The 57,107-nt window shown below is 57.3% G+C and carries 51 protein-coding genes, 1 tRNA gene and 3 rRNA genes (2 of these 55 cut by a window edge); 21 read left to right on the forward strand and 34 right to left on the reverse strand.

Going from position 1 to position 57,107, the window contains the following annotated elements:
* Positions 1–542 carry the 5' portion of an NCS2 family permease gene (locus AAIE04_RS08035; protein WP_004933851.1) on the reverse strand. Its footprint begins 796 nt before the window's first position, so the window shows 542 of its 1,338 coding nt (coding positions 1–542); the start codon lies at positions 540–542; its stop codon lies off the left edge, out of view.
* Between the two features lie 232 nt (positions 543–774).
* Here AAIE04_RS08035 and AAIE04_RS08040 point away from each other — a divergent pair, with 232 nt between their 5' ends.
* Both AAIE04_RS08040 and yieH read left to right on the forward strand, forming a co-directional pair.
* Positions 775–1,179, forward strand: coding sequence for an NUDIX hydrolase (locus tag AAIE04_RS08040; protein ID WP_019455486.1), 405 nt, complete (start codon positions 775–777; stop codon positions 1,177–1,179).
* A 46-nt stretch (positions 1,180–1,225) separates the two neighbouring features.
* Positions 1,226–1,894, forward strand: coding sequence for a 6-phosphogluconate phosphatase (gene yieH / locus AAIE04_RS08045; RefSeq protein ID WP_019455485.1), 669 nt, complete (start codon positions 1,226–1,228; stop codon positions 1,892–1,894).
* Here yieH and AAIE04_RS08050 read toward each other — a convergent pair.
* The 23 genes from AAIE04_RS08050 to asnC form a co-directional block, all read right to left on the reverse strand.
* Entirely contained in the window at positions 1,891–2,631 is a 741-nt protein-coding gene (locus AAIE04_RS08050; RefSeq protein WP_019455484.1) for an amino acid ABC transporter permease, read from the reverse strand. The two genes, yieH and AAIE04_RS08050, sit on opposite strands and share 4 nt — an antisense overlap.
* Position 2,632: 1 nt before the next feature.
* Entirely contained in the window at positions 2,633–3,346 is a 714-nt protein-coding gene (locus AAIE04_RS08055) for an amino acid ABC transporter permease (protein ID WP_019455483.1), read from the reverse strand.
* Between the two features lie 81 nt (positions 3,347–3,427).
* A complete protein-coding gene (locus AAIE04_RS08060; RefSeq protein ID WP_019455482.1) occupies positions 3,428–4,267 on the reverse strand; it encodes an ABC transporter substrate-binding protein in 840 nt (279 codons plus the stop codon).
* A 168-nt stretch (positions 4,268–4,435) separates the two neighbouring features.
* Positions 4,436–5,170, reverse strand: coding sequence for a phosphate signaling complex protein PhoU (gene phoU / locus AAIE04_RS08065; RefSeq protein ID WP_004933833.1), 735 nt, complete (start codon positions 5,168–5,170; stop codon positions 4,436–4,438).
* 11 nt (positions 5,171–5,181) lie between these two features.
* Positions 5,182–5,952 carry a phosphate ABC transporter ATP-binding protein PstB gene (gene pstB, locus AAIE04_RS08070; RefSeq protein ID WP_016929614.1) on the reverse strand — a complete coding sequence of 257 codons (771 nt, stop codon included), beginning with the start codon at positions 5,950–5,952 and terminating at the stop codon, positions 5,182–5,184.
* Between the two features lie 54 nt (positions 5,953–6,006).
* A complete protein-coding gene (gene pstA / locus AAIE04_RS08075; protein WP_019455481.1) occupies positions 6,007–6,897 on the reverse strand; it encodes a phosphate ABC transporter permease PstA in 891 nt (296 codons plus the stop codon).
* Between the two features lies 1 nt (position 6,898).
* Positions 6,899–7,855, reverse strand: coding sequence for a phosphate ABC transporter permease PstC (gene pstC / locus AAIE04_RS08080; protein ID WP_004933822.1), 957 nt, complete (start codon positions 7,853–7,855; stop codon positions 6,899–6,901).
* 90 nt (positions 7,856–7,945) lie between these two features.
* Complete coding sequence (gene pstS / locus AAIE04_RS08085) at positions 7,946–8,986, reverse strand: phosphate ABC transporter substrate-binding protein PstS (RefSeq protein WP_063918282.1); 1,041 nt, start codon at positions 8,984–8,986, stop codon at positions 7,946–7,948.
* A 336-nt stretch (positions 8,987–9,322) separates the two neighbouring features.
* On the reverse strand, positions 9,323–11,152 hold the full coding sequence (glmS, locus tag AAIE04_RS08090; RefSeq protein ID WP_432525835.1) for a glutamine--fructose-6-phosphate transaminase (isomerizing): 1,830 nt from the start codon (positions 11,150–11,152) through the stop codon (positions 9,323–9,325).
* 152 nt (positions 11,153–11,304) lie between these two features.
* The gene (gene glmU / locus AAIE04_RS08095; protein WP_025160297.1) at positions 11,305–12,678 is read right to left on the reverse strand and encodes a bifunctional UDP-N-acetylglucosamine diphosphorylase/glucosamine-1-phosphate N-acetyltransferase GlmU; all 1,374 of its coding nucleotides are present in this window, start codon (positions 12,676–12,678) and stop codon (positions 11,305–11,307) included.
* Between the two features lie 290 nt (positions 12,679–12,968).
* Positions 12,969–13,388, reverse strand: coding sequence for a F0F1 ATP synthase subunit epsilon (locus AAIE04_RS08100; RefSeq protein WP_004933814.1), 420 nt, complete (start codon positions 13,386–13,388; stop codon positions 12,969–12,971).
* A 20-nt stretch (positions 13,389–13,408) separates the two neighbouring features.
* On the reverse strand, positions 13,409–14,791 hold the full coding sequence (gene atpD / locus AAIE04_RS08105; protein WP_004933813.1) for a F0F1 ATP synthase subunit beta: 1,383 nt from the start codon (positions 14,789–14,791) through the stop codon (positions 13,409–13,411).
* A gap of 32 nt (positions 14,792–14,823) precedes the next feature.
* Positions 14,824–15,687, reverse strand: a complete 864-nt coding sequence (atpG, locus tag AAIE04_RS08110; protein ID WP_004933811.1) for a F0F1 ATP synthase subunit gamma — start codon at positions 15,685–15,687, stop codon at positions 14,824–14,826.
* 59 nt (positions 15,688–15,746) lie between these two features.
* Positions 15,747–17,288, reverse strand: coding sequence for a F0F1 ATP synthase subunit alpha (gene atpA, locus AAIE04_RS08115; RefSeq protein ID WP_004933808.1), 1,542 nt, complete (start codon positions 17,286–17,288; stop codon positions 15,747–15,749).
* Between the two features lie 12 nt (positions 17,289–17,300).
* Positions 17,301–17,834, reverse strand: a complete 534-nt coding sequence (atpH, locus tag AAIE04_RS08120; protein ID WP_025160298.1) for a F0F1 ATP synthase subunit delta — start codon at positions 17,832–17,834, stop codon at positions 17,301–17,303.
* A 14-nt stretch (positions 17,835–17,848) separates the two neighbouring features.
* Complete coding sequence (gene atpF / locus AAIE04_RS08125) at positions 17,849–18,319, reverse strand: F0F1 ATP synthase subunit B (protein ID WP_004933804.1); 471 nt, start codon at positions 18,317–18,319, stop codon at positions 17,849–17,851.
* A 57-nt stretch (positions 18,320–18,376) separates the two neighbouring features.
* Positions 18,377–18,616, reverse strand: a complete 240-nt coding sequence (atpE, locus tag AAIE04_RS08130; protein WP_004093904.1) for a F0F1 ATP synthase subunit C — start codon at positions 18,614–18,616, stop codon at positions 18,377–18,379.
* A 49-nt stretch (positions 18,617–18,665) separates the two neighbouring features.
* Positions 18,666–19,445, reverse strand: coding sequence for a F0F1 ATP synthase subunit A (gene atpB / locus AAIE04_RS08135; RefSeq protein ID WP_025160299.1), 780 nt, complete (start codon positions 19,443–19,445; stop codon positions 18,666–18,668).
* Between the two features lie 22 nt (positions 19,446–19,467).
* Positions 19,468–19,851 (reverse strand): F0F1 ATP synthase subunit I, encoded by a 384-nt coding sequence (gene atpI / locus AAIE04_RS08140; protein ID WP_004933796.1) that lies wholly within the window; start codon positions 19,849–19,851, stop codon positions 19,468–19,470.
* A 639-nt stretch (positions 19,852–20,490) separates the two neighbouring features.
* Entirely contained in the window at positions 20,491–21,111 is a 621-nt protein-coding gene (rsmG, locus tag AAIE04_RS08145; RefSeq protein ID WP_498576769.1) for a 16S rRNA (guanine(527)-N(7))-methyltransferase RsmG, read from the reverse strand.
* 138 nt (positions 21,112–21,249) lie between these two features.
* On the reverse strand, positions 21,250–23,139 hold the full coding sequence (mnmG, locus tag AAIE04_RS08150) for a tRNA uridine-5-carboxymethylaminomethyl(34) synthesis enzyme MnmG (RefSeq protein ID WP_498576770.1): 1,890 nt from the start codon (positions 23,137–23,139) through the stop codon (positions 21,250–21,252).
* A gap of 380 nt (positions 23,140–23,519) precedes the next feature.
* Positions 23,520–23,960: an FMN-binding protein MioC gene (mioC, locus tag AAIE04_RS08155; protein WP_498576771.1), complete on the reverse strand. Its 441-nt coding sequence runs from the start codon at positions 23,958–23,960 to the stop codon at positions 23,520–23,522.
* Positions 23,961–24,060: 100 nt separating this feature from the next.
* Positions 24,061–24,522, reverse strand: coding sequence for a transcriptional regulator AsnC (asnC, locus tag AAIE04_RS08160; RefSeq protein ID WP_004933786.1), 462 nt, complete (start codon positions 24,520–24,522; stop codon positions 24,061–24,063).
* Between the two features lie 155 nt (positions 24,523–24,677).
* On the opposite strand from asnC, the gene asnA reads away from it, so the two are divergent.
* Positions 24,678–25,670, forward strand: a complete 993-nt coding sequence (gene asnA / locus AAIE04_RS08165; RefSeq protein ID WP_154747414.1) for an aspartate--ammonia ligase — start codon at positions 24,678–24,680, stop codon at positions 25,668–25,670.
* Between the two features lie 6 nt (positions 25,671–25,676).
* On the opposite strand, the gene viaA is transcribed toward asnA, so the two are convergent.
* Together viaA and ravA are read right to left on the reverse strand one after the other, a co-directional pair.
* Positions 25,677–27,140, reverse strand: a complete 1,464-nt coding sequence (gene viaA, locus AAIE04_RS08170) for an ATPase RavA stimulator ViaA (protein ID WP_019455471.1) — start codon at positions 27,138–27,140, stop codon at positions 25,677–25,679.
* 2 nt (positions 27,141–27,142) lie between these two features.
* On the reverse strand, positions 27,143–28,651 hold the full coding sequence (ravA, locus tag AAIE04_RS08175; RefSeq protein ID WP_498576772.1) for an ATPase RavA: 1,509 nt from the start codon (positions 28,649–28,651) through the stop codon (positions 27,143–27,145).
* Positions 28,652–28,934: 283 nt separating this feature from the next.
* Between ravA and kup the strand changes: the two genes are divergently transcribed.
* From kup to rbsR, 7 genes are all read left to right on the forward strand, one after another.
* Positions 28,935–30,803: a low affinity potassium transporter Kup gene (gene kup, locus AAIE04_RS08180; protein ID WP_015379467.1), complete on the forward strand. Its 1,869-nt coding sequence runs from the start codon at positions 28,935–28,937 to the stop codon at positions 30,801–30,803.
* A gap of 173 nt (positions 30,804–30,976) precedes the next feature.
* The gene (gene rbsD / locus AAIE04_RS08185) at positions 30,977–31,396 is read left to right on the forward strand and encodes a D-ribose pyranase (protein WP_498576773.1); all 420 of its coding nucleotides are present in this window, start codon (positions 30,977–30,979) and stop codon (positions 31,394–31,396) included.
* A 7-nt stretch (positions 31,397–31,403) separates the two neighbouring features.
* On the forward strand, positions 31,404–32,909 hold the full coding sequence (rbsA, locus tag AAIE04_RS08190) for a ribose ABC transporter ATP-binding protein RbsA (protein WP_498576774.1): 1,506 nt from the start codon (positions 31,404–31,406) through the stop codon (positions 32,907–32,909).
* 6 nt (positions 32,910–32,915) lie between these two features.
* Positions 32,916–33,884, forward strand: a complete 969-nt coding sequence (rbsC, locus tag AAIE04_RS08195; protein ID WP_498576775.1) for a ribose ABC transporter permease — start codon at positions 32,916–32,918, stop codon at positions 33,882–33,884.
* 24 nt (positions 33,885–33,908) lie between these two features.
* Positions 33,909–34,796, forward strand: coding sequence for a ribose ABC transporter substrate-binding protein RbsB (gene rbsB, locus AAIE04_RS08200; RefSeq protein ID WP_025160300.1), 888 nt, complete (start codon positions 33,909–33,911; stop codon positions 34,794–34,796).
* A 61-nt stretch (positions 34,797–34,857) separates the two neighbouring features.
* The gene (rbsK, locus tag AAIE04_RS08205) at positions 34,858–35,784 is read left to right on the forward strand and encodes a ribokinase (protein WP_063918285.1); all 927 of its coding nucleotides are present in this window, start codon (positions 34,858–34,860) and stop codon (positions 35,782–35,784) included.
* 4 nt (positions 35,785–35,788) lie between these two features.
* Complete coding sequence (rbsR, locus tag AAIE04_RS08210) at positions 35,789–36,790, forward strand: ribose operon transcriptional repressor RbsR (RefSeq protein WP_025160301.1); 1,002 nt, start codon at positions 35,789–35,791, stop codon at positions 36,788–36,790.
* Here the strand turns inward: rbsR and mdtD are convergent.
* Both mdtD and AAIE04_RS08220 read right to left on the reverse strand, forming a co-directional pair.
* Positions 36,787–38,202, reverse strand: a complete 1,416-nt coding sequence (gene mdtD, locus AAIE04_RS08215) for a multidrug transporter subunit MdtD (protein ID WP_498576776.1) — start codon at positions 38,200–38,202, stop codon at positions 36,787–36,789. The genes rbsR and mdtD overlap by 4 nt on opposite strands.
* A gap of 67 nt (positions 38,203–38,269) precedes the next feature.
* The gene (locus tag AAIE04_RS08220; protein WP_019455463.1) at positions 38,270–38,959 is read right to left on the reverse strand and encodes a FadR/GntR family transcriptional regulator; all 690 of its coding nucleotides are present in this window, start codon (positions 38,957–38,959) and stop codon (positions 38,270–38,272) included.
* 483 nt (positions 38,960–39,442) lie between these two features.
* Here AAIE04_RS08220 and AAIE04_RS08225 point away from each other — a divergent pair.
* The 4 genes from AAIE04_RS08225 (at position 39,443) to rrf (ending at position 44,514) form a co-directional block, all read left to right on the forward strand.
* Positions 39,443–40,984 (forward strand): 16S ribosomal RNA (locus AAIE04_RS08225).
* Between the two features lie 88 nt (positions 40,985–41,072).
* A tRNA-Glu gene (locus AAIE04_RS08230) sits at positions 41,073–41,148 on the forward strand.
* Positions 41,149–41,387: 239 nt separating this feature from the next.
* Positions 41,388–44,295: ribosomal RNA gene (locus AAIE04_RS08235) — 23S ribosomal RNA — on the forward strand.
* A 103-nt stretch (positions 44,296–44,398) separates the two neighbouring features.
* Positions 44,399–44,514 (forward strand): 5S ribosomal RNA (rrf, locus tag AAIE04_RS08240).
* Together the 16S, 23S and 5S rRNA genes with 1 tRNA gene alongside form the textbook arrangement of a ribosomal RNA operon.
* A gap of 72 nt (positions 44,515–44,586) precedes the next feature.
* Here the strand turns inward: rrf and mobB are convergent.
* Together mobB and mobA are read right to left on the reverse strand one after the other, a co-directional pair.
* Positions 44,587–45,105, reverse strand: coding sequence for a molybdopterin-guanine dinucleotide biosynthesis protein MobB (mobB, locus tag AAIE04_RS08245; RefSeq protein ID WP_498576777.1), 519 nt, complete (start codon positions 45,103–45,105; stop codon positions 44,587–44,589).
* The gene (mobA, locus tag AAIE04_RS08250; protein ID WP_498576778.1) at positions 45,102–45,692 is read right to left on the reverse strand and encodes a molybdenum cofactor guanylyltransferase MobA; all 591 of its coding nucleotides are present in this window, start codon (positions 45,690–45,692) and stop codon (positions 45,102–45,104) included. The genes mobB and mobA overlap by 4 nt, the downstream gene beginning before the upstream one ends.
* 148 nt (positions 45,693–45,840) lie before the next feature.
* Between mobA and AAIE04_RS08255 the strand changes: the two genes are divergently transcribed.
* The 3 genes from AAIE04_RS08255 (at position 45,841) to dsbA (ending at position 47,848) form a co-directional block, all read left to right on the forward strand.
* On the forward strand, positions 45,841–46,110 hold the full coding sequence (locus tag AAIE04_RS08255) for a YihD family protein (RefSeq protein ID WP_004931268.1): 270 nt from the start codon (positions 45,841–45,843) through the stop codon (positions 46,108–46,110).
* Positions 46,111–46,208: 98 nt separating this feature from the next.
* Positions 46,209–47,195 (forward strand): serine/threonine protein kinase, encoded by a 987-nt coding sequence (locus tag AAIE04_RS08260; RefSeq protein ID WP_498576779.1) that lies wholly within the window; start codon positions 46,209–46,211, stop codon positions 47,193–47,195.
* A 29-nt stretch (positions 47,196–47,224) separates the two neighbouring features.
* Positions 47,225–47,848, forward strand: coding sequence for a thiol:disulfide interchange protein DsbA (dsbA, locus tag AAIE04_RS08265; RefSeq protein ID WP_004931264.1), 624 nt, complete (start codon positions 47,225–47,227; stop codon positions 47,846–47,848).
* A 41-nt stretch (positions 47,849–47,889) separates the two neighbouring features.
* Here the strand turns inward: dsbA and yihG are convergent, their stop codons facing one another.
* Positions 47,890–48,786, reverse strand: a complete 897-nt coding sequence (gene yihG / locus AAIE04_RS08270; RefSeq protein ID WP_015379457.1) for a 1-acylglycerol-3-phosphate O-acyltransferase, YihG family — start codon at positions 48,784–48,786, stop codon at positions 47,890–47,892.
* A 497-nt stretch (positions 48,787–49,283) separates the two neighbouring features.
* Between yihG and polA the strand changes: the two genes are divergently transcribed.
* Positions 49,284–52,082, forward strand: a complete 2,799-nt coding sequence (polA, locus tag AAIE04_RS08275) for a DNA polymerase I (RefSeq protein WP_019452176.1) — start codon at positions 49,284–49,286, stop codon at positions 52,080–52,082.
* A 191-nt stretch (positions 52,083–52,273) separates the two neighbouring features.
* Positions 52,274–52,321 (forward strand): small protein SpfP, encoded by a 48-nt coding sequence (gene spfP, locus AAIE04_RS08280; RefSeq protein ID WP_071892919.1) that lies wholly within the window; start codon positions 52,274–52,276, stop codon positions 52,319–52,321.
* Between the two features lie 278 nt (positions 52,322–52,599).
* Here spfP and yihA read toward each other — a convergent pair whose 3' ends face one another.
* Complete coding sequence (yihA, locus tag AAIE04_RS08285) at positions 52,600–53,244, reverse strand: ribosome biogenesis GTP-binding protein YihA/YsxC (RefSeq protein ID WP_019452177.1); 645 nt, start codon at positions 53,242–53,244, stop codon at positions 52,600–52,602.
* 734 nt (positions 53,245–53,978) lie between these two features.
* On the opposite strand from yihA, the gene yihI reads away from it, so the two are divergent.
* Together yihI and hemN are read left to right on the forward strand one after the other, a co-directional pair.
* Positions 53,979–54,521 carry a Der GTPase-activating protein YihI gene (yihI, locus tag AAIE04_RS08290; protein WP_025160303.1) on the forward strand — a complete coding sequence of 181 codons (543 nt, stop codon included), beginning with the start codon at positions 53,979–53,981 and terminating at the stop codon, positions 54,519–54,521.
* Positions 54,522–54,703: 182 nt separating this feature from the next.
* Positions 54,704–56,077: an oxygen-independent coproporphyrinogen III oxidase gene (hemN, locus tag AAIE04_RS08295; protein WP_019452180.1), complete on the forward strand. Its 1,374-nt coding sequence runs from the start codon at positions 54,704–54,706 to the stop codon at positions 56,075–56,077.
* Positions 56,078–56,111: 34 nt separating this feature from the next.
* Here the strand turns inward: hemN and AAIE04_RS08300 are convergent, their stop codons facing one another.
* A complete protein-coding gene (locus AAIE04_RS08300; RefSeq protein ID WP_015379453.1) occupies positions 56,112–56,234 on the reverse strand; it encodes a YshB family small membrane protein in 123 nt (40 codons plus the stop codon).
* 113 nt (positions 56,235–56,347) lie between these two features.
* Positions 56,348–57,107, reverse strand: the 3' portion of a protein-coding gene (gene glnG / locus AAIE04_RS08305; protein WP_004931248.1) for a nitrogen regulation protein NR(I). Its footprint extends 653 nt past the window's final position; the window shows 760 of its 1,413 coding nt (coding positions 654–1,413); the start codon falls outside the window, past its right edge — the gene reads right to left on this strand; it ends in the stop codon at positions 56,348–56,350.

Here is a 57,107-nt window from a genome sequence, read left to right on the forward strand (position 1 = left end):
GTCAGGCTACCGATGGTCACCAGGGTGTCCGGGTTGGCCACTACGATGCCGGCGTTTTTCAGCCCCATCATGCCGATGAACAGGCCGATGCCGCTGGTGATGCCGACCCGCAGGCTGACCGGAATATTGGCGATCATCCAATAGCGAATGCGGAAAATGGTCAGCAGCAGCAGGCCGACAGCTCCCCAGAAGATGGCGCCCATGCCCACCTGCCAGGAGATGCCCATCGCCCCGACCACCACGAAGGCGAAGAAGGCGTTCAAGCCCATCGCCGGCGCCAGCGCCACCGGCAGGTTCGCCAGCAGCCCCATGAAGATGCTGCCGAAGGCGGCGATCAAACAGGTGGTGACAAATACCGCCTGGGTATCCATGCCCGCCGCGCCCAAAATTTGCGGGTTAACGAACACGATATACACCATGGTGAGGAAGGTGGTGATACCGGCAATCGTTTCCGTACGCGCCGTCGTGCCATGTTGCTTGAGTTTAAACACGCGCCCAAGCAAGCCTTGCTCAGCGTCAAGGCCAGATACTGGTTTGGTCATTATCAGAATTCCGAAAATGGGAATGGACAGTCGCCGGCTATCCTATAACAAAAAGTGGGGCTTTTGACGCCGAACACCGGTTTTTTTCGCCGTCTTTACGGCTAAACGTGTCAACGGCTTGTATTTACAGACATTCATCCCCTGACCGCCCATTGCGTTGCCGTTTGTCGGCACGGCCGATAAAATGGCCTATCGCCCCTCTTTCCTCATCCGTTAAGAAACAGGAACCCGCATGTCTTCGACCTTTATCGATAAGCTCGCGTTGATCGCGCTGAAAGATGACAAAGTGGCGCTGGTGCGCTCACACAATAAGACGCTGTTTTATATGCCTGGTGGAAAGCGCGAAGCGGGTGAAACCGACGAACAGGCGCTGTGCCGCGAAATCGACGAAGAGCTGACCGTCGCGCTGCAGCCGAACTCCATCGCGTTTTACGGCGAGTTCTCCGGCCCGGCAGACGGCAAGCAGGACGGCACCCAGGTGCGCATTCGCTGCTACCAGGCCGGCTTTACCGGGCAGCTGCAGCCGGCCGCCGAAATCGCCGAACTGAGATGGTGCGACAGCCGCGATCTGCCGCATTGCTCACATGTCGCCGCGCTGATTTTGCACGATCTCAAGGCGCGTAACCTGATCAAGTGATCGCTGAGCACCGCCAGCGGCGCTAACCCGAAGGAACCTGTCCCGCATGAATCAGATTGACTGCATTTTGTTCGACTGCGACGGCACGCTGGTGGACAGCGAAGTGCTGTGCAGCAAAGCCTATGTGCACATGTTCGCCCACTACGGCATTCATCTGTCGCTGGAAGAGGTGTTCAAGAAATACAAAGGGGTGAAACTGTACGAGATCATCGATCGGGTCAACGCCGAGCAGGGCACCGATCTGGCAAAAGAGACGCTGGAACCGCTGTATCGGCAGGAAGTGGCGCGGCTGTTCGACAGCGAGCTGCAGCAGATCGCCGGCGCCCGCGAGTTGCTGGCGCAGGTGACGGTGCCAATCTGCACCGTCTCCAATGGGCCGGTCAGCAAGATGCAGCACTCGCTCGGCCTGACCGGCATGCTGCCCTATTTTGATGACCGGTTGTTCAGCGGCTATGACATTCAGCGCTGGAAGCCGGATCCGGCGATCGTGTTTCACGCCGCCGAACAGATGCAGGTGCCGGTGACGCGCTGTCTCCTGGTAGACGACTCGCCCGCCGGCGCGCAGGCCGGGATCGCCGCCGGCATTCCGGTATTTTACTTCTGCGCCGATCCGCATAACCCGCCGATCGACCACCCGCTGGTGACGACGTTCGACGATTTGGCTCAGCTGCCCGCGCTGTGGCGTGAACGCGGCTGGCGGCTGACGGCCGATTAACTGGCCGGCAACGGCGGTTTGTTGCGCCACCAGCGCCAGGACCGCTTCAGCGCGCGGGTTTGTGCGCCGAAGCGGCGGTTGACCGCGTTGGCCAGCAGGTCGAGCGCCAGGCAGAACACAAAATAGACCAGCGCCACGAACAGGAACACTTCCATCGGGTAGACCATGCTGCGGTTGTTGACCTGAGTCGCCAGGAAGGTCAGTTCGCCAACGCCGACGATATAAGCCAGCGAGGTGTCTTTGATCAGGGAGATCCACTGGTTGATGAACGACGGCACCATCATGCGCAGCGCCTGCGGCAGCACGATCATGCGCAGCGTCTGCCAGCGGGTCAGCCCCAGAGAGAGCCCGGCCTGCCACTGGCCGGGGCCGATGGCGGCGATGCCGGCTTTCACCGCGTGGGCCAAATAGGCTGAGGCGATCAGCGCCAGCGCGCACACCACGGTGGTGATTTCCGGGATCTCGACGCCAAACACCATCGGCAGCAGGAAATAGGTCCAGAAGATCAGCATGATGACCGGAATAGCGCGGAAAAAGCCCAGCAGCGCCGCCAGCAGCCCGGCGGCCACGCCGCGCGACATCGCCAGCGCCACGCCGAGTAAGGTACCGAGCACCGCCGAGGCTACGCCGGCCATCAGACTGATCGCCAACGTCAGCGCCGCGCCACCCAGCGGCCCGTCCGGCCAGGTGCCCCACAGCAGATAGCCCAGGTTATCGTGAATCACGCTGAAATCCATCTCAATGTCCTCCCAGCGGTTTACGCTGTTGGCGCCACATGCCCCAGCCTTCCAGCAGCGCGATAATGGCGATATACAGCACCGTCGCCACGCCAAACGCCTGGAAGGTGCGCAACGTTTCGGTTTCGACCTGACGCGAAGCGTAAGAGAGTTCGGCAACGCCGATCGCCATGGTCAGCGACGAGTTTTTGATTACGTTCATGTATTGGCCCAGCAGCGGCGGCAGCGCGATTTTCAGCGCCTGCGGCAGCACCACGTAGCGCATCGCCTGCCAACCGGTCAGCCCCAGCGCCTGAGCGGCATATTTCTGCCCGCCGGCGACGCCGCGAATGCCGGAACGGATCTCTTCGGCGATAAAGGCGGTGGAATAGAGCGTCAGGCCGAAGAAACCGGCGAGAAACTCGAACGACGGCCACTCAAGCGGGCCGACCTGATGGGTGCTGTTCAGCCACTGCATGGCGGCGGAAGGCAGGATCTGCCCGGCGGCGAAGTACCAGAAGAACAGCTGCACCAGCAACGGCGTATTGCGAAACAGCGAGCTGTAGCCCATCGCCAGCCAGCGCAACGGCCGCAGGCTGCTGTCGCGCATCGCCGCCAGCACAAAGCCCAGCAACGTGGCCGCCAGGCCCGCGCAGGCGGAAAGCCACAGCGTCAGCAGAAAACCGTGCCACAGCCAGCTCAGATATTGCGGCGCCAGCAGCCAGTCCAGGTTCATGTTCAATCCTTGTCTTGCAGAATGCATCAGGGGCGCAGCAAGCTGCGCCCCTCCGTACCGATCTCACCGCGCGCGGTTACATCAGGCTTTCGGTTGCTGATCCAAAGGCGCGATTTTGAAATCGCCGCGCGGCTGGGCGGATTGGGTTTCCGGCCCGAACCAGCGATCGTAAATCTTAACCGCTTCACCGTCTTTTTCCAGCTTGATCAACGTCTCGTTCACCGCGGCGGTCAGGCGATCTTCGCCTTTGGGAATGCCGACACCCTGATACTCTTTGGTCAGGCTGAACGGCGAAATCTCAAACTCGGCCTTCTGCGCCGCCGGCAGATTGCCGAGCAGGCCAACCAGCTTGGCGTCGTCCTGAGTGATCGCCTGTACGTTGCCATTGCGCAGCGCCACGAAAGCCAGCGGGGTGTCATCGTAGGAGATCACTTTCGCCGTCGGGAAACGCTCGCGCAGGGTGATTTCCTGCACCGTGCCCTTGTCCGCGCCGATGCGCAGCTTCTTGATGTCTTCCGGCGTTTTCAGCACGCCTTTGCGAGCGATGAATTTCTGGCCGGTGGCGAAATACGGCACGCTGAAGTTCACTTCCTTGGCGCGCTCGTCGGTAATGGTGAAGTTGGCGGCGATCAGGTCAACCTTCTTCGACACCAGCAGCGGAATGCGGTTAGCCGGGTTGGTGGCGCGCAGCTCCACTTTCACGCCCAGCGCTTTGCCGATCGCGTCGGCGACATCCACATCGTAACCCACCAGCTTCTTGCTCTGCGGATCGATGTAGCCGAACGGCGGGTTGCTGTCGAACACCGCGATGCGCACCACGCCGGCTTGCTTGATATCGTCAAGTTTGTCCGCGTGCGCGGCGCCGGCGGCGAGGCCGGTCAGACTGGCTAACAACGTTAAGGCCAAAGCGCGATGTTTCATAGAGAGCTCCTAAGTGGTTGATGTCCTGCTGGCGGATAAGCTAGCAAGCGCCACATAGGTCAGGAAATAATATAAAAAGCTATATTTATAACCTTTTTATCTTTACGCGCTGAAGATGGAATAAAGGCGCGGGAAACCGCGCCTTCGAAGGATATTACCCGGAAAGGGTTAGTCGTCCTTTTCGTCTTTACCGCCTGGAGACAGCAGCTTTTCCAAGGCGTCGCCGCCCAGATGACGGAAATCCTGCCCTTTGACGAAATAGAAGATAAATTCGCAGATGTTCTGGCAGCGGTCGCCGATGCGCTCGATAGAACGGGCGCAGAACAACGCGGTCAGCACGCTCGGAATGGTGCGCGAGTCTTCCATCATGTAAGTCATCAGCTGACGCACGATGCCTTCGTATTCCTGGTCAACCTTTTTATCTTCGCGGTAAATACGGATCGCCTCGTCCAGATCCATGCGCGCAAAGGCGTCCAGCACGTCGTGCAGCATCTGCACGGTGTGGCGCCCCAGCGACTCCAGGCTCACCAGCAGCGGCTGGTGCTGGTGCGAGAACTTCTCCAGCGCAGTGCGGCAGATTTTGTCCGCCACGTCGCCGATGCGTTCCAGCTCGGAAATGGTTTTGATGATCGCCATGACCAGGCGCAGATCGCTGGCGGTCGGCTGGCGTTTGGCGATGATGCGCACGCAGGCTTCGTCGATCGCCACTTCCATCATGTTGACCTTGGCGTCGCCTTCGATCACGCGCTTGGCCAGCTCGCCATCCTGATTGTGCATCGCGGTGATGGCGTCGGTCAGCTGCTGCTCCACCAGCCCGCCCATGGTCAGCACCTGGGTGCGGATATGCTCAAGCTCTGCGTTGAACTGGCCGGAAATGTGTTTGTTTAAATTCAGGTTATCCATGATGCTTCCTATCAACCATAACGGCCAGTGATGTAGTCTTCAGTCTGCTTTTTCTGCGGCGCAGTGAACAGGTTATCAGTATCACTGAACTCGATCAGCTCGCCCAGGTACATAAATGCGGTAGAGTCGGAGCAACGCGCCGCCTGCTGCATGTTGTGCGTCACGATCACCACGGTGTAGTCGGCCTTCAGCTCGCTGATCAGCTCTTCAATCTTGCCGGTGGAGATCGGATCCAGCGCCGAGCAAGGCTCATCCAACAACAACACTTCCGGACGAATGGCGATGCCGCGGGCGATGCACAGACGCTGCTGCTGGCCGCCGGAGAGGCTATAGCCGCTCTGGTGCAGCTTGTCTTTGGTTTCGTTCCACAGCGCCGCTTTGGTCAGCGCCCACTGTACGCGCTCGTCCATATCGGCGCGCGACAGCTTTTCAAACAGGCGAACGCCGAAGGCGATGTTGTCGTAAATCGACATCGGGAACGGCGTCGGCTTCTGGAACACCATGCCGACCTTGGCGCGCAGCAGCGCGATATCCGAGTTGTCGGTCAGAATGTTCTGGCCATCCAGCAGGATGCCGCCTTCCGCACGCTGTTCCGGGTACAGCTGGTACATCTTGTTGAAGGTACGCAGCAGGGTGGATTTGCCGCAGCCGGACGGGCCGATAAACGCGGTGACCTTGTTCTTGGCGATATCCAGCGTGATGTTTTTCAGCGCATGGAATTTGCCATAGTAGAAGTTCAGATCGCGTACCTGAATTTTGCTGCTGGAAGCGTCAGTAACCATACTCATCAAGACTTCTCTCTTTTCATCAGCGCCGCCAAAGCGGCGCTCAAAATTTTATGAATGCTTTTTCTTGGCGAAAATCACGCGCGCCAGGATATTCAGTAACAGTACGCACAGGGTGATCAACAGTACCCCGGCCCAGGCCAGCTGTTGCCATTCGGCGAACGGGCTCATGGCGAATTTGAAGATGGTCACCGGCAGGTTGGCGATCGGCTGCATCAGGTCGGTGCTCCAGAACTGGTTCGACAGCGAGGTGAACAGCAGCGGCGCCGTTTCCCCCGCGATGCGCGCAATCGCCAGCAGCACGCCGGTGATGATGCCGGACACCGACGCCTTCAGCGTGATGGCGGAAATCATGCGCCATTTCGGCGTGCCCAGAGCGTAGGCGGCCTCGCGCAGCGTATCCGGTACCAGCTTCAGCATGTTCTCGGTGGTGCGAATGACGATCGGCACCTGCAGCAGCGCCAGCGCCACGATGCCGGCCCAGCCGGAGAAGTGTTCCATCTTCGCCACCACGATGGTGTAAACGAACAGGCCCACCACGATCGACGGTGCGGACAGCAGAATGTCGTTGATAAAGCGGATCACTTCCGCCAGCCAGGATTTGCGGCCGTATTCCGCCAGATAGATGCCGGCCATGATGCCGAGCGGCGTACCGAAGATGGTCGCCCACAGGATCAGCAGGCCGCTGCCGGCGATGGCGTTGGCCAGGCCGCCGCCCGCGGTGTTCGGTGGCGGGGTCATCTCGGTGAACAGCGCCAGCGACATGCCGTCGAAGCCTTTGGTGACGGTGGCAATCAGGATCCAGATCAGCCAGAACAACCCGAACGCCATGGTCGCCATCGACAAGAACAGCGCGAGGCGGTTTTTCTGCCGGCGCCAGGCCTGCATTTTGCGGCGGCTTTCCGCCAGCACGACTGCGTTTTGCATATCCATCGTCGCCATGTTAACGCCCCTCATTCTTGGCCAGACGCATGATCATCAGTTTCGACAGCGCCAGCACGATAAAGGTGATAACAAACAGAATCAGGCCCAGCTCCATCAACGCGGCGGTGTGCACGCCGGACTCGGCTTCGGCGAATTCGTTGGCCAGCGCCGAGGTGATGCTGTTGCCCGGCATATACAGCGAAGCGCTGTCGAGCTGGTAGGTGTTGCCGATGATAAAGGTCACCGCCATGGTTTCCCCCAGCGCGCGGCCCAGGCCCAGCATCACGCCGCCGATAACGCCGTTTTTGGTGAACGGCAGCACGATGCGCCAGATGACTTCCCAGGTGGTGCAGCCGATGCCGTAGGCCGACTCTTTCATCATTACCGGGGTCTGTTCGAACACGTCGCGCATCACCGCGGCGATGTAAGGAATGATCATGATAGCCAGGATCACCCCGGCGGCCAGGATGCCGATGCCGAAGGCCGGGCCGGAGAACAGCTCGCCGACGATCGGAATGCCCGACAGCACTTCGCCCACCGGCGTCTGGAAATATTCGGCGAACAGCGGGGCGAACACGAACAGGCCCCACATGCCGTAGACGATGCTCGGAATGGCCGCCAACAGCTCAATGGCGATGCCCAGCGGCCGCTTCAACCAGTTCGGCGCCAGTTCGGTCAGGAACAGCGCGATGCCGAAACTGACCGGCACGGCGATGATCAGCGCGATAAGCGAGGTGACCACGGTGCCGTAGATCGGCACCAGCGCGCCGAACTGCTCCGCCGGCGCATCCCACTCTTTGGTCCACAGGAAAGCGAAGCCGAATTTCTGCATGCTTGGCCAGGAGGCGAAGATCAGCGAAACGATGATGCCGCCCAGCAACAATAGGGTAATCAGCGCAGCCAGTCTCACCAGCGCGCTGAAAATGATGTCACCGTTTTTGCCCGGTGCTTTGATGGTCGGCTTGTACTCAGCCATAGATTACTCTCTGTTTGAACCCTGGCAGCCCCAACCGGGATTGGAGCCTGAAGAACTTGTGGGGCGCGGCGAACCCGCGCCCCTGCGTTGTTAGTACAGCGCTTTACCTGAACTGTCTTTTACGTTGGTTTTCCAGGCTGCACGCACCTGCTCAACCACTTCTTTCGGCAGAGTGGCGTAATCCAGCTCGTTAGCCTGTTTGCCGCCGGTTTTGTAGGCCCAGTCGAAGAACTTCAGCACTTCGGCACCCTGAGCAGGATTTTTCTGCTCTTTGTGCACCAGAATGAAGGTGGTGGAGGTGATTGGCCACACGTTGTCGCCTTTCTGATCGGTCAGATCCTGAGCGAAGGTTTTGCTCCAATCCGCGCCTTTGGCGGCGTTGCTGAAGCTCTCTTCGGTCGGGCTGACCGGCTTGCCGTCGGCGGAAATCAGCTTGGTGTAAGCCAGGTTGTTCTGCTTGGCGTACGCGTATTCTACATAGCCGATAGAGCCAGGCAGACGCTGAACGAAGGCGGCGATGCCGTCGTTGCCTTTGCCGCCCAGACCGGTCGGCCAGTTAACGGTAGAACCGGCGCCAATCTTCTCTTTCCACTGCGCGTTGGCCTTGGACAGGTAGCTGGTGAACACGAACGAGGTGCCGGAACCGTCGGCGCGGCGCACCACGGCGATGTTCTGGTCAGGCAGTTTCACGCCAGGGTTCAGCTTGGTGATAGCCGGATCGTTCCATTTTTTGACGTTGCCCAGGTAGATATCACCCAGGGTTTTACCGTCCAGAGTCAGTTCGCCGGATTTGATGCCCGGGATATTCACGGCCAGCACCACGCCGCCGATCACGGTCGGGAACTGGAACAGGCCATCGGCCGCCAGCTTGTCGTCAGACAGCGGGGCGTCGGAGGCGCCAAAGTCAACGGTGTTGGCCACGATTTGCTTCACGCCGCCAGAGGAGCCGATGCCCTGATAGTTAACTTTATTGCCGGTTTCTTTCTGATAAGAATCTGCCCACTTGGCGTAAACCGGAGCGGGGAATGTCGCACCTGCACCGGTCAGGCTGGCAGCAGCGAACGCGGACACGGCGGTCAGGGAGAAGGTCGCTGCCACAATACTGGCGACGGTGGTACGCATCAGTTTCATAATCCCTCCTAATGGGATATTTAAAATCGACTTCGAGTCGTTTTAATCAGAGTAAGTATTGCTGCAGGAGGGAAAATAGGACAGTTTGGTGACAGAAAAATGTACGCAATATGACAGTTATATTACAGTCTGTCTGAATGGTGTTTGTTTACTTACAAATCAATTCGTTAGATTAAAAACAGCGCAATTGCCAAACAATAAAAAAACCGTTTTGGCACGACCTATCCGCTTGAATATGACAACCTTTATCGCCGAATCAACCTCGCCGTCATCTTTTACGCTGCTCATGAAAAAAGCCGGCGCGAAGGCCGGCTTTTGCAGTTTACCTGCGGCAGATTACTCTACGGTGACAGACTTCGCCAGGTTGCGCGGCTGGTCAACGTCGGTGCCTTTGATCAGCGCCACGTGGTAAGACAGCAGCTGCAACGGCACGGTGTAGAAGATAGGCGCCACGATTTCCTCGACGTGCGGCAGAGGAATGATGGTCATGCCTTCGCTGCTGACGAAACCGGCGTCCTGATCGGCGAACACGTACAGCTGACCGCCGCGCGCGCGCACTTCTTCAATGTTGGACTTCAGCTTTTCCAGCAGTTCGTTGTTCGGCGCCACGACGATCACCGGCATATCGGCATCGATCAGCGCCAGTGGGCCGTGTTTCAACTCGCCCGCCGCATAAGCTTCAGCATGAATATAGGAGATCTCTTTCAGCTTCAGCGCCCCTTCCATGGCGATCGGATACTGATCGCCGCGGCCGAGGAACAGCGCATGGTGCTTGTCGGAGAAACCTTCCGCCAGCGCTTCGATCTGTTTATCCATCGACAGCATTTGCTCGATACGCGCCGGCAGCGCCTGCAAGCCGTGCACGATCTCTTGCTCCACGCTTTCCGCCATGCCTTTCAGGCGGCCCAGGCGCGCCACCAGCATCAACAGCACGGTAAGCTGAGTGGTGAAGGCTTTGGTTGAGGCGACGCCAATTTCCGTACCGGCTTTGGTCATCAGCGCCAGATCGGATTCGCGCACCAGCGAAGAGCCGGCAACGTTACAAACGGCCAGCGAACCGAGATAGCCCAGCTCTTTGGACAGACGCAGCGCCGCCAGGGTGTCAGCGGTTTCGCCGGACTGCGACAGGGTGATGATCAGGCTGCCCGGACGCACTGCCGATTTGCGGTAACGGAATTCGGACGCGATCTCGACGTCGCACGGCACGCCGGCCAGCGCTTCGAACCAGTAACGCGCCACCATGCCGGAGTGGTAAGACGTCCCGCAGGCGATGATCTGCACGTGCTGCACCTTGGCCAGCAACTCGTCGGCGTGTGGGCCCAGCTCGCTCAGGTTGATTTGGCCATGGCTGAAGCGCCCTTCCAGGGTGTTTTTCAGCGCCAGCGGCTGTTCGTAGATCTCTTTTTGCATGTAGTGGCGGTAAGCGCCTTTGTCGCCGGCGTCATACTGCACCTGGGATTCGATCTCAGGGCGCTCGATGGCGTTGCCCTGCTTGTCGAAGATGTTGACGGTGCGGCGAGTTACTTCCACCACGTCGCCCTCTTCCAGGAAGATGAAGCGGCGAGTCACCGGCAGCAGCGCCAGCTGATCGGAAGCGATGAAGTTCTCCCCGACGCCGCGGCCGATAACCAGCGGGCTGCCGGAGCGCGCAGCGACCAGCACGCTCGGATCGCGGCTGTCCATCACCACGGTGCCGTAGGCACCGCGCAGCTGCGGGATCACACGCTGAACCACTTCCAGCAGCGTACCGCCCTGCAGCTGTTCCCAGTGCACCAGATGGGCGATCACTTCGGTATCGGTTTCAGAACTGAAGCGGTAACCGCGTTCGATCAGCAGTTCGCGCAGCGGTTCGTGGTTTTCGATGATGCCGTTATGCACCACGGTAATGTAATCGGAAACATGCGGGTGCGCGTTCGCTTCGGTCGGTTCACCGTGCGTTGCCCAACGGGTGTGAGCGATGCCGGTACCGCCGTGCAGATCGGTCTGCTCCGCCGCTTCGGCCAGTTTTTGCACCTTGCCTACGCGACGCAGGCGACTGACGTTGCCTTGCTCATCAACCACCGCCAGACCGGCGGAGTCGTAACCGCGGTACTCGAGACGACGTAAACCTTCCAACAGAATTTCTGCGATATCACGTTGCGCTACTGCGCCTACAATTCCACACATTCAGTTATATTCCTAATGAACGCCCTTCATGGGCGTTTTCGATGCCTTGACCTGATTTTTGCCGGTTTTTACCGTGCAGCCCCGAGCCTGTAGATGGTGGGGATTATTATGTTTTGTATTGGGCTCGTGAACGGAGCCCAACGCAAAACACACTATGACTTCTTCTTCACCGGACGTTGCCAGCCCTGAATGTGCACCTGCTTGACGCGGCTCAGCACCAGTTCGTTCTCGGCGATATCGCGCGTCACCGTGGTGCCGGCGGCGATGGTGGAGCCTTTGCCGACCGACACCGGCGCCACCAGCTGAGTATCGGAACCGACGAACACGCCGTCGCCGATCAGCGTCTTGTGCTTGTTGGCGCCATCGTAGTTGCAGGTGATGGTGCCGGCGCCAATATTCACGTCATCGCCAATTTCGGCATCGCCCAGGTAGCTGAGGTGACCGGCCTTGGAGCCTTTGCCCAGACGCGCCTTCTTCATTTCCACGAAGTTGCCGACGTGAGCACCTGCCGCCAGCTCCGCGCCAGGGCGCAGGCGGGCGAACGGCCCCACAGTGCACTCGGCTGCCAACACGCTGTCTTCCAGCACGCTGTAAGGGCTGATCTCGCAGTCATCACCAATCACGCAGTTTTTCAGCACGCAGCCGGCGCCGATTTTCACCCGGTCGCCCAGCTTGACGCGGCCTTCGATAATCACGTTCGCATCAATAGTGATGTCGCGACCGTGAACAAGTTCCCCGCGCAGATCGAAACGCGCCGGATCCAGCAGCATCACACCGGCCAACAGCAGTTTTTCAGACTGTTCCGACTGGAATACACGCTCCAGGCTCGCCAGCTGCAGGCGGTTGTTCACGCCTTCCACTTCGCTCAGACGCGACGGGTGCACGGCTTCGATTTTCTTGCCGTCGGCATGGGCCAACGCAATGATATCGGTAATGTAAAACTCGCCCTGGGCGTTGTCGTTATTCAACATTCCCAGCCAGCGTTTCAGATCTCGACCATTCGCCACCAGGATGCCGGTATTGATCTCGTTGATTTGACGCTGCGCTTCGCTGGCGTCTTTATGCTCTACGATGCCCACCACGTCGCCGTTCTCGCGAACGATGCGGCCATAGCCGCTCGGGTCATCCAGCTTGACCGTCAGCAGGCCGATGCCGCCCTGCGGCTTGGCCGCCAACAGGCGTTGCAGCGTATCGACGGAGATCAACGGCACGTCGCCGTACAGCATCAGCACGTCTTCATCGTCGGCAAAATGTGGCGCGGCCTGCTGCATTGCATGACCGGTACCCAGTTGCTCGGCCTGCAGTACCCAGTTCAGCGCGCCGTCAGTCAACGTGCTTTTCAACAGATCGCCGCCGTGGCCGTATACCAGGTGAACCTGTTGCGCACCCAGCTTCATCGCGGCGTCAATGACGTGCTGCACCATCGGCTTACCGGCCAACGGGTGCAACACTTTGGGAAGATCGGAATACATGCGCGTACCCTTGCCCGCGGCGAGGATAACCACGCTCATTGCGCTGTTCGACATAAGCAACCTGATAACTCCATTTTGATAGACGAAAGTAAAACCGTTTAGCGACGATATTACTACATATTTCTCTGCACGAACCCGGCGCAGACCGCGTGGGCCTTGGCCTGCCGCTATCGCGGCCAATTCGGCGCCGGGGCGAAAAAATTGTCGGCGATCGGCGACGTTTCTTTCCCGATATCAGGGGTTATACACCACTCTGCACGCCGGGCTGAAATGCTTATTTTAAAGTAAAAAAAAAGCGACCCTATAGGCCGCTTTCTTAAAGTTGGGTGCTAAGCACCCAAACATTACATCGCTTTTCTGGTGAGCTCGATAACGCGCAGTTTTGCGATCGCTTTCGCCAGTTCAGCGGATGCCTGAGCATAGTCGACATCGCCATGAGAGCTGCGAATGTGTTCTTCAGCTTTACGCTTAGCTTCCAACGCTCTCGCTTCGTCGAGGTCAGTACCACGGATAGCAGTGTCCGCCAGCACGGTAACCACGCTCGGCTGCACCTCGAGGATGCCGCCGGACAGGTAGATGAACTCTTCTTCACCGTGCTGCTTAACAATACGCACCATGCCAGGCTTGATGGCAGTCAGCAGCGGCGCATGGCCAGGGAAGATCCCCAGTTCACCTTCGCTGCCTGTCACCTGGATCTTCTGCACCAGGCCGGAAAACATCTGTTTTTCCGCGCTGACTACATCCAGATGGTAAGTCATAGCCATATCACCCTCCTCTCAAGGCGTTACAGTTTCTTGGCTTTTTCCACTGCTTCTTCAATGGTGCCAACCATGTAGAACGCCTGCTCCGGCAGGTGGTCATAGTCGCCGTCCATAATGCCTTTGAAACCACGGATGGTGTCTTTCAGCGATACGAACTTGCCCGGAGAACCGGTGAAGACTTCTGCCACGAAGAACGGCTGAGACAGGAAGCGTTGGATCTTACGCGCACGGGATACGACCAGTTTGTCTTCTTCAGACAGCTCGTCCATACCCAGGATCGCGATGATATCTTTCAGTTCCTGGTAGCGTTGCAGAATGGACTGCACGCCACGCGCTACGTCGTAGTGCTCTTGGCCAACTACCAGCGGATCCAGCTGACGGCTGGTGGAGTCCAGCGGGTCAACGGCCGGGTAGATACCCAGAGAAGCGATGTTACGGCTCAGTACCACGGTTGCGTCCAAGTGCGCAAAGGTGGTGGCTGGAGACGGGTCAGTCAAGTCATCCGCAGGAACGTAAACGGCCTGTACGGAAGTGATCGAACCGGTCTTGGTCGAGGTGATACGTTCTTGCAGAACGCCCATCTCTTCCGCCAGCGTTGGCTGATAACCTACCGCGGATGGCATACGGCCCAGAAGTGCGGACACTTCGGTACCAGCCAGGGTGTAACGGTAGATGTTGTCAACGAACAGCAGAACGTCGCGGCCTTCGTCACGGAATTTCTCCGCCATGGTCAGACCGGTCAGCGCAACGCGCAGACGGTTACCTGGTGGCTCGTTCATCTGACCGTAAACCAGGGATACTTTGTCCAGAACGTTGGAGTCGGTCATTTCGTGGTAGAAGTCGTTACCCTCACGAGTACGCTCGCCCACGCCCGCAAACACGGAATAACCGGAGTGCTCGATCGCGATGTTACGGATCAGCTCCATCATGTTTACGGTTTTACCTACGCCCGCACCGCCGAACAGACCGACTTTACCGCCCTTGGCGAATGGACAAATCAGGTCCATTACCTTGATACCGGTTTCCAGCAGTTCTTGGGAGCTGGACAGCTCTTCGTAGCTTGGTGCCGCGCGGTGAATCGCCCAACGCTCTTCTTCACCGATGTCGCCTTTCATGTCGATCGGTTGACCCAATACGTTCATGATACGGCCCAGGGTCGCTTTACCCACCGGCACTTCAATCGGGTGGTCCAGGTTGTTCACTTTCAGACCGCGACGCAGACCGTCGGAGGTCCCCATTGCGATACAGCGAACCACGCCACCGCCCAGCTGTTGCTGAACTTCCAACACCAGTTTTTCGGTGCCGTTTTCTACCTCAAGGGCATCGTACACTTTTGGTACGGCATCCTGAGGGAACTCGACGTCCACCACGGCGCCGATTACCTGGATAATCTTTCCAGTAGCCATCTTGAATCCTCTACGTAATTCGTAAACCTAGCTTAAACCGCGGAGGCTCCCGAAACGATCTCGGTGAGTTCCTGAGTGATGCTGGCCTGACGCGCCTTGTTGTATACCAACTGCAGCTCTTTGATCAGGCTACCGCCGTTATCGGTTGCGGCTTTCATCGCGACCATTCGTGCGGCCTGCTCGCTGGCCAGGTTTTCCACGACGCCCTGATAAACCTGCGACTCCACATAGCGGCGCAGCAAGGTATCAAGCAGCACTTTTGGATCGGGTTCATACAGGTAATCCCAAGGCGTTTTCTTCAGCTCTTCGTCATCGGCTGGCGGTAACGGCAGCAGCTGAAGCACCTGCGGCTCTTGGGACATCGTATTAACAAATTTGTTGCTGACAATGTACAGCTTGTCCAAACGACCTTCGTCGTAGGCCTGCAGCATCACTTTCACCGGCCCGATCAGATCCGACAGGGAAGGTTTGTCCCCCATGCCGGTCACCTGGGCAACTACGTTGCCGCCCACGGAACCAAAGAAAGAGGCCGCTTTAGAGCCAATCAGCGCCAAATCGGTTTCGACGCCTTTTTCGGACCAGGCTTTCATCTCCGCCAGCAGCTTTTTGAACAGGTTGATGTTCAAGCCGCCGCAGAGACCACGGTCAGTAGACACCACCAGATACCCGACGCGCTTAACGTCACGCTCATCCAGGTACGGGTGCTTGTACTCCAGATTCCCTAACGCAAGGTGACCAATCACTTTGCGCATGGTCTCTGCATAAGGACGGCTGGCCGCCATGCGATCCTGCGATTTACGCATTTTGGAGGCGGCGACCATTTCCATCGCTTTAGTGATCTTTTGCGTGTTTTGCACGCTAGCGATCTTACTACGTATCTCTTTTGCGCCGGCCATCTCTGCTTCTCCTCAGTGCCAGACGGCCTGCTGTCTTTCAACAGCAGGACCGTTCGGCGTTACCAGGACTGGGTTTTCTTGAAGGTCTCGAGGATGTCTTTCAACTTGCCCTCGATCTCATCATTGAAGTTGCCAGTTTGGTTGATGTGGTTCAGCAGTTCGGCGTGCTCGCGGTCCGCATAGGCAACCAGCGCGGCTTCGAAGCTCACCACTTTGGCGACTTCGACGTCGTTCAGGTAACCGCGTTCTGCGGCAAACAGCACCAGAGACTGTTGTGCAACCGACATCGGCGCATACTGTTTCTGTTTCAGCAGCTCGGTCACTTTCTGACCGTGGCTCAGCTGTTTGCGGGTCGCGTCGTCCAGATCGGATGCGAACTGGGAGAACGCAGCCAGTTCACGATACTGCGCCAGCGCGGTACGGATACCGCCGGACAGTTTCTTCATGATCTTGGTCTGCGCGGCGCCACCAACACGGGATACGGAGATACCCGGGTTAACTGCCGGACGAATACCGGAGTTGAACAGGTTGGATTCCAGGAAGATCTGACCATCGGTAATCGAGATTACGTTGGTCGGAACGAACGCGGAAACGTCACCCGCCTGGGTTTCAATGATCGGCAGAGCGGTCAGTGAACCGGTTTGGCCTTTAACTTCACCTTTGGTGAAGGCTTCAACGTATTCGGCGTTAACGCGCGCTGCACGCTCCAGCAAACGGGAGTGCAGGTAGAATACGTCGCCTGGGTAAGCTTCACGACCTGGCGGACGACGAAGCAGCAGGGAAATCTGGCGGTAAGCAACGGCCTGTTTGGACAGGTCATCGTACACGATCAGCGCATCTTCACCGCGGTCACGGAAGTATTCGCCCATTGCGCAACCGGCGTATGGCGCCAGGTATTGCAGTGCAGCAGACTCGGAAGCGGTCGCCACTACCACGATGGTGTTGGCCAGTGCGCCGTGCTCTTCCAGTTTGCGCACCACGTTAGCGATGGTGGACGCTTTCTGGCCGATAGCCACGTAAACGCATTTGATGCCGGAGTCGCGTTGGTTGATGATCGCATCGATCGCCAGCGCGGTTTTACCGGTCTGACGGTCACCGATCACCAGCTCACGCTGGCCACGGCCGATTGGAATCATGGCGTCAACGGATTTGTAGCCAGTCTGAACCGGCTGATCAACGGACTGACGCTCGATAACGCCTGGCGCGATAGCTTCTACCGGAGAGAAACCGTCGTTCTCAATCGGGCCTTTGCCGTCGATTGGTGCGCCCAGGGTGTTAACTACGCGGCCCAGCAGACCACGACCGACTGGAACTTCCAGGATACGGCCGGTGCATTTCACCTTCATGCCTTCGGCCAGATCCGCGTACGGACCCATGACCACGGCACCGACGGAGTCGCGCTCCAGGTTCAATGCGATTGCGTAACGGTTGCCAGGCAGCGCGATCATTTCGCCCTGCATAACTTCGGCCAGGCCGTGTACGCGGATGATCCCGTCGCTGACGGAAACGATAGTACCTTCATTGTGAGCTTCGCTCACTACATTGAACTGAGCAATGCGCTGCTTGATCAGTTCGCTGATTTCGGTGGAATTCAGTTGCATGCTCCAGTCCCCTTAAGACTGCAAGACGTCTGTCAGGCGTTCAAGACGACCGCGAACGCTGCCATCAATCACCATATCGCCGGCGCGAACAACGATGCCGGCCAGTACAGACTTGTCAATTTTGCAATTCAGCTTAACTTTGCGTGACAGACGTTTTTCCATCGCAGCGGCGATTTTCGCCTGCTGTTCGTCGCTCAGCGCGCTCGCAGAGAGCACTTCGACTTCGACGGTGGATTCCAGCGAGGCGCGCAGTTCGATGAACTGCTGCAGCACGGCAGGAAGAACCAGTAAACGTCCATTTTCGGCCATTACACGGATAAAGTTCTGGCCATGTTCGTCGAGCCGATCGCCACAAACCGCGATGAACGTCTTGGACAGCGTTTCTGGCGCAACCGCGCCAGACAGCAGTTCAGAAATCTGTTCATTGCGAGTGACTTCAGCCGCAAACGCCAGCATGTCCTGCCAGCGCTCTACGCTTTGGTGCTCAACGGCAAAGTCAAAAGCTGCTTTGGCGTAGGGGCGAGCTACAGTTACAAATTCAGACATCAGCCCCTCCCTCCTTACAGTTCAGCGACCAGTTTATCAACGATGTCGCTGTTAGCAGCTTCATCCACGGAACGTTCGATGATCTTCTCGGCGCCGGCAATTGCCAGCATCGCGACTTGCTTACGCAACTCTTCACGAGCGCGCTTACGTTCGGCTTCGATCTCAGCCTGAGCCTGCGCCACGATTTTGTTACGTTCCTGCTCGGCTTCGGCTTTCGCTTCATCCATGATCTGAGCTTTGCGTTTGTTCGCTTGCTCGATGATCACCTGAGCTTCTGCTTTAGCAGTTTTCAGCTGGTCGGTCGCATTGGCTTGCGCTAAGTCCAGATCTTTTTTGGCACGCTCTGCAGAAGCGAGGCCGTCAGCGATTTCTTTCTGACGTTTCTCGATGGCAGCCATGATCGGCGGCCATACGTACTTCATGCAGAACCAGACAAACAGAACGAACGCGATGGCCTGGCCGAGGATTGTTGCGTTAAGATTCACAGCACAATGCCTCTTTAAAAGTTAATAGTTTGGTTACGTCGTAGAGGGTTGCTCTACTTACGCGACGGCGAACATCACGTACAGACCCAGACCTACAGCGATCATCGGGATGGCGTCGACCAGACCCATAACGATAAAGAACTGTGTACGCAGCAGAGGAATCAGGTCAGGCTGACGAGCAGCGCCTTCCAAGAATTTACCACCCAGGATGCCGATACCGATCGCAGCACCGATTGCCGCTAAACCCATCATCACAGCGGCAGCCATGTACAGCAGATCCATACTCAGGTTTTCCATGACAGTCTCCAGTTTGTTTCAGTTTAAAAGTGCAAGTGTTTTAAGAAAATCAGTGCTCTTCAGACGCCATCGACAGATAGACGATCGTCAGAACCATGAAAATAAAGGCTTGAAGCGTAATGATCAGGATGTGGAAGATAGCCCAAGGCAAGCTCAGGACCCACTGTGACCACCACGGCAACAGGCCGGCAATCAGGATGAAGATCAACTCACCCGCATACATGTTGCCGAACAGTCGCAGACCCAGTGAAACAGGTTTGGACAGCAGGCTGACACCTTCAAGAATCAGGTTGATAGGAATGAATACAGGGTGGTTGAACGGCTGCATGGTCAACTCTTTAACGAACCCGCCAACGCCTTTCATTTTGATGCTATAGAACAGAATCAGGATAAACACGCCCAGCGCCATAGACAGCGTGACGTTCACGTCGGCGGTAGGCACTACGCGCAGCGCAGGCAGGCCGAGAACGTGAGTGCCGAGATAAGGCAGGAAGTCTACCGGAATCAGGTCCATCAGGTTCATCAGGAACACCCAGACGAACACGGTCAGTGCCAGCGGCGCAATCACCTTGCTCTTGCCGTGGTACATGTCGCGCACGCTGCTGTCGACGAAACCGACCACCAGCTCCACGGCGGTTTGCAGTTTACCCGGCACGCCGCTGGTGGCGTTTTTGGCCACTTTGCGGAAGATCACCAGGAAGAGCGCCCCGAGGACGACGGAGAAAAACATCGAGTCGAGGTTAATCGACCAAAACCCAGTCCCGACCTGAAGCTGCGTCAGGTGGTGACCGATATACTCCTGTGGAGTCAAGACTTCTCCTGCAGACATGATGCCTCTTACCCTTATTTAGTTAAGTTCGGTAACTGTTAATCACGGCCGGTGCCACTATCTGCACCACTAACACCGCTAAATAGGTCAGGCCAAGCGGTATAAACTCCGCCTTGAACACCCCCAGCGCCACGATCAGCAAAACGATGGTGATCACGACCTTTAGCCCCTCGCCGATGGCGAACGACCAGGCAACCCTACCGGGCGCCGGCGTTTGCGCCTGATGGCGCAAGGCAAACAGCATAAACATTGCACTCGGCAACCAGGCGGCAAGACCGCCCGCCAGCGCCGAAGCGCTCCATTCCGGGCTTTTCAGCCAGAAAGCAACGCTGATCAGAACAAAAGTCATTAACTGCAAAAACAGCAGTTTGCGTGCGACTTTCCCGCTGTATAGGGACACAGACATGACGTTTGTTCTCTCCGTACCCCAGGGGGGGTATGCTGAGTGACGTATACAACTGTTTTTGCTGTCCTGAGTCAAGCAGCAAAAAACGAGCAAATTATACGGGGCATACCAACGAATTCAATCGATAAGTAGCGAAAAGGTGAACAATTATTTAAATTTCCCTATTCCAGCCTATTTTCACAAGAAAACGGTCGGAATAATAGGGCGCATTTAATTGTCTGATTATTCCAGCGTTGCGTTTAGAAACGCGAAGCCGATCACAGTAATGTCCCTTCCTGATTTATAGCCGATGGTCAATCAAACAGTCTTTAGCAATTTGAGCGATCAAAAGATTATATAAATCAAAACATTATCAGTTAACTGTTCAAAAACAATCCGTATACCCGATGAAAACCTTTTATTGACAAGCAGCGGGGCAATATTCCAACAGCCAATTAACATTAGCAGCAAAGGCAAATCTTTCGCACATGATTGCTAACGTGACTATTTCCAAATGCAATTACTCTATTGTCGCTAATTAGCCGCGTTTTTTGTGTTAATAGAAAGTAAATTAACTAAAAAAAGCGACCAACTAATTAGCCTGCTTACCTTTACACACCGTACTACCGTTAATTCACGCTTGTTTGATCAAAAACAAACTCAGTTTGCCTTAAGAACCACCAGATGGCGTTCGCCTTCCAGTTCTGGCACCTGCAGCCGCACGATGGACTCCAGGCTGATGCCTGCCGGCAGCTGCGCCAACTCTTCATCCGGGCGCACGCCTTTCAGCGCGTAAAAACGCCCCTGCCCTTTCGCCGGCAAATGGTGACACCAGGACAGCATATCCTGCAGCGAAGCGAACGCCCGGCTGATCACGCCGTCGAACGGCGGCTCGGCCGGAAACTCCTCAACGCGGCTCTGCACCGGCTCGATATTGTTCAGGCCCAGCTCATGCTGCACCTGGCGCAGGAATCGCACGCGCTTGCCCAGGCTGTCGAGCAGCGTGAAATGCGCATCCGGATGAACGATCGCCAGCGGAATGCCCGGCAAACCGGGGCCGGTGCCAACATCGATAAAACGCGATCCCTGCAGATGCGGGTTGACCACGATGCTGTCGAGGATGTGGCGCACCAGCATTTGCTGCGGATCGCGCACCGACGTCAGGTTATAAGCCTTGTTCCACTTATCCAGCATGCCGACATAACCCAGCAACTGCTGTTTCTGCTGATCGGGCAGCTCAATGCCTGCTGCTGCGAGCAGCGAGTCTAATTTTTTTTGCACAACGGATCCTCTGGCAGGCGCTGAACGACCAGCGGATGGTCAGCTGGCGCAATGAGGCGACTATGATAATTCAGGGCACATGTGATGTCAGCGGCCGTTTGGCTACGGGATGACCAAACGGCCGCCTGGATGCGGGATTTATGCGCTGCGGCGCAGCAGTCCCTGCTTTTTCAGCCAGATCAGCAGAATTGAGATCGCCGCCGGCGTAATGCCGGAAATGCGCGAAGCCTGGCCGATGGAGTTCGGTTTGTGATCGTTCAACTTGGCGATCACCTCGTTCGACAGCCCCGACACCTGACGGTAATCGAGATCCAGCGGCAGCACGGTGTTCTCGTTGCGCTGCTGTTTTTCGATCTCTTCCTGCTGGCGAGCGATATAGCCTTCGTATTTGACCTGGATCTCGACCTGTTCGGCAGCCTGCACATCCTCCAGCGGCGGCGCGAAGGCGTCGATGTCGGTCAATTGCGCGTAATCCATTTCAGGACGGCGCAGCAACTCTTCGCCGTTCGCTTCACGCGAGAGCGGCGCTTTCAGCAATGCATTGACCTGTTCGACGTTCTCGGCGTGCGGATGCATCCAGATGTCGCGCAGGCGTTGACGTTCACGTTCGATTCGCTCCAGCTTCTCGCTGTAACGCGCCCAGCGCACGTCGTCCACCAGACCGAGTTCACGGCCTTTTTCCGTCAGACGGAGATCGGCGTTGTCTTCACGCAGCATCAGACGATACTCGGCGCGCGAGGTAAACATGCGATACGGCTCTTTGGTGCCGAGGGTGCTGAGATCGTCCACCAGCACGCCCAGGTAGGCCTGATCGCGACGCGGTGCCCAGCCCTCTTGTTCGTCGGCGAAGCGGCCGGCGTTCAGGCCGGCCAACAGGCCCTGTGCGGCGGCTTCTTCATAGCCGGTAGTGCCGTTGATCTGGCCGGCGAAGAACAGGCCTTGAATAAATTTGCTTTCCAGCGTCGGTTTCAGATCGCGTGGATCGAAGAAATCGTACTCGATAGCATAACCAGGCCGAATAATACGCGCGTTCTGCATCCCTTCCATTGAACGGACGATCTGCATCTGTACGTCGAACGGCAGGCTGGTGGAAATCCCGTTAGGGTAAATCTCGTTGCTGGTCAGGCCTTCTGGCTCGAGGAAGATCTGGTGCGCGTTGCGATCGGCAAAACGCATGACCTTGTCTTCGATCGACGGGCAGTAACGTGGACCGATCCCTTCGATGATCCCGGCATACATCGGGCTGCGATCGAGGTTATTGCGGATCACGTCATGCGTTTTTTCATTGGTGTGGGTGATGTAGCACGCCATTTGTTCCGGGTGCTGGCTGGCATTGCCCAGGAACGAGAATACCGGCACCGGCGTATCGCCGTGTTGTGGTGCCAGTACGCTGAAATCGATAGTGCGGGCGTCGATGCGCGGTGGGGTACCTGTTTTCAAACGGTTGACGCGCAGCGGCAGTTCACGCAAACGCTGCGACAGCGAGATCGACGGAGGATCCCCGGCGCGGCCGCCGCTGTAATTTTCCAGGCCGATATGGATCTTGCCGTCCAGGAAGGTGCCTACGGTCAATACCACCGCCTTGGCGCGGAATTTCAGCCCCATTTGGGTTACAGCGCCCACGACGCGATCGTTTTCGACGATCAGATCCTCAACCGGCTGTTGGAAGATCATCAGGTTGGGCTGATTCTCCAGCGCGGTGCGGATCGCCTGGCGATACAGTACGCGGTCAGCCTGAGCGCGTGTGGCGCGAACCGCAGGACCTTTGCTGGCGTTTAGTATCCTAAACTGAATGCCGGCATGGTCGATCGCCGTCGCCATCAGGCCGCCTAGTGCATCAATTTCCTTAACCAGATGCCCTTTACCAATACCGCCAATCGCCGGGTTGCAGGACATCTGCCCCAGCGTATCGATATTGTGTGTCAATAATAAAGTCTGACGTCCCATGCGCGCCGCAGCCATCGCGGCCTCGGTACCTGCATGACCACCACCGATGATGATGACGTCAAATTGATCTGGATAAAACATGGAACTGCACCTCGCCGTATTGCGAACGATCGTATATGCCCTGGGGTTGGGGATTCTACTCAAGTTTAGACGATCGACCAAGTGGTCAGGATCGTCGGTAATTAAAAGAAGATCTTTTTTATTTAAAGATCTCTTTATTGGATCTCTTATTAGGATCGCGATCCTCTGTGGATAAGTGACTATTCACGAAGAAGATCAGCAGATTAAGGAGGATCGTTTGCTGTGAATGATCGGTGATCCCGACGCAGATAAGCTGGGATCTAAAAGGCTTGTTATGCACAGGACAAAAAGCAACCTACGGTTGTTATTTGGATAACTACGGCTTTTACCCTGCTTTTAAGCATAGTTATCCACAATCGTTCGCGCAATCTTTCGCCGAATTAGAGTAAATTAATCCAGTTTTTTACCCATACCTCTGCCGGATCCTCGGGAATTTCATGCTCGGTCACGTCGATCTCGAGACGATCGCCGATCCTTTTCGCGCCTCTGGCGATCAACAGATCGTCGATCAGTTTGATCGCGCCGCAGAAGGTGTCGTATTCCGAACTGCCCAAACCGACGGCGCCGAACTGTACCTCGGAGAGATCCGGTTGCTGTTCGGCGATCTGTTCCAGCAGAGGCTGAAGGTTATCCGGCAATTCGCCGGCGCCGTGGGTGGAGGAAACCACCAGCCAGCGGCCGCTCAACGGCAGTTCATCCAGTTCAGGGCCGTGCAGCATCTCGGTAGAGAAACCCGCGTCTTCCAGCTTTTCAGCCAAATGTTCAGCCACGTATTCGGCGCTGCCAAGCGTACTGCCACTGATCAGAGTAATGTCTGCCATGAACCAACGATCCCAACCTTCTCACTCAAAGTGGCTGCATTGTACGCTGTGAATCGGCTGGGATCTACCTGTGGATAATGTGGGTATGCAATTTGGCGGGTTACGGCACGATGGTGCGCATGATGGGGTTCTGCAGCGAGATCAGCGTTTCTGTCGACTGAATCTCGTCGATGGTCTGGATCTTGTTGATAAGTACCTGTTGCAGCGCATCGATCGATCGGCACATCACTTTAATGAAGACGCTGTAGTGGCCGGTGGTGTAATAGGCTTCCACCACTTCCTCCAGGCTTTCCAGTTTCTTCAGCGCCGAAGGATAGTCCTTGGCGCTCTTCAATATGATGCCGATAAAGCAGCACACGTCGTAGCCCAGCTGTTTGGGGCTGACGTCGATGCGCGCGCCGGTGATGATCCCGGCCTGTTTCATCTTCTCCACCCGCACATGAATGGTGCCTGGGCTGACGGCAAAGTTTTTCGCCAGCTCGGCGTACGGCGTACGCGCGTTGTCCATCAGGGCGTTGAGGATGCCGCGATCGAGATTATCGATCTGATAAATTTCCGCCATTTAATCCCCCATTAATTAACGATTGTTGAATTCTGTCCGGGTAAAAATGAACGATTAAAAGTGAAAAGGCAATATTGATTATCGGATATTGAATTGACGCATCATTTTATTGCTTAATCGATGGCAACAGAGACAGGTTTACAAGAGATACGGCAATGAAAAAACAGTTTATCCAAAAACAACAACAAATCAGCCAGGTCAAATCCTTCTTCTCCCGCCAGCTGGAGCAGCAGCTCGGTCTGATCGAAGTGCAGGCTCCGATCCTCAGCCGTCTGGGCGACGGCACGCAGGATAACCTCTCCGGCAGCGAGAAAGCGGTGCAGGTCAAAGTTAAAACCCTGCCGGACGCCACTTTCGAAGTGGTGCATTCGCTGGCGAAATGGAAACGCAAAACTCTGGGCAGCTACGACTTTGGCGCCGGCGAAGGCCTGTACACCCATATGAAGGCGCTGCGCCCGGATGAAGATCGCCTGACGCCAATCCACTCGGTGTACGTCGATCAGTGGGACTGGGAGCGAGTGATGGGCGATGGCGAGCGCGGCCTGGATTATCTGAAAAGCACCGTGCGCAGCATTTACGCTGCTATCAAGGCGACGGAGGCGGAAGTCAGCCGCGAACACGGCCTGACCCCGTTCCTGCCGGATCAGATCCAGTTCGTGCACAGCGAAACCCTGCTGCAGCGCTATCCGGATCTGGACGCCAAAGGGCGCGAGCGGGCGATCGCCAAAGAGCTGGGCGCGGTGTTTCTGATCGGCATCGGCGGCAAGCTGTCGCACGGCAAATCGCACGATGTGCGGGCGCCGGATTATGATGACTGGACCACCCCTACGGCGGATGGCCTGGCGGGCCTGAACGGCGATATCGTGGTGTGGAACCCGGTGCTGCAGGACGCTTTCGAGCTGTCTTCTATGGGCATCCGCGTCGACGCCGCCGCGCTGAAACATCAGCTGGCATTGACCGGCGATGAAGAGCGCATGAAGCTGGAATGGCATCAGTCGTTGCTGCGCGGCGATATGCCGCAGACCATCGGCGGCGGTATCGGCCAGTCGCGTCTGGTGATGTTGTTGCTGCAACTGTCGCATATCGGCCAGGTGCAGTGCGGCGTGTGGTCGCCGGAAGTGCGCGAGGCGGTCGAAGGCCTGCTCTAACCCCGCCTAGCGCCGCCAGCGGCGCATCAAACGGCTTTTCAACCCGGTATCGAAGCGCCAGATATGATCGAAGATGCGCATGATGCCGGGTTTGCCGTAGGCGGACATCGCCACCGCGTGGAAACGCTGCTGATGGCTCTGCTGTTGCTGTTTTACCTTCTTTATTACCTCCTCCGGCAACCGCTGGGCGATAAAATCGGAAATGATCACCGCATCGGCGTCGAACCAGCCGCTCTCGGCCATTTTGGTGACGGTGGCGTTCAGACAGGCCGCCAGATCGGTGCCGCCGCGAAACTGCTGGCCGAGAAAGCGCACCGCCTGTTCGATGCCGCTGGCGGCGGTGAGTTCGTAATGCACGATCTGATTGGCGAACAGCATGATGTAGCAGCGGCGGTTGTCCGCCAGCGCAATGCGCAACAGCGCCAGGCAGAACGCCTTGGCACACTGTTCGTTGAAGCCGCCCATCGATCCTGAGGTGTCCACGCAGACGATAAACGGCCCGCGTGGCTGTTGATCCTGCTGCTGGTGGGTGACCTGACGGATCAGGATCTGTTCCTGCCAGACGTCGCCCTGCAGGCGGTAGCTCAGCAGCCGCTTTTCCAGCAGGCGGCGATAAAACTCGAATTCCAGCTCTTCAATCCCCAGCGTCGCCAGCTCCGGCGGCAGCAGACGCAGGATGTCGTCGCTCTGATGAATGCCGCTCACTTCTTCCGGCAACGTGGCCGGCACCTGCACCATGACCCTGAACGGTTCCGGCTGCGCGTCCTGTTGTTGTACCGCTTTGGCCTGATAGCTGCGGCCCAGTTGCTGCGCCAGTTTTTTCAGCTCCGGCTGCTGCTGCAAGAAGTTGCCGTATTCCACCAGCCGCTGATAGTCGCCGCGCTGCAGCTGGCCTTTACTCATGTCCCACAGCCTGCCGGCGGCGGTGTCGTTTTCCGACAGCAGCGGCTCCAGCGCGCCGCTCAGCGCCAGGCGCTCCTGCAGTTCCGCCATCAGCTGCTCGCGTTCTTGTTCCAGCAGCTGGTGGTGCAACATGGTGGCCTGCAGCGTCAGGCTGATGCGCCAGCGCTGCAGGAACAGGGTTTGAAAGCTGTCGTCCAGCGGATGATTGGGCAGATCGGCGGCGTCCACCAGCGCGCGCGCCTGTTCATAAAACGGTGAGACCAGCTGGCGCAGCAGCTCCATGGTGTCGTTGAGGTTGTGATAGAACTGGGTATTGTTCTCCAGCTGGCACTGCTGGTAGCGATAGAATTCCTGCGCCAGCGCCGGCGGCACCATGGCCTCCTGCAGACGCTCCTTGAGCTGCAGCTTCCAGCGCGGCAGATCGCGATCCAGCGCCCGGCGAATGGCCGGAAACTTTTTAAGGAACACCGACAGCTGCGGCGCCGCCAGCATGCCGACGATCATCTCCTCGATCATCTCGCCTTCGGTGATCGCCAGCAGCAGATCGAGTGTCTCCAGACTGAGCATGGTTACTGGCCGCGCATTTGCTGCTGTTGCTGTTTAACCTGCTCTGCCACCTGCAGCAGGCTGGCTTCGATCTTGGCCAGACCGGCGGCGGGCGTGAACAGGCAGGGCTGATGTTGGCTGAAGGCGCGGCGCTGCTCCGCCAGGCGCTGGGCCAACGCATCCATTTCATCCAGCAGCGCCTGCGGCGTGGCGGTGGCCTGTTTGCCCGGCAGCGCCAGCAACGACGGCTGGCGGCTGACGTCCAGCACCGTCAGGTGCAGTTGGTCGTCCACTTCCAAATCGATCGGCTGCGCGAAGCCGATGCCATTTAGCTTGGCGCGCACGTCGCCGCCTTTTTGCAGCCAGTTGTCCAGCGCGCTGCTTTCGATGCTCAGATGGTTGACCTGAATGTCATGCAGCTGCAGCGGCTTTTGCAACAGCAGGGTGAGGGGGCCGCCGGCGAACGGCGTGGCCGGCGCGTATTGCGGTTTGCGGCTGAACATGCCGCCTTTTTTCACCAGGCTGATGGCCTGCCGGTCGCTTTGTTGTTGCTGATCCTGCAGCCAGCGGGTATGGATCTGTTGCAGCTGGATCAGCATCGACTGCTGCTGATAGGCCGATTCGGTCAGCAACTGGTCGATCTGCTGTTGCAGCAGCTTCAGCGAGGTGAGATCGTGCCACAGGCAGTCTTTCAGCAGCATCAGGTCGAGCGGGGCGATGGCGTCGCGCCCGCTGAAGAAGGCGCAGGCCTGCAGCAGGCGCAGGGCTTTTTTCCAGCGCCGGTCAGAGACGTACGGCGCCTGTTCCAGCGCGTCCAGCCGCTGGCGCAGCTGGAAAATCAACTCGAAGCAGGCTTCCGGCAGCGCCACCTTATCGATCTGCGGTTGCCACTGCAGAAACTCTTCGTCGCTGACGCTCAGCGCCGCCGGCACCGGGTTTTGGCTTTCGCTCTGGCGGTTGACCAGCAGCGAGCGGAAATTCTGCTTATCCTGCACCTTGTCCAGCCACAGGCGGATCAGCATGCGGTCATACAGGGCTTCGAGGCTGCTGTCCGCTTCGGGCAGTTCGTTGGAGGCGGTGACCAGTAGGCGCAGCGGGATCGGCTCTTCGCTGTTGCCGTTGCGAAAGCGCCGTTCGTTGATCGCCGTCAGCAGGGTGTTGAGGATCGCCGGGCCGGCCTTCCAGATTTCGTCCAGAAACACGATCTCCGCTTCCGGCAGATAGCCGGCGGTCAGGCGCTGGTAGCGCCCTTCGTCTTTCAGCGCCTGAATAGAGAGCGGGCCGAAGACCTCTTCCGGCGTGGAAAAGCGCGTCATCAGGTATTCAAAGGAGCGGGCGTTGCGGAAGGCAAACTTCAGCCGGCGCGCGATCAGGCTTTTGGCGATGCCGGGCGGGCCGAGCAGGAATACGCTTTCGCCGCTCAGCGCCGCCAGCAGGCACAGGCGGATCGCTTCTTGCCGCTCATAGAGACCGCTCTCCAGCGCGCTGCTGAGGCGGGAAATTCGTTCTGCCAGAAGGGATGATGGCGTCATATAATCGTCGTATTGTCCGAGAGTTAGCCAATCTTGATCGATAATTCGATGATAAACCACCATTATTTTTAGTGGTATAGCTTGTTGATTAGTAAAATTTTTCTCAGTTCAATCGGATATTCGGTTCACATTTTGTTTATTTTTCGGCTCTGATATAAGGGTAGGCAAGCGGTATAAATGGTGCATACTGTGCGGCTTTCTGGTGGGCGTGACGGATCTTTGAGCCCGTATTTTGCCTGATGCGGATGCATCGCTAACGGATGTTCTGATAAAGAAACGAATTATGAGCGCAGAGCATAAACAGTCCTTATCGGCGGTAACCCTGGCGGCCATCGGCGTGGTTTACGGCGATATCGGCACCAGTCCTCTTTATACGCTGAGAGAGTGTTTCTCCGGCCATTACGGCTTCGACGTGCGTCCAGACGTGGTTTTCGGCTTCCTGTCGCTGATTTTCTGGATGCTGATCGTGATCGTTTCCCTCAAATATCTCACCTATGTGATGCGCGCGGACAACGCCGGCGAGGGCGGCATTCTGACGCTGATGTCGCTGGCCGGGCGCAATACCTCGGCGCGCACCACGGCGGTGCTGGTGATACTGGGCCTGATCGGCGGCAGCTTCTTCTATGGCGAGGTGGTGATCACCCCGGCGATATCGGTGATGTCGGCGATAGAAGGGTTGGAAATCGCCGCCCCTGCGCTCGACGCTTATATTGTGCCGCTCTCCATTCTGGTGTTGACGCTGCTGTTCGTCATTCAAAAACACGGCACCGGCAGCGTCGGCAAGCTGTTCGCCCCGGTGATGCTGCTGTGGTTCATCGTGTTGGCGGTGCTGGGCGCGCGCAGCATCATATCGAACCCGGAAGTGCTGCAGGCGCTGAACCCCAAATGGGCGCTCAACTTCTTTATGGAATATAAGAAGGTATCGTTCTTTGCGTTAGGTGCGGTGGTGCTGTCGATCACCGGCGTTGAGGCGCTGTATGCCGACATGGGGCACTTCGGCAAGTTCCCGATCCGCCTGGCCTGGTTCACCGTGGTGCTGCCTTCGCTGGTGCTCAACTATTTCGGCCAGGGCGCGCTGCTGCTGAAAAATCCGGAGGCGATCAAAAACCCGTTCTTCCTGTTGGCGCCTGACTGGGCGCTGATCCCGCTGCTGATTCTGGCGACCCTGGCGACGGTGATCGCTTCGCAGGCGGTGATTTCCGGCGTCTTCTCGCTGACTCGCCAGGCGGTGCGCCTGGGTTATCTGTCGCCGATGCGCATCATTCACACCTCGGAAATGGAATCCGGCCAGATCTACATTCCGGTGATCAACTGGACGCTGTACATCTCGGTGGTGCTGGTGATCATCGGCTTCGAGCACTCCAGCAACCTGGCGGCGGCGTACGGCATCGCGGTCACCGGTACCATGGTGCTGACCAGCATTCTGGTTACCTCGGTGGCGATCAACAACTGGCACTGGAATCGCTTCCTGGCGATCGGCATCGTGACCATCTTGCTGATCATCGACGTGCCGATGTTCTCCGCCAACGCCCTGAAACTGTTCTCCGGCGGCTGGTTGCCGCTGACGTTGGCGCTGGTGATGTTCATCATTATGACCACCTGGAAGAGCGAGCGCTTCCGGCTGCTGCGCCGCCTGCATGAACACGGCAACTCGCTGGAGGCGATGATCGCTTCGCTGGAGAAGTCGCCGCCGGTGCGGGTGCCGGGTACCGCGGTGTTCCTGTCGCGCGCCACCAACGTCATTCCTTTTGCGCTGCTGCATAACCTGAAACACAACAAGGTGCTGCATGAGCGCGTGGTGCTGCTGACGCTGCGCACCGAGGATGCGCCTTACGTGCACAATGTGCGCCGGGTGACCATCGAACAGCTGTCACCGACCTTCTGGCGGGTGGTGGCCAGCTACGGCTGGCGCGAAACGCCGAACGTCGAGGAAGTGTTCCACCGCTGCGGGCTGGAGGGGTTGCCGTGCCGCATGTCGGAGACCTCGTTCTTCATGTCTCATGAGTCGCTGATCCTCACCAAGCGGCCGTGGTACCTCTACCTGCGTGGCAAGCTGTTCGTCGCCCTGAGCCGCAATGCGCTGCGCGCGCCGGATCAGTTTGAGATCCCGCCGAACCGGGTGATCGAGCTCGGCACGCAGGTCGAGATCTAACCCACCTGATCAGGGGCTCAGCATGGCTGAGCCCCTTTTGTTTGCGCTTTCTCCGCGCGTGAACGAAACGTTTCGATAGCGATCACACTTCTGCATTGTCCCAATTGCCTTCCCCTGTCGTTTTTTTAAACTCCCCATCAAAGAGCGAAACGTTTCGCTAGCGGAGTGAGAAGATGAAAAAAGGCGTATTACTGAATTCTGACGTGTCTGCCGTGATTGCCCGCCTGGGGCATACCGATCAGCTCACCCTGTGCGATGCGGGCCTGCCGATACCGGCGGCGACGCAGCGCATCGATCTGGCGCTGACGCAGGGTGTGCCGACCTTTATGCAGGTGTTCGCGGTGGTCACGCAAGAGATGCAGGTAGAAAGCGCCATTCTGGCGGAAGAGATCGTGAAACAGAATCCGCAGCTCCATGAAACCTTGTTGGCTGAACTGAGCGCGTTGGGCCAACGCCAGGGCAATACCATCAATGTGCGTTATATCAGCCATCAGGCGTTTAAAGCGCAAACCGAGCACAGCCGGGCGGTGATCCGCAGCGGGGAGTGTTCGCCTTACGCGAACGTGATCCTGTGCGCCGGCGTAACATTCTGAGGCGTTTATGCAACCTTTACTGCAACTGAAAGGGATTGATAAAGCCTTTCCCGGCGTGAAGGCGCTTTCCGGCGCCGCCCTCAGCGTCTATCCCGGCAAGGTGATGGCGCTGGTGGGGGAAAACGGCGCCGGGAAGTCCACCATGATGAAAGTGCTGACCGGCATCTATCAGAAAGACGCCGGCAGTCAGTATTTTCTCGGTAAAGAGGTGGCGTTCAACGGGCCTAAGGATTCGCAGGAAGCGGGCATCGGCATTATCCACCAGGAGCTGAACCTGATCCCGCAGCTGACGATTGCGGAAAACATCTTCCTCGGCCGCGAATTCGTCAACCGTTTCGGCCGCATTGACTGGAAGCGTATGTACGCCGAGGCCGATCGCTTGCTGGCGCGCCTCAACCTGCGCTACAGCAGCCACCGGCTGGTGGGCGAGCTGTCGATCGGCGATCAGCAGATGGTGGAGATCGCCAAGGTGCTGAGCTTCGAATCGAAAGTGATCATCATGGACGAACCAACCGATGCGCTGACCGATACCGAAACCGCCTCGTTGTTCAAGGTGATCAACGAGCTGAAGGCCGAAGGGCGCGGCATCGTGTATATCTCGCACCGCCTGAAAGAGATTTTTGAAATCTGCGACGACGTGACCGTGTTTCGCGACGGGCAGTTTATCGCCGAGCGGCCGGTGAGCGAGCTGCAGGAAGATTCGCTGATAGAGATGATGGTCGGCCGCAAGCTGGAAGAACAATATCCGCGCCTTGATTTGCCGCGTGGGGAAAAGCGGCTGGAAGTCAGCCACCTTTCCGGCCCCGGCGTTGATGACGTCAGCTTTACGCTGTACCGCGGCGAGATCCTCGGCGTGGCCGGGCTGATGGGCGCCGGGCGCACCGAATTGATGAAGATCCTGTACGGCGCCGCGCCGCGCAAGGCCGGCACCGTCAGCCTGGACGGCCGCGACGTGGTCACCCATTCGCCGCAGGATGGGTTGGCGAACGGCATCGTCTATATCTCGGAAGATCGCAAGCGCGATGGCCTGGTGCTGGGCATGTCGGTGAAGGAAAACATGTCGCTGACCGCGCTGCGCTACTTTAGCCGCGCCGACGGCAGCCTGAAACAGGCCGACGAGCGGCAGGCGGTGGGGGATTTCATCCGGCTGTTCAATATCAAAACGCCGTCGATGGAGCAGCCTATAGGTTTGCTTTCCGGCGGTAACCAGCAAAAAGTGGCGATCGCCCGCGGCCTGATGACCCGGCCGAAGGTGCTGATCCTCGATGAGCCGACGCGCGGCGTCGACGTTGGGGCGAAAAAAGAGATTTATCAGTTAATCAACCAGTTCAAGCAGGAAGGGCTGAGCATCATTCTGGTGTCTTCGGAAATGCCGGAGGTGATGGGCATGAGCGATCGCATTCTGGTGATGCACGAAGGGCATCTCAGCGGCGAGTTCCCGATTGAACAGGCCACCCAGGAAGCGTTGATGGCGGCAGCCGTCGGCAAGCAATACGGCGTAAAGCAGGAGTAATCAGATATGAGTTCCCAGACTATCGCAGCTAAGCGCTGGTTCAGTAAAGAGTGGCTGTTAGAGCAGAAGTCGTTGATTGCTCTGCTGGTGCTGATCGCCGTGGTCTCTTCCATGAGCCCGAACTTCTTCACCCTGAACAACCTGTTCAATATTCTGCAGCAGACTTCGGTAAACGCCATCATGGCGGTGGGGATGACGCTGGTGATCCTCACGTCCGGCATCGATCTGTCGGTAGGATCGCTGCTGGCGCTGACCGGCGCGGTGGCGGCGTCGATTGTCGGCTTTGAGGTCAACGCGCTGGTGGCGGTGGCGGCGGCGGTGGCGCTGGGCGCTGCGGTTGGTGCCTGCACCGGGGTGATCGTTGCCAAAGGCAAAGTGCAGGCCTTTATCGCCACGCTGGTGATGATGCTGCTGCTGCGCGGCGTCACCATGGTGTACACCAACGGCAGCCCGGTCAACACCGGTTTCACCGACGTGGCCGACACCTTCGGCTGGTTCGGCATCGGCCGTCCGCTGGGCGTGCCTACGCCGATCTGGATCATGGCGATCGTGTTCATCGCCGCCTGGTATATGCTGCACCATACGCGCCTGGGCCGCTATATTTATGCCCTGGGCGGCAACGAGGCGGCGACTCGCCTGTCCGGCATCAGCGTCGATAAAGTGAAGATCATTGTCTACTCGCTGTGCGGCCTGTTAGCGGCGCTGGCTGGGGTGATTGAAGTGGCGCGCCTGTCGTCGGCGCAGCCGACCGCCGGCACCGGTTATGAGCTGGACGCCATCGCCGCCGTAGTGCTGGGCGGCACCAGCCTGGCCGGCGGCAAGGGCCGCATCGTCGGCACGCTGATCGGGGCGCTGATCCTTGGCTTCCTGAACAACGGTCTGAATTTACTGGGTGTTTCTTCCTACTACCAAATGATCGTGAAGGCAGTGGTGATACTGCTGGCGGTTCTGGTAGATAACAAAAGCAACAAGTAACCTCCCCCTACAGGAATCACGATGATGAAAATGAAAAAACTGGCAACCTTAGCCTCCGCCATCGCGCTGAGCGCCACCCTGAGCGCCAATGCCATGGCCAAAGACACCATCGCGCTGGTGGTGTCGACCCTCAACAACCCGTTCTTCGTCTCGATGAAGGATGGCGCGCAGCAAGAGGCCAACAAGCTGGGCTACAACCTGGTGGTGCTGGACTCCCAGAACAACCCGGCGAAAGAACTGGCCAACGTGCAGGATCTGATGGTGCGGGCGCCTAAACTGCTGCTGATCAACCCGACCGACTCCGATGCGGTGGGCAACGCCATCAAGATGGCCAACCAGGCGAAAATCCCGGTCATCACGCTGGACCGCGTGGCGAGCAAGGGCGACGTGGTGAGCCATATCGCTTCGGACAACCGCGTGGGCGGCAAAATGGCCGGTGATTTCATCGCCAAGAAAGTGGGCGCCGATGCCAAGGTAATTCAGCTGGAAGGCATTGCCGGCACCTCCGCCGCGCGTGAACGCGGTGAAGGCTTCAAACAGTCGCTGGATCAGAATAAATTCAAACTGTTGGCCAGCCAGCCGGCCGATTTCGACCGCACCAAGGGCTTGAACGTGATGCAGAACCTGCTGACCGCCCACCCGGATGTGCAGGCGGTGTTCGCCCAGAACGATGAGATGGCGCTGGGCGCGCTGCGCGCGTTGCAAACCGCCGGTAAAACCGACGTGATCGTGGTAGGCTTCGACGGCACCGCCGACGGCGTGAAAGCGGTCGAAGGCGGCAAGCTGGCGGCGACCGTGGCGCAGCGCCCCGATCAGATCGGCGTGATCGGTGTGGAAACCGCCGACAAAGTGCTGAAAGGCGAAAAAGTGCCGGCGACCATTCCGGTCGATTTGAAACTGGTCACTCAGTAAGTCATACCAGCGCCATCGGGACGGGGCGTTCACGATGGCGCGCAATTCAGGAATCAATGCGATGGAAACAGGTAAGCTGGTGGTTCTGGGCAGCATCAATGCCGACCATATCCTCAATATTGAACAGTTCCCCCATCCGGGCGAAACGGTGATCGGGAAACAGTATAAGGTGGCGTTTGGCGGCAAGGGCGCGAATCAGGCGGTGGCGGCCGGGCGCAGCGGGGCGGAGATCGCCTTTATCGCCTGCGTGGGCGCCGACGATATCGGCGAACGTGTCCGCCGGCAGCTGGCGAGCGATCGCATTGATACCCAACCGATTGAAGCCATCGCCGACAGCACTACCGGCGTGGCGCTGATCTTCGTCAACGCCGAGGGCGAGAACGTGATCGGCATCGATGCCGGCGCCAACGCCGCGGTGACGCCGGATTACCTGGCACGCTACCAACAAAAAGTGATCGACGCCGACGCTCTGCTGATGCAGCTGGAGTCGCCGCTGGAGACGGTGATCGCCGCTGCCCGCCTGGCGAAGCAACATCAAACGCAGGTGATCCTCAATCCGGCTCCGGCGCGTGAGCTGCCGGACGAGCTGCTGGGCATGATCGATATGATCACCCCAAATGAAACCGAAGCGCAGCGCCTGACCGGCATCGCCGTGGACAACGACGCCGATGCGGCGCGCGCGGCGCAGGCGCTGCACGATAAAGGCATCGCGACGGTGATCATCACCCTCGGCAGCCGCGGCGTGTGGCTGAGCGAAAACGGCAACGGCAAACTGGTGCCCGGCTTCAAGGTGCAGGCGGTGGACACTATCGCCGCTGGCGATACCTTTAACGGTGCGCTGGTGACCGCCCTGCTGGAAGGTAGAATCATGGCCGACGCGGTGCGTTTCGCTCATGCGGCGGCGGCGATCGCCGTGACCCGCCCCGGCGCGCAGCCTTCAGTGCCCTGGCGTGAAGAGATCGACGCCTTCTTGCAGCAACAGGGGTGATCCTTTGGCCACCATGAAAGATGTCGCCCGCCTGGCGGGCGTTTCAACCTCTACCGTTTCGCATGTGGTCAACAACAATCGCTTTGTCAGCGACAGCGTGCGCGACAAGGTCATGGCGGCCGTGGAACAGCTGAACTATGCGCCTTCTGCGCTGGCGCGCAGCCTGAAGCTCAATCAGACGCGTACCATCGGCATGTTGGTGACCGCCAGCAACAACCCGTTTTATGCCGAAGTGGTACGCGGCGTGGAGCGCAGCTGCTATGAGCGCGGCTACAGCCTGATCCTGTGCAATACCGAAGAAGACGCCGCGCGCATGAACCGCAGCATGGAGACGCTGCTGCAAAAGCGCGTCGACGGTTTGCTGCTGATGTGCACCGAAAACCATCGGCCATCGCAGGACGCCCTGAGCCGCTACCCGTCATTGCCGATCGTGATGATGGACTGGGCGCCGTTCGAGGGCGCCAACGACATTATTCAGGATAACTCGCTGCTGGGCGGCGAGATGGCGACCGATCATCTGATCGCCCGCGGTTATCGCAAGATCGCCTGCATCGCCGGCCCGCAGGACAAAACTACCGCTCGTCACCGGCTGGAAGGCTATCGCAACGCGATGCGGCGCGCCGGATTGCCGGTTCCGCCAGGGTATGAAGTGCATTGCGACTTTGAGTTTGAGGGGGGGGTAAACGCCATGCGCCAACTGCTGGCGCTGGACGAGCCGCCCCATGCGGTATTTGCCGGCAACGACGCGGTGGCGGTAGGCGTTTATCAGGCGCTGTATCAGGCCGGACTGTCGGTGCCGCAGGATATGGCGGTGATGGGCTACGATGACATTGAGCTGGCGCGTTATCTGGCGCCGCCGCTGAGCACCATTCATCAACCGAAGGATTCGCTGGGCGAACTGGCGATCGATGCGTTGATCAACCGCCTGCAGAACCCGGAGCGTGCGCCCCAGGTGCTGGTGCTGACGCCCGAGCTGGTGGAACGCGCCTCGGTGGGCCGCCGTTAACTCGCCGCCTTCGCTTCTTTCTTGCTTTCCTGGCCGCTGATCAAATTGCGGCCATCTTTCCTTCTCAGCAACATAAATACCAGCGCCGACGCCACGGTGACGATCCCCATGGTGATAAAGGTGTAATGGAAGTGGTCGATCATGGTGCCTAACGACAGGGATTCGTAAAAACGCAGCACCGCCGCGCTGATCGCCACGCCGAAGCTGATGGACAGCTGTTGGGTGACCGCCAGGACGCTGTTGCCGGCGCTGGCGTTGGCGTCGTTCAAATCCGCCAGGCTGATGGTGTTCATGGCGGTGAACTGGGTGGACATCGCCATGCCCAGCACGAACAGCGGCAGGATCATCAGCCACAGCGGCATACCCGGGCTTTGCAGGGCGAACTGGGCGATCAGCACCCCGATAATAACGGTGATGCCGACCAGCGTTTTACGGTAGCCGAACCAGCGCAGCACCTGAGTGACGGTGGATTTCGCCATCAGCGAACCGATGGCGGTCGGCGCCATCATGCAGCCGGAGACGATCGCCGTGTAGCCGAAGCCCACCTGCAGCATGAGCGGCATTAAAAACGGCACGCAGCCGGTGCCCAACCTGGAAGCGACGTTGCCGGCGATGCCGACCGAGAAGGTACGGGTTTTGAACAGGTCGAGACCGATCAGCGGCTGAGGATGACGGCGGGCGTGCGCGATGTAGCCGAACAGCATCACGAAACCGCTGAGCAGAATACCCAGCGAAACGTAGCTCGCCAGTACCCGCTCGCCAAACAGTTCCAGCCCGGTGGAGATCAGCACCAGGCTCAGGCCGAACAGCATAAAACCAAGAAAATCGAAGCGGCGTTTGGGCGTGGTGAAGTCCGGCATGTATTTGCGCGCATAGAAGATGCCGAGCAGGCCGATCGGGATATTGATCAGGAAAATCCAATGCCAGGTGGCGTAGGTCACCAGCCAGCCGCCCAGCAGTGGCCCCAGAATCGGCCCGACCAGGCCGGGCATGGTGACGAAGTTCAGCACCGGCAGCAGTTCGCTGCGTGGGTAGGCGCGCAGCAGCGCCAGCCGCGCGACCGGCATCATCATCGCGCCGCCGATGCCCTGCAGTACGCGAGAGGCAACCAGCGCGCTCAGCGTGGGGGACAGCGCGCACAGCAGCGAGCCGAGGGTGAATAACGTGACGGCGAAGATGAACACGCGCCGGGTGCCGAAGCGGTCCGCCAGCCAGCCGCTGACCGGGATCAGCATCGCCACCGTCAGCGTGTAGCTGATGACGGCCGATTGCATCGCCAGCGGCGAACGCCCCAGGCTTTGGGCGATCGCCGGCAGCGCCGTGTTGAGGATGGTGGCGTCCAGCGCCTGCATAAAGAACGCCATTGCGGCGATCCACGGTAGTCCTGCCATACTGCGCGCGGATTGAGTCATGGTCGGTCCTGGTTAAATGGTCGTCTGTCCCTCGTCTCTTTCTTCTATATATAAGCGGGGAGCGTGTCTAGTCTTTCTCTTTCAGCAGCACCTGGCAGGCGACAAGCGCGCCGGCGCTGTCCCCGGCGAGTATTGCATCGACGATGGCCTGATGATGGCGCAGCTTGATCACTTCATTGCCGGTGATGGCGCGGAAGTAGCTTTGGTACACCGAACTGAACAGGTTGGCGAATGAGGTCAGGAACGGGTTGCCGCTGGCCTCGTAGATAAGCTGGTGGAATTGGGTATCGACCAGGATCCAGCGTTCGCGGTCAAACTGGGTATGCAGCGCGCGCATTTCCGCCATCAGTTCCGCCAGCAGCTTGGTTTGCTGCGGACTGGCGTGGCTCGCCGCCAATGCGCAGGCCTGCGGCTCCAGCGAGGTGCGCAAGATAAGGAAGTGTTGCATCACCTGATCGAAGTTTTCCCGCGTCATCCACCAGGTCAGCAAATCCTGATCGAGAAAGTTCCATTGGCTTTGCGGCATTACGCGGGTGCCGATGCGTGGGCGCGGCAATAACATGCCTTTGGCGGCTAACATCTTTACCGCTTCGCGCACCGCGGTGCGGCTGACGCCGAATTGCTCGCCCAGTTCCATTTCACCAGGCAGGATGCTGCCGGCCTGATAATCGCCCGCCAGAATTTGTTGGCCGAGTTTCTCTGCAAGCAGATAAGAAAGATTGCGTTGGGCGGCCTGTTGTTGCGCATTTAATGGCATGGCTGCGGGTCCTTACTGACATCGTTAATTCTATTTTACTCCAGTGAACGCCAGCTTTTACGGCTGTTTGCCTGAAAAAGTGACATTAATTCGCCGCTTTTTCGCCCTTTTGCCGAAAAAAACCGCGCTTGAAAAGTTTTTTGCAATTAGGGGTTGCGGCCCGCCGAGAACTCCCTATAATGCGCCTCCACTGACCGGGAACAACGACTGACAAGTCGCCGGGTCAGCGAGAGAAAAGCGAAATAAACGCTTGACTCTCCGGGTGAAAAGCGTAATATACGCCACCTCGAGTTAGCAAGCGAAAGCGCCTAACTCACTGCTCTTTAACAATTTATCAGACAATCTGTGTGGGCACTCCACAAGACGATATCCAGCATCTTCGGATGCAAAAAAATATCAAGTCTTGAAGAGTGACTAACTGAAGTAAAATTCATGCAGTAAATCTTTGAGCATCGCTTCTCGAGTGGAAGCAAATCAAGCTTTTAATTGAAGAGTTTGATCATGGCTCAGATTGAACGCTGGCGGCAGGCTTAACACATGCAAGTCGAGCGGTAGCACAGGGGAGCTTGCTCCCTGGGTGACGAGCGGCGGACGGGTGAGTAATGTCTGGGAAACTGCCTGATGGAGGGGGATAACTACTGGAAACGGTAGCTAATACCGCATAACGTCGCAAGACCAAAGAGGGGGACCTTCGGGCCTCTTGCCATCAGATGTGCCCAGATGGGATTAGCTAGTAGGTGGGGTAATGGCTCACCTAGGCGACGATCCCTAGCTGGTCTGAGAGGATGACCAGCCACACTGGAACTGAGACACGGTCCAGACTCCTACGGGAGGCAGCAGTGGGGAATATTGCACAATGGGCGCAAGCCTGATGCAGCCATGCCGCGTGTGTGAAGAAGGCCTTCGGGTTGTAAAGCACTTTCAGCGAGGAGGAAGGTGGTGAGCTTAATACGTTCATCAATTGACGTTACTCGCAGAAGAAGCACCGGCTAACTCCGTGCCAGCAGCCGCGGTAATACGGAGGGTGCAAGCGTTAATCGGAATTACTGGGCGTAAAGCGCACGCAGGCGGTTTGTTAAGTCAGATGTGAAATCCCCGGGCTCAACCTGGGAACTGCATTTGAAACTGGCAAGCTAGAGTCTCGTAGAGGGGGGTAGAATTCCAGGTGTAGCGGTGAAATGCGTAGAGATCTGGAGGAATACCGGTGGCGAAGGCGGCCCCCTGGACGAAGACTGACGCTCAGGTGCGAAAGCGTGGGGAGCAAACAGGATTAGATACCCTGGTAGTCCACGCTGTAAACGATGTCGATTTGGAGGTTGTGCCCTTGAGGCGTGGCTTCCGGAGCTAACGCGTTAAATCGACCGCCTGGGGAGTACGGCCGCAAGGTTAAAACTCAAATGAATTGACGGGGGCCCGCACAAGCGGTGGAGCATGTGGTTTAATTCGATGCAACGCGAAGAACCTTACCTACTCTTGACATCCAGAGAACTTTCCAGAGATGGATTGGTGCCTTCGGGAACTCTGAGACAGGTGCTGCATGGCTGTCGTCAGCTCGTGTTGTGAAATGTTGGGTTAAGTCCCGCAACGAGCGCAACCCTTATCCTTTGTTGCCAGCGGTTCGGCCGGGAACTCAAAGGAGACTGCCAGTGATAAACTGGAGGAAGGTGGGGATGACGTCAAGTCATCATGGCCCTTACGAGTAGGGCTACACACGTGCTACAATGGCGTATACAAAGAGAAGCGACCTCGCGAGAGCAAGCGGACCTCATAAAGTACGTCGTAGTCCGGATTGGAGTCTGCAACTCGACTCCATGAAGTCGGAATCGCTAGTAATCGTAGATCAGAATGCTACGGTGAATACGTTCCCGGGCCTTGTACACACCGCCCGTCACACCATGGGAGTGGGTTGCAAAAGAAGTAGGTAGCTTAACCTTCGGGAGGGCGCTTACCACTTTGTGATTCATGACTGGGGTGAAGTCGTAACAAGGTAACCGTAGGGGAACCTGCGGTTGGATCACCTCCTTACCTAAAGATATTAGTTCGAGTGGCGTGCTCACACAGATTGTCTGATGAAAAAGTAACGAGCAAAAGCGTCATAAAAGTACGGTGTCGTGTCCCCTTCGTCTAGAGGCCTAGGACACCGCCCTTTCACGGCGGTAACAGGGGTTCGAATCCCCTAGGGGACGCCAAGCTTCCGACCCACCCGGTGAAAGCGGCGGTCTCAAGTATCTGACGATACACCATATCTTAAAGATGACTTCCGAGTCATGTTTAAGATATTGCTCTTTAACAATCTGGAACAAGCTGAAAATTGAAACATGACGGCTGAAATTTGTCCCTCCGTAGATGTACTGGGATGAAGAGTAACCTGTCATAGAGTCTCTCAAATGTTTGCAGCGCGAACGATGGAAACATCTTCGGGTTGTGAGGTTAAGTGACTAAGCGTACACGGTGGATGCCTAGGCAGTCAGAGGCGATGAAGGGCGTGCTAATCTGCGAAAAGCGTCGGTAAGGTGATATGAACCGTTATAACCGGCGATACCCGAATGGGGAAACCCAGTGTGTTTCGACACACTATCATGTCATGAATACATAGTGGCATGAGGCGAACCGGGGGAACTGAAACATCTAAGTACCCCGAGGAAAAGAAATCAACCGAGATTCCCCCAGTAGCGGCGAGCGAACGGGGAGGAGCCCAGAACCTGAATCGGCTTGTGTGTTAGTGGAAGCGTCTGGAAAGTCGCGCAGTAAAGGGTGATAGCCCCGTACACTAAAATGCACAGGTCGTGAGTTCGATGAGTAGGGCGGGACACGTGACATCCTGTCTGAATATGGGGGGACCATCCTCCAAGGCTAAATACTCCTGACTGACCGATAGTGAACCAGTACCGTGAGGGAAAGGCGAAAAGAACCCCGGCGAGGGGAGTGAAATAGAACCTGAAACCGTGTACGTACAAGCAGTGGGAGCACCTTCGTGGTGTGACTGCGTACCTTTTGTATAATGGGTCAGCGACTTATATTTTGTAGCAAGGTTAACCGTATAGGGGAGCCGTAGGGAAACCGAGTCTTAACTGGGCGATTAGTTGCAAGGTATAGACCCGAAACCCGGTGATCTAGCCATGGGCAGGTTGAAGGTTGGGTAACACTAACTGGAGGACCGAACCGACTAATGTTGAAAAATTAGCGGATGACTTGTGGCTGGGGGTGAAAGGCCAATCAAACCGGGAGATAGCTGGTTCTCCCCGAAAGCTATTTAGGTAGCGCCTCGTGAACTCATCTTCGGGGGTAGAGCACTGTTTCGGCTAGGGGGCCATCCCGGCTTACCAAACCGATGCAAACTCCGAATACCGAAGAATGTTATCACGGGAGACACACGGCGGGTGCTAACGTCCGTCGTGAAGAGGGAAACAACCCAGACCGCCAGCTAAGGTCCCAAAGTCATGGTTAAGTGGGAAACGATGTGGGAAGGCATAGACAGCCAGGATGTTGGCTTAGAAGCAGCCATCATTTAAAGAAAGCGTAATAGCTCACTGGTCGAGTCGGCCTGCGCGGAAGATGTAACGGGGCTAAACCATGCACCGAAGCTGCGGCAGCGACGCTTATGCGTTGTTGGGTAGGGGAGCGTTCTGTAAGCCGTTGAAGGTGGCCTGTGAGGGTTGCTGGAGGTATCAGAAGTGCGAATGCTGACATAAGTAACGATAAAGCGGGTGAAAAGCCCGCTCGCCGGAAGACCAAGGGTTCCTGTCCAACGTTAATCGGGGCAGGGTGAGTCGACCCCTAAGGCGAGGCTGAAAAGCGTAGTCGATGGGAAACAGGTTAATATTCCTGTACTTGGTGTTACTGCGAAGGGGGGACGGAGAAGGCTAGGCTAGCCGGGCGACGGTTGTCCCGGTTTAAGCGTGTAGGGGGTGTGACCTGGTAAATCCGGTTGCATACTAACCCTGAGGCGTGATGACGATGCACTACGGTGCAGAAGTAGTTGATGCCCTGCTTCCAGGAAAATCCTCTAAGCTCCAGGTAACATTAAATCGTACCCCAAACCGACACAGGTGGTCAGGTAGAGAATACCAAGGCGCTTGAGAGAACTCGGGTGAAGGAACTAGGCAAAATGGTGCCGTAACTTCGGGAGAAGGCACGCTGGCATGTAGGTGAAGTCCCTTGCGGATGGAGCTGAAGCCAGTCGAAGATACCAGCTGGCTGCAACTGTTTAATAAAAACACAGCACTGTGCAAACACGAAAGTGGACGTATACGGTGTGACGCCTGCCCGGTGCTGGAAGGTTAATTGATGGGGTCAGCCGCAAGGCGAAGCTCTTGATCGAAGCCCCAGTAAACGGCGGCCGTAACTATAACGGTCCTAAGGTAGCGAAATTCCTTGTCGGGTAAGTTCCGACCTGCACGAATGGCGTAATGATGGCCAGGCTGTCTCCACCCGAGACTCAGTGAAATTGAACTCGCTGTGAAGATGCAGTGTACCCGCGGCAAGACGGAAAGACCCCGTGAACCTTTACTATAGCTTGACACTGAACATTGAGCCTTGATGTGTAGGATAGGTGGGAGGCTTTGAAGCGTGGACGCCAGTCTGCGTGGAGCCATCCTTGAAATACCACCCTTTAATGTTTGATGTTCTAACTCTGCCCCGTGATCCGGGGTGAGGACAGTGTCTGGTGGGTAGTTTGACTGGGGCGGTCTCCTCCCAAAGAGTAACGGAGGAGCACGAAGGTTAGCTAATCACGGTCGGACATCGTGAGGTTAGTGCAAAGGCATAAGCTAGCTTGACTGCGAGAGTGACGGCTCGAGCAGGTACGAAAGTAGGTCTTAGTGATCCGGTGGTTCTGAATGGAAGGGCCATCGCTCAACGGATAAAAGGTACTCCGGGGATAACAGGCTGATACCGCCCAAGAGTTCATATCGACGGCGGTGTTTGGCACCTCGATGTCGGCTCATCACATCCTGGGGCTGAAGTAGGTCCCAAGGGTATGGCTGTTCGCCATTTAAAGTGGTACGCGAGCTGGGTTTAGAACGTCGTGAGACAGTTCGGTCCCTATCTGCCGTGGGCGTTGGAAGATTGAGAGGGGTTGCTCCTAGTACGAGAGGACCGGAGTGAACGCACCACTGGTGTTCGGGTTGTCATGCCAATGGCATTGCCCGGTAGCTAAGTGCGGAAAAGATAAGCGCTGAAAGCATCTAAGCGCGAAACTTGCCTCAAGATGAGTCTTCCCTGGGCCTTTAAGGCCCCTGAAGGAACGTTTAAGACTAAGACGTTGATAGGCTGGGTGTGTAAGTGCAGCGATGCATTGAGCTAACCAGTACTAATGATCCGTGAGGCTTAACCTTACAACACCGAAGGTGTTTTGGTGAGACCAAGACAATGTTCAGCTTGCTTACAGATTGGATTGACTGGCTTCAGCGATGAAGCGGGTTGATTAAAACGAATTTGCCTGGCGGCAATAGCGCGGTGGTCCCACCTGACCCCATGCCGAACTCAGAAGTGAAACGCCGTAGCGCCGATGGTAGTGTGGGGTCTCCCCATGCGAGAGTAGGACACTGCCAGGCATCAAACAAAGCCGAAAGCCCTGAACTGACGTTCAGGGCTTTTTGCTATGCGTAAAAAACAAAAAAGCGCAGCTACGCTGCGCCTTTCAACCACTCGACTATAAAGTCGGCGATGCTTTCCGGCTGATTGAGATCCAGCTGCTTAGCCGTGATGGATAACGGTCGGTCGCTGGCTACCGCTATAACAAACTGATCCAGCATATCTTCCAACGGTCTGCCGATCTCAGCGCGATAAAGCAGGATCTTGCTGACCGGCTCATGTTTGAACCCTTCCACCAGGATCAAATCGACCTTATCGGCGTCAAAGCGCCCAGCCAGGTAATGCAGATCCAACGGTTGTTGCTCCGGCGTTTCGGTCATTAATGCCCAACGCCGATCGCTGGCGACCAGCGTTTGGTCTGCGCCCGCTTTACGCAACTCATAGCTGTCTTTACCCGGCGTATCTACATCCATGTCGTGATGCGTATGCTTGATCAGTCCAATCCTCACCTGGCGTTGTTTCAGCAGTGGGATCAGCTGTTTGAGCAGGGTGGTTTTCCCCGTTCCGCTGTAGGCGCCGATGGCCAGCAAGGGGGGCAATAAACGATTCATTTTTTTAGCTCCCGTGCTTGCTGCCAGTTCAGGCAATCTTCCGGCGTATTCAGGTTATGAAATGCCGCTTGTTGCCCGCTGAACACCACGCGTTGCGCGCCGATCTGATGCAAGAACAGCATCAGCTTGCGTTCACCGCGCGCCAGGTAGTCGGCCAGCTGCGGCGCTAGTTGGATATGCAATAACGCCAGCGTAGGGTGATCTCGTTCGCCATCACTGGCAAAGGCTGCCAGCGCCGCGTCTTTTTGTTGCCAGAGTTGAGCGACTAAATCGGTGGGAAAGTCAGGGACATCACAAGGGACGAAAACCACCCATTCGCTGGGAGCCTGCTTGAGCCCGGCCAACATGCCGGCCAAAGGCCCGGCGAAATCGGACGTCAGATCGCCAATCACTGGCAAACCGCTCGCTTGATAACGTGCCTGATTGCGGTTGGCGCTGATGGCGATGGAAGCCACCTGCGGCCGTAACCTGGCGAGTACCTGTTGATAGAGCGCGACACCGCCAATCGACACCAGGCCTTTGTCCTCGCCACCCATACGCGTGGCCCGCCCGCCGGCCAAAATTACGCCGCTGATTTCTTTATGCATCTCGTTTATCCCGCCTTGTCGATGCGCTGATTGTAGCGCTAAAGCCGGCGTGACATCAGGATTTACCTTTATTGACAAGCCGGTTCTTTCACTGCGTGGGCAAGCCTGTTACTTTGTGAGTTTATTCATGCTATTGGACGATATTGAGATGAAAACGCATCGCGTAAACGAATTGATCGAGCTGCTGCACCCGGCCTGGCAGGAAGATCCCGATCTCAATTTGATGCAGTTTTTGCAAAAGCTGGCGAAGGAAGCGGGTTTTCAGGGTGAGCTGTCCGAGTTGAGCGACGACATTCTTATTTACCATCTGAAAATGCGCGGTAGCGCCGGCACGGATCAGATCCCAGGCCTGAAGAAAGATTACGAAGAAGATTTTAAAACGGCGTTGTTGCGCGCTCGCGGCGTTATCAAGGACTGATCCTCGTGCGGTGCGAGAAAGCATAGCGCGTGAAATGCGCCATTAATGCTACTATTTCTCATTCCCGGCACCGTGCTGTCAGCGATCAAACGAACGTTATGAATAACTCTGCTTTTAATTTCGAAACTCTGTCGCCCGATTTGATAATGGACGCGCTGGAAGGGGTTGGCCTGCGCGTTGATTCCGGCCTGACGGCGTTGAACAGTTATGAGAACCGCGTCTATCAGTTTATGGACGAAGATCGCCGGCGTTACGTGGTGAAGTTTTATCGCCCGGAGCGCTGGAGCGCCGCACAAATCGGTGAGGAACATCAGTTCGCTCTGGATTTGGCCGGCGCGGAGATCCCGGCGGTGGCGCCCTTGGCGCTGCAAGGCGCCACGCTGCATACGCACGGCGGCTTCTTCTTTGCCCTGTTCCCCAGCGTGGGGGGCCGACAATATGAGATAGACAATCTGGATCAGCTGGAATGGGTCGGTCGTTTTCTGGGGCGCATCCATCAGGTCGGCGGTGAGCGTTTGTTTACCGAGCGCCCGACGATGGGGATTGAAGAGTACCTCACCGCCCCGCGCCAGGCGCTGGCCAATTGCACGCTACTGCCGGCAGCGCAGCGTGACGCGTTTCTGCAGGCGACGGATAATCTGATTGCGGCGATCAAGCCGCACTGGCATCTGAACTGGCAGCCGCGCCGTTTGCACGGTGATTGCCATCCGGGCAATATTCTGTGGCGCGATGGCCCGCTGTTCGTCGATCTTGATGACGCGCGCAACGGCCCCGCGGTACAGGATTTGTGGATGCTGCTGCACGGCGAGCGTCGCGATCAACTGATGCAGCTGGACGTCTTGCTGGAGGCGTACAGTGAATTTGCCGAGTTCGATCAGCGCGAGCTGGCGTTGATCGAGCCGCTGCGCGCGATGCGCATGGTGTATTACCTGGCCTGGGTCGCCCGTCGTTGGCAGGATCCGGCCTTCCCTAAGAGTTTTCCGTGGATGGTGGAGTCTGATTTCTGGTTGTCTCAGACTGCGGCCTTCACCGAACAGGTTAAGCTGTTGCAGGAGCCCCCTCTGCAGCTGACGCCAATGTATTGAAGCTTTAACACAATGGAGAGTTTAGTCTTATGAAAAAAATATGGTTGGCGCTCGTTGGCATGGTGATGGCATTCAGTGCCTCGGCTGCACAGTTTAGCGATGGCGCACAGTATGTGACCCTGGACAAACCGGTGACCGGCGAGCCGCAGGTGTTGGAGTTCTTCTCTTTCTACTGCCCGCACTGCTACCAGTTCGAGCAGGTCTATCATGTGTCTGAGAACGTAAAGAAAGCGCTGCCTGCCGGCACCAAAATGACCAAGTACCACGTTGAATTCCTGGGGCCGTTGGGCAAACAGCTGACTCAGGCATGGGCGGTGGCGATGGCGCTGGGCGTGGAAGACAAGGTGAGCCCGCTGATGTTTGAAGCGGTGCAGAAAACCCAGACCGTGCAAACGCCGGACGATATCCGCAATGTCTTCGTGAAAGCGGGCGTGACCGCAGCAGATTATGATGCGGCCTGGAACAGCTTCGTGGTGAAATCCCTGGTGGTTCAACAGGAGAAAGCCGCAGAAGATCTGCAGCTGCGCGGCGTGCCGGCGGTATTCGTGAACGGCAAATATATGGTTAAGAACGATGGCCTGGACACCAGCTCGATGGACGCTTACGTGAAACAGTTCGCCGACGTGGTTAAATTCCTCAGCCAGCAGAAATAAGCCAGACCCAATGCGAAAACGCCGGCATCGCCGGCGTTTTTTTATCCATATTGCCGTTTCAATTTATCCAGCAACCGATCTTTTTCCTGCCACAGCGTATTCAGCCACAGCTGGAAGCGCCGTTTGAACTGCTTGTCGTTGAAGTAGTCTCCATGCAGGGTTTCATCGATCGGCAGCGTCTCTATTCTCACCACGATACGTGTCAGCCGCCCACACAGCATATCCATAAAAGGCCGTTGGTTATTTTCCGGATAGAGCAGAGTCACGTTCAACACTTTGTCGAACTGATTGCCCAACGCGCTGAGCGTAAACGCGATGCCGGCGGCTTTGGGCGCCAGTAAATTGCGATACGGCGAATTGCTTTTAATTTTCTTGGCTTCGGTGAAGCGCGAACCCTCGACGAAATTGACGATAGTGGTTGGACGCTGACGGAACTTTTCGCAGGAACGGCGTGTGGTTTCGATATCCTTGCCGCGTTTCTCCGGATGCTTGAGCAAATAGGCGCGGGAATAACGCTTCATGAACGGCATATCCAGCGCCCAGCAGGCCAGGCCGACAAAAGGCACCCAGGCGAGCTGCTGCTTGAGGAAATACTTATTCATCGGAATATGATTTCTGAACAGCACGCACAGCACGACAATGTCCGACCAACTTTCGTGGTTGCTGATCAGCAGATACCAGTTTTTACGATCCAGGCCTTCCAGCCCTTCAATATCCCAACGCAATTGCCCGTTAATGCGCAATAACAGCGCCAGCCCCTGACACCAACACCACATCATGAAATCGGCGAAAGCCGAGATATACCGCCAGACGGCAGGAATGGGCACCAGGAGTTTCACGATGCCGGCCAGCGTGATGGGAATGGAACACAACACCGTTACCAGAATGGTGAGTATGACGGAAATGATAAAGATAACAGGCGTTAACAATCTTGGCATGGTTATGGGCTGACGGTTGTTGGGAACATCGTTGCATGCCAAAGCGCATGAACAAAAACATATTTTAACAGAAATCGTCGGGTTAAAGCGCCGCTAAAAATCACTGTTTTTCGTCTCGATGGATAACCATTTGCTGAGTTTTCGTGCAACTTGTCCAGCTTGTGCTATGGTAATTGAGGCGCCGAATTTGATTAATAGTGCGATTAAAATCCGGCGAAAGTTATATCCACAAATTCAATAAATGCCAGTAATAAAGCGTCGCCGGAATTCGTTCTTTTAACGCGGTGATTTAAATAGGAATTTTATTCGCCGTTATAACGATAATCGCAGCGTTATAATTCGTTCTCTTTTCTATGCACAAAGTTATCCACAGGTAAGATCTTGCGGATCCTCGCGCACAATCACATCATTTTCGTCCGCAATGCACGCTAAGGTTCGTCTCCGGCGGCTAGCTATGGCATGCTTACCCCTATGTCCGATCACGATAAAGAAACGCTATGGCCCAGATTGCAGAAAACCCACTAATCCTGGTTGACGGTTCCTCCTACCTCTACCGCGCTTACCATGCCTTCCCGCCGCTGACCAACTCGGCGGGTGAGCCGACCGGCGCGATGTACGGCGTGCTGAATATGCTGCGCAGCCTGCTGCTGCAGTATCAACCGAGCCACGTTGCCGTGGTGTTTGATGCCAAAGGGAAGACCTTCCGCGACGAGCTGTTCGCTGAATACAAGTCGCACCGGCCGCCGATGCCGGACGATCTGCGTGCGCAGATCGAGCCGCTGCACAACATGGTCAAGGCGATGGGCCTGCCGCTGCTGGTGACGCCCGGCGTTGAGGCGGACGACGTTATCGGTACGCTGGCGCTGGAGGCCGAGAAGGCCGGCCATGCGGTGCTGATCAGCACCGGCGACAAAGACATGGCGCAGCTGGTGACGCCGAACGTTACCCTGATCAACACCATGAACAACACGATCCTCGGCCCGCAGGAAGTGTGCGACAAGTACGGTATTCCGCCGGAACTGATCATCGACTTCCTGGCGCTGATGGGCGATTCATCGGACAACATTCCCGGCGTGCCGGGCGTGGGCGAGAAAACCGCCCAGGCGTTGCTGCAGGGCATCGGCGGGCTGGATGCGCTGTACGGCAACCTGGAGAGCATCGCCACGCTGAGCTTCCGCGGTGCCAAAACCATGGCGGCCAAGCTGGAGCAGAACAAAGAGGTCGCGTACCTCTCCTATAAGCTGGCGACGATCAAAACCGACGTCGAGCTGGATCTGACCTGCGCTGAGCTGACGGTGTCCGAGCCGGATGTCGATACGCTGCAACAGCTGTTCAAACAGTACGAGTTCAAACGCTGGCTGGCGGACGTGGAAGCCGGCGTATGGCTGGAAAACAAGAAAGGCGCGGGCGCGAAAGCTGCCGGCGTCGCCAAAGCGGCCGTCGCCGCGGAAGCGCCGAAAGCGCTGGCGGAGGCCAAGCTTTCTCAGGACGGTTATGTCACTATCCTGGATGAAGCGACCTTTACCGACTGGCTGACGCGGCTGAAAAAGGCCGAGGTATTTGCCTTCGATACTGAAACCGACGGGCTGGATACCCTGACCGCCAACCTGATCGGCCTGTCCTTCGCGATCGCACCGGGCGAAGCGGCTTACTTGCCGGTGGCGCACGATTATCTGGATGCGCCGCCTCAGCTGGATCGCGCTTACGTGCTGGAAGCGCTTAAGCCGCTGCTGGAAGACGAGAAGGCGCTGAAAGTCGGGCAAAACCTGAAGTTCGACATGAGCCTGCTGGCGCGCTACGGCATCGAGATGCGCGGCATTGCCTATGACACCATGCTGGAGTCCTATGTGCTGGACAGCGTCGGCGGCCGCCATGATATGGACAGCCTGGCCGACCGTTATCTTGGCCATAAAACCATCACCTTCGAAGAAATCGCCGGCAAGGGCAAAAACCAGCTGACGTTCAACCAGATCGCGCTGGAGCAGGCGGCACCTTACGCCGCCGAAGACGCCGATGTCACGCTGCAGCTGCACCTGGCGATGTGGCCGCAGCTGAAGCAAAGCGCGGAACTGCTGACGGTATTCAATGAGATTGAAATGCCGCTGTTGCCGGTACTGTCGCATATCGAACGCACCGGGGTGCTGATCGATCCGGCCATTTTGTCGGCCCACTCCCAGGAGCTGGCCAAGCGTCTGGCTGAGCTGGAAGTGCAGGCCCATGAGCTGGCGGAAGAGCCGTTCAACCTGGCGTCGACCAAGCAGCTGCAGGCGATCCTGTACGAAAAACAAAAGCTGCCGGTGCTGAAGAAAACCCCGGGCGGGGCGCCTTCTACCAACGAAGAAGTACTGGCCGAACTGGCGCTGGACTACCCGCTGCCGAAGGTGATTCTGGAATACCGCGGCTTGGCGAAGCTGAAAACCACCTACACTGACAAGCTGCCGCTGATGATCAATCCGGTCAGCGGCCGGGTGCATACCTCATACCATCAGGCGGTGACTGCCACCGGTCGTCTCTCCTCGAGCGATCCGAACCTGCAGAACATCCCGGTGCGCAACGAAGAAGGGCGGCGTATTCGCCAGGCCTTTATCGCGCCGGAAGGCTACCGCATCGTCGCCGCCGACTACTCGCAGATCGAGTTGCGCATCATGGCGCATCTGTCACAGGATGAAGGGCTGCTGAAGGCCTTCGCCGAAGGGAAAGACATCCACCGTGCCACGGCGTCGGAAGTGTTCGGCGTGCCGTTGGATAAAGTGACCAGCGAGCAGCGCCGCAGCGCCAAAGCGATTAACTTCGGCCTGATTTACGGCATGAGCGCCTTCGGTCTGGCGCGCCAGTTGGGGATCCCGCGTGGGGAAGCCCAGCGCTATATGGATCTCTACTTCGAGCGTTACCCGGGCGTGCTGGACTATATGGAGCGCACTCGCCAGCAGGCCTCCGAACAGGGCTACGTCAGCACGCTGGACGGGCGCCGCCTGTACCTGCCGGACGTACGCTCCAGCAACGGCATGCGCCGCAAGGCGGCCGAACGCGCCGCCATCAACGCCCCGATGCAGGGCACCGCGGCCGATATCATCAAGCGTGCGATGATCGAGGTCGACGCCTGGCTGCAAGGGCAGGAGAAGCCGTTGGTGCGCGCGATTATGCAGGTGCACGATGAATTGGTGTTTGAGGTGCATGAGTCGGTGATCGACGAAGCCAGCCAACGTATCCGCCAACTGATGGAAGGCAGCATGACGCTGGCGGTGCCGCTGAAGGTTGATGTGGGCGTCGGCATGAACTGGGATGAAGCGCACTGATCGCCGGGTTATCGCCGGATGCGCTAACTGGCGAGAAGCTAAGCACTTTTCGTAATTAAGCTACAAGATGCGGCGATTGTTTCCTCAACTTCGCCGTTCTTGTGTCTCAAATTGTGTAAGTAAACTACAAAAAATTCTTTTTCCCTGCGAAAAAATGATGTAGAGTTACAGGCGTAGGGTACAGAGGTAAGATGTTCTATCTTTCAGACCTTTTACTTCACGTAATCGGATTTGGCTGAATATTTAGCCGCCCCAGTCAGTATTGACTGGGGCGTTTTTTATTGTAAAAACAGCAGCAAACCATACGTTTTTCCTATCACCACGCCCCGCTTTTCATGTCAGTTTCCGCCCCCTTAATTCGCGTCATCCGCTGAGATAAGCCCGTTTTGTCGATAAGTTTTTATGATGGCTTTATTTCAAAACTGTAATTAGATAACGAAAAATCCCGCCTGCGGCCGATCTTCGGGCATAAAAAAGCCGATGCGGTGAGGCATCGGCCTAAGCGTTCGGCTCGAGCTTATTCGCCGGCTTCGTCTTCCGGCAGCACTTCCGGCGGGATCTCGTTGAACCAGGTGTCCAGCTTCTGGCGCAGCTTGTCGACGCCGATCTTCTTCAGCGACGAGAAGGCTTCAACCTGGATATCTCCCATAAACGGCAGCACCGCTTCACGCACCATATTGAGCTGCGCCTTGCGTGCGCCGGAGGCCAGTTTGTCGGCCTTGGTCAGCAGCACCAGCACCGGCGTGCCGACGTCGACCGCCCACTGGATCATCTGCTGGTCGAGATCTTTAAGCGGATGGCGAATATCCATCAGCACCACCAGGCCTTTCAGGCTGTTGCGCATCTGCAGGTATTCGCCCAACGCGCGTTGCCATTTGCGTTTCATCTCTTCCGGCACTTCGGCATAGCCGTAACCTGGCAGGTCGACCAGGCGGATGCCGTCTTCCACTTCGAACAGGTTGATCAGCTGGGTGCGCCCTGGCGTCTTACTGGTGCGCGCCAGGCTTTTTTGGTTGGTGAGGGTATTCAGTGCGCTGGATTTACCGGCATTGGAACGGCCGGCAAAGGCGACTTCAATTCCTGCATCCCCCGGCAGATGGCGAATATCGGGCGCGCTGGTGACGAAATGGGTCACATGGTAGTTGTAGTTCTTGCTGGTCAAAATTTTTCGTCTCCGTGAGGATGGCTAACTGGTTGGCGATTATAACTGCATCAGCGGTAAAAATGGCGTGTTTCTCCGTTTTTAAGCGGCGGGACGCGATAAAGCGGCAGTTATGCCAAGCGTGCGTTGTGAGACATTTGCCATTCGAATCGCGGGTAATGTCGCTTTATTCGAAAGTGATATTTCTGTTTTTATTTTAAAAACAATGCGTTGTTTTTTCGTTATGTGGAAATGTCGCCCAAAACGGCGTCAGGTACCTTGAGCCTTCGCAACAATAACGTAAAGTACTCGTTAACGCAGGGTTGCGCAGGATTAAGGAACATCCGGGAAGGATGACAAATCTCAGGGAATGCACAGGGCGTGCAATGAGTGCCAGGATGAACGCAAAAGGAAGTGACTGTTTCGCACCGGAATAGGCGACAGGCACATCGGATGGTGAAGTATCGGCAGTTTGGATGCCCGCAGGAAGCTCGCTCGGGAAGGGCGGATGCGAATGGATTGCGCCATGGACGATTTTTCTTTCAGGATGAAGGACGTAGTGGCAGGGAATGCGGTTATAGCAGAGGGAAAAACCGGGATGTTGCATGTACGCAAGGAGCGCGTAACAGGAATACCCTTCGCAAGAAGGTGCGAAATAGGCGGCAGGTTTAACCTGCCGCCTTTTTTCTTTGCCCGCTTTCTGCTAGATTCCGCCGCAATTCTATACTGAATCTACATACCTAAGAGCACACGCTATGAACCAGCCATCAAAAGCACCTCGCGGCAGCGCGGCGAAGTCAAAAACGAAAAAGAAAAGCCGTATGGAGCTCGATCAGGAAGCGCGCGAGCGCAAACGCCTGAAAAAGCGCCGCGGCCACGCTTCCGGTTCGCGCACCCAGGTCGAGTCCGGCAGCCAGAAAAACAAATCGGCGTCTGAAGCCAAAGATCCGCGTATCGGTAGTAAGGTGCCGGTTGCGCTGGTGATCGACGAGACCAAAGTGAAGGCCAAACCGCAGCCGAAGCCAAAGGCCGAAGCGAAACCGCGCCTGTCGCCGGAAGAAGAACTGGCGAAGCTGGAAAATGACGAACGTCTGAACGAGCTGCTGGATCGCATCGACGACGGCGAAACGCTGAATGCGCAAGAGCAGGCGTATGTCGACAAGACGCTGGATCGCATCGATGTGCTGATGGACGTGCTGGGCATCGAGCTGGGCGACGACGACGAAGACGAAGAAGAAGAGAAGCAGGAAGATATTCTGAAGCTGCTGAAAGGCGGCAACCCGAAAGACGCCTTTTAACGCGCCATGTGGCTAATCCCGACAATAGCCCTACTCTTGATGTGTTATCTGCTGTGGTTATTCGGTAAACTATGGCGGCTGTCTAAGCGCAAAGCGCGTTTTCGCAGCGCTTCCGTGGCCAGACAGCGCAGACAACCGCCCCTCTCCCGGCCCGGTAGAAAAAGATATCGGAAGGAGTGAGCATGTCAGAGCAGACGATTGTCTGGGATTTGGCCCTGATCCAAAAATATAACTACTCAGGGCCGCGTTATACCTCATACCCCACGGCGCTGGAGTTTAACCAGAGCTACGACGAAGCGGCGTTTCAACGCGCCGCTGCGCGCTACCCTGAGCGGCCGCTGTCGCTGTACGTGCATATCCCTTTCTGCCACAAGCTGTGCTACTTCTGCGGCTGCAACAAGCTGGTGACGCGTCAGACGCACAAGGCCGACGAATATCTGAACGTCCTGGCGCAAGAGATCGCCGGCCGCGCGCCGCTGTTTGCCGGCCGCAAGGTTGGCCAGATGCACTGGGGCGGCGGTACGCCAACCTACCTGGATAAAGCGCAAATCAGCCGGCTGGTGGCGCTGCTGCGTGAACATTTTGATTTTCTGCCCGATGCGGAGATGTCGATCGAGGTTGATCCGCGTGAGATAGAGCTGGATGTGCTAGATCATTTACGTGCCGAAGGCTTTAACCGCCTGAGCATGGGGGTGCAGGATTTCAACAAGCAGGTGCAGCAGCTGGTCAACCGCGAGCAGGATGAAGCCTTCATTTTCGCCCTGATCGAGCGGGCCAAAGCGCTGGGCTTCCGCTCGACCAATATCGATCTGATCTACGGCCTGCCGAAACAGACGCCGGAAAGCTTCGCTTTCACGCTGCAGCGCGTGGCGGAGCTAAATCCCGATCGCCTCAGCGTATTCAACTACGCGCATATGCCGAACCTGTTCGCTGCCCAGCGTAAAATCAAAGACGCCGATCTGCCCGGTGCGCAGCAGAAGCTGGATATCCTGCAACAGAGCATCGCTTTCCTGACCGACGCCGGCTATCAGTTCATCGGCATGGATCACTTTGCACGCCCGGACGACGAACTGGCGATCGCGCAGCGCGAAGGCAAGCTGCACCGCAACTTCCAGGGCTACACCACCCAGGGCGACAGCGATCTGCTGGGGCTGGGCGTGTCGGCCATCAGCATGCTTGGCGACAGCTATGCGCAGAACCAAAAAGAGCTGAAGCATTACTATGACAGCGTACAGGCGCAGGGCAACGCGCTGTGGCGAGGGTTGGCGCTGACGGACGACGATTGCCTGCGGCGCGATCTGATCAAAACGCTGATCTGCAACTTCCGGTTGGCCTATCAGCCGCTCGAGCGGCAATACGGCATCGACTTCACCGCTTACTTCGCCGAAGACCTGCAGCTGCTGGCGCCGTTTGAACGCGATGGGCTGGTGGAGCGCGACGAGCAGGGCATCCGCGTTACGCCGCGCGGGCGCTTGCTGATCCGCAATATCTGTATGTGTTTCGATCGCTATCTGCGGCAACAGGCGCGCAGCCAGCAGTTCTCACGGGTGATCTGAGGATGAAAAAACAGCCGCTGATGCGGCTGTTTTTTTAACTGAAGAAATTAATCAGCGCGGCGCACAACACTGCGGCAACCGCCGCCTGCGGGGTGTGGCTGGCGGCGGAGCCCAGCTCCGCGCCCTGAGAAATGAATACGATGAATGAGTCCAGCATCGTCAACCTCCAGAGTGTGCGACACGATCATACTGCGCCCGCACCGGCTGTAAAGTCTGAGGTTGGCGTTTTTTTGTGCGCTGGGCTGCGTTTTTTATCATCAATCCCGGCACCTATTCCATGCCCAGTTCTTTGAGCTTGCGGGTCAGGGTATTGCGCCCCCAGCCCAGCAGGCGCGCGGCTTCCTGTTTGTGTCCCTGAGTGTGGCGCAGGGCGGTGGTGAGCAGCGTGCGCTCCATCTCCGGCTGCGCTTCCGACAGCAGGTTTTGATGACCGGAACGCAGCGCGCGATCGGCCCACTGGGCCAGCAGCGTGGCCCAGCTGTCCGGCAGACTGTGGCTGGGATTTTCCGGCGCCGCGGTTTCGAACAGCTCGCCCGGCAGATCCTGAATCAGCACTTCCTGCCCGGCGGCCATCACCGTCAGCCAGCGGCAGGTGTTTTCCAACTGGCGCACGTTGCCCGGCCAGGGCAGGCGGGTCAGCGCGGTTTCAGTTTCCGGGTGCAGGTTCTTGGCCTCTACGCCCAACTCTTTGGCGGCGATCTGCAGGAAATGGCGCGCCAGCCGTGGGATGTCTTCACGGCGTTCGCGCAGCGGCGGCAGGTGCACGCGGATCACGTTCAGGCGGTGGAACAGATCCTCGCGGAACTTGCCTTCCTGTACCCGCAGTTCCAGGTTCTGGTGCGTAGCGGCGATGATGCGCACGTCGACCTTCACCGGCGCATAGCCGCCGACCCGGTAGAACTGGCCGTCCGCCAGCACCCGCAGCAGGCGCGTCTGCACGTCGAGCGGCATGTCGCCGATCTCGTCGAGGAACAGCGTGCCGCCGTCGGCCTGCTCAAAGCGACCCTGACGGATTTGGTTAGCGCCGGTG

This window comes from Serratia sp. Ae19-1 (assembly GCF_059801225.1).

What these genes read in the sequence shown, in the direction of transcription:
- kup (WP_015379467.1), top strand. Translation starts at nt 28,935, where the DNA reads ATGAGCGCAGAGCATAAACAGTCCTTATCGGCGGTAACCCTGGCGGCC.
- asnC (WP_004933786.1), bottom strand. Translation starts at nt 24,522, where the DNA reads ATGGCGGAAATTTATCAGATCGATAATCTCGATCGCGGCATCCTCAAC.
- ravA (WP_498576772.1), bottom strand. Translation starts at nt 28,651, where the DNA reads ATGACGCCATCATCCCTTCTGGCAGAACGAATTTCCCGCCTCAGCAGC.
- atpE (WP_004093904.1), bottom strand. Translation starts at nt 18,616, where the DNA reads ATGGAAAACCTGAGTATGGATCTGCTGTACATGGCTGCCGCTGTGATG.
- dsbA (WP_004931264.1), top strand. Translation starts at nt 47,225, where the DNA reads ATGAAAAAAATATGGTTGGCGCTCGTTGGCATGGTGATGGCATTCAGT.
- atpA (WP_004933808.1), bottom strand. Translation starts at nt 17,288, where the DNA reads ATGCAACTGAATTCCACCGAAATCAGCGAACTGATCAAGCAGCGCATT.
- AAIE04_RS08300 (WP_015379453.1), bottom strand. Translation starts at nt 56,234, where the DNA reads ATGCTGGACTCATTCATCGTATTCATTTCTCAGGGCGCGGAGCTGGGC.
- AAIE04_RS08050 (WP_019455484.1), bottom strand. Translation starts at nt 2,631, where the DNA reads ATGGATTTCAGCGTGATTCACGATAACCTGGGCTATCTGCTGTGGGGC.
- AAIE04_RS08040 (WP_019455486.1), top strand. Translation starts at nt 775, where the DNA reads ATGTCTTCGACCTTTATCGATAAGCTCGCGTTGATCGCGCTGAAAGAT.
- phoU (WP_004933833.1), bottom strand. Translation starts at nt 5,170, where the DNA reads ATGGATAACCTGAATTTAAACAAACACATTTCCGGCCAGTTCAACGCA.
- yihI (WP_025160303.1), top strand. Translation starts at nt 53,979, where the DNA reads ATGAACCAGCCATCAAAAGCACCTCGCGGCAGCGCGGCGAAGTCAAAA.
- hemN (WP_019452180.1), top strand. Translation starts at nt 54,704, where the DNA reads ATGTCAGAGCAGACGATTGTCTGGGATTTGGCCCTGATCCAAAAATAT.
- pstB (WP_016929614.1), bottom strand. Translation starts at nt 5,952, where the DNA reads ATGGTTACTGACGCTTCCAGCAGCAAAATTCAGGTACGCGATCTGAAC.
- polA (WP_019452176.1), top strand. Translation starts at nt 49,284, where the DNA reads ATGGCCCAGATTGCAGAAAACCCACTAATCCTGGTTGACGGTTCCTCC.
- rbsC (WP_498576775.1), top strand. Translation starts at nt 32,916, where the DNA reads ATGAGTTCCCAGACTATCGCAGCTAAGCGCTGGTTCAGTAAAGAGTGG.
- rbsD (WP_498576773.1), top strand. Translation starts at nt 30,977, where the DNA reads ATGAAAAAAGGCGTATTACTGAATTCTGACGTGTCTGCCGTGATTGCC.
- pstC (WP_004933822.1), bottom strand. Translation starts at nt 7,855, where the DNA reads ATGGCTGAGTACAAGCCGACCATCAAAGCACCGGGCAAAAACGGTGAC.
- asnA (WP_154747414.1), top strand. Translation starts at nt 24,678, where the DNA reads ATGAAAAAACAGTTTATCCAAAAACAACAACAAATCAGCCAGGTCAAA.
- mdtD (WP_498576776.1), bottom strand. Translation starts at nt 38,202, where the DNA reads ATGACTCAATCCGCGCGCAGTATGGCAGGACTACCGTGGATCGCCGCA.
- AAIE04_RS08055 (WP_019455483.1), bottom strand. Translation starts at nt 3,346, where the DNA reads ATGAACCTGGACTGGCTGCTGGCGCCGCAATATCTGAGCTGGCTGTGG.
- yieH (WP_019455485.1), top strand. Translation starts at nt 1,226, where the DNA reads ATGAATCAGATTGACTGCATTTTGTTCGACTGCGACGGCACGCTGGTG.
- atpG (WP_004933811.1), bottom strand. Translation starts at nt 15,687, where the DNA reads ATGGCCGGCGCAAAAGAGATACGTAGTAAGATCGCTAGCGTGCAAAAC.
- pstS (WP_063918282.1), bottom strand. Translation starts at nt 8,986, where the DNA reads ATGAAACTGATGCGTACCACCGTCGCCAGTATTGTGGCAGCGACCTTC.
- rbsA (WP_498576774.1), top strand. Translation starts at nt 31,404, where the DNA reads ATGCAACCTTTACTGCAACTGAAAGGGATTGATAAAGCCTTTCCCGGC.
- mnmG (WP_498576770.1), bottom strand. Translation starts at nt 23,139, where the DNA reads ATGTTTTATCCAGATCAATTTGACGTCATCATCATCGGTGGTGGTCAT.
- AAIE04_RS08220 (WP_019455463.1), bottom strand. Translation starts at nt 38,959, where the DNA reads ATGCCATTAAATGCGCAACAACAGGCCGCCCAACGCAATCTTTCTTAT.
- pstA (WP_019455481.1), bottom strand. Translation starts at nt 6,897, where the DNA reads ATGGCGACGATGGATATGCAAAACGCAGTCGTGCTGGCGGAAAGCCGC.
- viaA (WP_019455471.1), bottom strand. Translation starts at nt 27,140, where the DNA reads ATGCTCAGTCTGGAGACACTCGATCTGCTGCTGGCGATCACCGAAGGC.
- atpH (WP_025160298.1), bottom strand. Translation starts at nt 17,834, where the DNA reads ATGTCTGAATTTGTAACTGTAGCTCGCCCCTACGCCAAAGCAGCTTTT.
- AAIE04_RS08260 (WP_498576779.1), top strand. Translation starts at nt 46,209, where the DNA reads ATGAATAACTCTGCTTTTAATTTCGAAACTCTGTCGCCCGATTTGATA.
- atpB (WP_025160299.1), bottom strand. Translation starts at nt 19,445, where the DNA reads ATGTCTGCAGGAGAAGTCTTGACTCCACAGGAGTATATCGGTCACCAC.
- atpD (WP_004933813.1), bottom strand. Translation starts at nt 14,791, where the DNA reads ATGGCTACTGGAAAGATTATCCAGGTAATCGGCGCCGTGGTGGACGTC.
- AAIE04_RS08100 (WP_004933814.1), bottom strand. Translation starts at nt 13,388, where the DNA reads ATGGCTATGACTTACCATCTGGATGTAGTCAGCGCGGAAAAACAGATG.
- mioC (WP_498576771.1), bottom strand. Translation starts at nt 23,960, where the DNA reads ATGGCAGACATTACTCTGATCAGTGGCAGTACGCTTGGCAGCGCCGAA.
- glmS (WP_432525835.1), bottom strand. Translation starts at nt 11,152, where the DNA reads ATGTGTGGAATTGTAGGCGCAGTAGCGCAACGTGATATCGCAGAAATT.
- glmU (WP_025160297.1), bottom strand. Translation starts at nt 12,678, where the DNA reads ATGTCGAACAGCGCAATGAGCGTGGTTATCCTCGCCGCGGGCAAGGGT.
- mobB (WP_498576777.1), bottom strand. Translation starts at nt 45,105, where the DNA reads ATGAATCGTTTATTGCCCCCCTTGCTGGCCATCGGCGCCTACAGCGGA.
- atpI (WP_004933796.1), bottom strand. Translation starts at nt 19,851, where the DNA reads ATGTCTGTGTCCCTATACAGCGGGAAAGTCGCACGCAAACTGCTGTTT.
- rbsB (WP_025160300.1), top strand. Translation starts at nt 33,909, where the DNA reads ATGAAAATGAAAAAACTGGCAACCTTAGCCTCCGCCATCGCGCTGAGC.
- rbsK (WP_063918285.1), top strand. Translation starts at nt 34,858, where the DNA reads ATGGAAACAGGTAAGCTGGTGGTTCTGGGCAGCATCAATGCCGACCAT.
- yihG (WP_015379457.1), bottom strand. Translation starts at nt 48,786, where the DNA reads ATGCCAAGATTGTTAACGCCTGTTATCTTTATCATTTCCGTCATACTC.
- AAIE04_RS08060 (WP_019455482.1), bottom strand. Translation starts at nt 4,267, where the DNA reads ATGAAACATCGCGCTTTGGCCTTAACGTTGTTAGCCAGTCTGACCGGC.
- AAIE04_RS08255 (WP_004931268.1), top strand. Translation starts at nt 45,841, where the DNA reads ATGAAAACGCATCGCGTAAACGAATTGATCGAGCTGCTGCACCCGGCC.
- mobA (WP_498576778.1), bottom strand. Translation starts at nt 45,692, where the DNA reads ATGCATAAAGAAATCAGCGGCGTAATTTTGGCCGGCGGGCGGGCCACG.